At 67.8% G+C, this 57,671-nt stretch carries 48 protein-coding genes and 8 pseudogenes (2 of these 56 only partly in view); 29 read left to right on the top strand and 27 right to left on the bottom strand.

All coding sequences use genetic code 11. From position 1 onward, the window contains the following. From ACQEXA_RS05925 to ACQEXA_RS05905, 5 genes and pseudogenes are all read left to right on the top strand, one after another. Window positions 1-385, top strand: the 3' portion of a protein-coding gene (locus ACQEXA_RS05925) for an ABC transporter ATP-binding protein (RefSeq protein ID WP_433128885.1). The gene continues 380 nt to the left of window position 1, outside the view; the window shows 385 of its 765 coding nt (coding positions 381-765); its start codon lies off the left edge, out of view; its stop codon occupies window positions 383-385. 13 nt (window positions 386-398) lie between these two features. Further along, a pseudogene (locus tag ACQEXA_RS05920) lies at window positions 399-863 on the top strand (integrase); the annotation flags it as partial. A gap of 367 nt (window positions 864-1,230) precedes the next feature. Then, on the top strand, window positions 1,231-1,716 hold the full coding sequence (locus tag ACQEXA_RS05915) for a Fur family transcriptional regulator (protein ID WP_433128883.1): 486 nt from the start codon (window positions 1,231-1,233) through the stop codon (window positions 1,714-1,716). Between the two features lie 131 nt (window positions 1,717-1,847). Further along, window positions 1,848-3,461, top strand: coding sequence for an ATP-binding SpoIIE family protein phosphatase (locus ACQEXA_RS05910; protein ID WP_433128881.1), 1,614 nt, complete (start codon window positions 1,848-1,850; stop codon window positions 3,459-3,461). Between the two features lie 184 nt (window positions 3,462-3,645). After that, entirely contained in the window at window positions 3,646-4,887 is a 1,242-nt protein-coding gene (locus ACQEXA_RS05905) for a PP2C family protein-serine/threonine phosphatase (protein ID WP_432936506.1), read from the top strand. A 588-nt stretch (window positions 4,888-5,475) separates the two neighbouring features. On the opposite strand, the gene mptB is transcribed toward ACQEXA_RS05905, so the two are convergent. Both mptB and ACQEXA_RS05895 read right to left on the bottom strand, forming a co-directional pair. Then, window positions 5,476-6,726 (bottom strand): polyprenol phosphomannose-dependent alpha 1,6 mannosyltransferase MptB, encoded by a 1,251-nt coding sequence (mptB, locus tag ACQEXA_RS05900; RefSeq protein ID WP_432936508.1) that lies wholly within the window; start codon window positions 6,724-6,726, stop codon window positions 5,476-5,478. Window positions 6,727-7,987: 1,261 nt separating this feature from the next. Continuing rightward, window positions 7,988-9,064 (bottom strand): transposase, encoded by a 1,077-nt coding sequence (locus ACQEXA_RS05895; protein WP_432936449.1) that lies wholly within the window; start codon window positions 9,062-9,064, stop codon window positions 7,988-7,990. An 867-nt stretch (window positions 9,065-9,931) separates the two neighbouring features. Between ACQEXA_RS05895 and ACQEXA_RS05890 the strand changes: the two genes are divergently transcribed. Both ACQEXA_RS05890 and ACQEXA_RS05885 read left to right on the top strand, forming a co-directional pair. Beyond that, window positions 9,932-11,332, top strand: a complete 1,401-nt coding sequence (locus ACQEXA_RS05890; protein ID WP_432936510.1) for an aldehyde dehydrogenase family protein — start codon at window positions 9,932-9,934, stop codon at window positions 11,330-11,332. A gap of 117 nt (window positions 11,333-11,449) precedes the next feature. Next, a complete protein-coding gene (locus tag ACQEXA_RS05885; RefSeq protein ID WP_433128879.1) occupies window positions 11,450-11,875 on the top strand; it encodes an alcohol dehydrogenase catalytic domain-containing protein in 426 nt (141 codons plus the stop codon). 160 nt (window positions 11,876-12,035) lie between these two features. Here the strand turns inward: ACQEXA_RS05885 and ACQEXA_RS05880 are convergent. Continuing rightward, window positions 12,036-12,168: pseudogene (locus tag ACQEXA_RS05880) on the bottom strand (tyrosine-type recombinase/integrase); the annotation flags it as partial. A gap of 119 nt (window positions 12,169-12,287) precedes the next feature. Here ACQEXA_RS05880 and ACQEXA_RS05875 point away from each other — a divergent pair. From ACQEXA_RS05875 to ACQEXA_RS05865, 3 genes are all read left to right on the top strand, one after another. Continuing rightward, a complete protein-coding gene (locus ACQEXA_RS05875) occupies window positions 12,288-12,743 on the top strand; it encodes a MarR family winged helix-turn-helix transcriptional regulator (RefSeq protein WP_432936515.1) in 456 nt (151 codons plus the stop codon). A 290-nt stretch (window positions 12,744-13,033) separates the two neighbouring features. Then, a complete protein-coding gene (locus ACQEXA_RS05870; RefSeq protein ID WP_432939883.1) occupies window positions 13,034-13,531 on the top strand; it encodes a transposase domain-containing protein in 498 nt (165 codons plus the stop codon). Window positions 13,532-13,562: 31 nt separating this feature from the next. Then, window positions 13,563-13,823: a hypothetical protein gene (locus tag ACQEXA_RS05865; RefSeq protein WP_433128877.1), complete on the top strand. Its 261-nt coding sequence runs from the start codon at window positions 13,563-13,565 to the stop codon at window positions 13,821-13,823. A gap of 10 nt (window positions 13,824-13,833) precedes the next feature. Here ACQEXA_RS05865 and ACQEXA_RS05860 read toward each other — a convergent pair whose 3' ends face one another. Then, window positions 13,834-14,382 carry a TetR/AcrR family transcriptional regulator gene (locus ACQEXA_RS05860; protein ID WP_432936520.1) on the bottom strand — a complete coding sequence of 183 codons (549 nt, stop codon included), beginning with the start codon at window positions 14,380-14,382 and terminating at the stop codon, window positions 13,834-13,836. Window positions 14,383-14,522: 140 nt separating this feature from the next. Here ACQEXA_RS05860 and ACQEXA_RS05855 point away from each other — a divergent pair, with 140 nt between their 5' ends. Both ACQEXA_RS05855 and ltrA read left to right on the top strand, forming a co-directional pair. Beyond that, a complete protein-coding gene (locus ACQEXA_RS05855; RefSeq protein WP_432936522.1) occupies window positions 14,523-15,944 on the top strand; it encodes an MFS transporter in 1,422 nt (473 codons plus the stop codon). A 907-nt stretch (window positions 15,945-16,851) separates the two neighbouring features. Next, window positions 16,852-17,997, top strand: a complete 1,146-nt coding sequence (gene ltrA, locus ACQEXA_RS05850; RefSeq protein ID WP_433128875.1) for a group II intron reverse transcriptase/maturase — start codon at window positions 16,852-16,854, stop codon at window positions 17,995-17,997. A gap of 48 nt (window positions 17,998-18,045) precedes the next feature. Here ltrA and ACQEXA_RS05845 read toward each other — a convergent pair whose 3' ends face one another. The 3 genes from ACQEXA_RS05845 to ACQEXA_RS05835 all read right to left on the bottom strand — a co-directional run bounded on the left by ACQEXA_RS05845 (window position 18,046) and on the right by ACQEXA_RS05835 (window position 20,423). After that, window positions 18,046-19,083: an IS630 family transposase gene (locus ACQEXA_RS05845; protein WP_433128434.1), complete on the bottom strand. Its 1,038-nt coding sequence runs from the start codon at window positions 19,081-19,083 to the stop codon at window positions 18,046-18,048. Window positions 19,084-19,222: 139 nt separating this feature from the next. Continuing rightward, window positions 19,223-19,351 carry a hypothetical protein gene (locus ACQEXA_RS05840; RefSeq protein ID WP_432934977.1) on the bottom strand — a complete coding sequence of 43 codons (129 nt, stop codon included), beginning with the start codon at window positions 19,349-19,351 and terminating at the stop codon, window positions 19,223-19,225. Between the two features lie 82 nt (window positions 19,352-19,433). Beyond that, entirely contained in the window at window positions 19,434-20,423 is a 990-nt protein-coding gene (locus ACQEXA_RS05835; RefSeq protein WP_432934978.1) for a helix-turn-helix transcriptional regulator, read from the bottom strand. Between the two features lie 190 nt (window positions 20,424-20,613). Here ACQEXA_RS05835 and ACQEXA_RS05830 point away from each other — a divergent pair. The 6 genes and pseudogenes from ACQEXA_RS05830 (at window position 20,614) to ACQEXA_RS05805 (ending at window position 27,502) form a co-directional block, all read left to right on the top strand. Then, window positions 20,614-21,647, top strand: a pseudogene (locus ACQEXA_RS05830) (IS630 family transposase). A gap of 34 nt (window positions 21,648-21,681) precedes the next feature. Further along, window positions 21,682-23,142 (top strand): IS1380 family transposase, encoded by a 1,461-nt coding sequence (locus ACQEXA_RS05825; RefSeq protein ID WP_432923289.1) that lies wholly within the window; start codon window positions 21,682-21,684, stop codon window positions 23,140-23,142. Between the two features lie 520 nt (window positions 23,143-23,662). Next, window positions 23,663-25,342: a hypothetical protein gene (locus ACQEXA_RS05820; protein WP_432936526.1), complete on the top strand. Its 1,680-nt coding sequence runs from the start codon at window positions 23,663-23,665 to the stop codon at window positions 25,340-25,342. Window positions 25,343-25,901: 559 nt separating this feature from the next. Next, entirely contained in the window at window positions 25,902-26,180 is a 279-nt protein-coding gene (locus ACQEXA_RS05815; RefSeq protein WP_433128873.1) for a hypothetical protein, read from the top strand. 144 nt (window positions 26,181-26,324) lie between these two features. Then, entirely contained in the window at window positions 26,325-26,639 is a 315-nt protein-coding gene (locus tag ACQEXA_RS05810) for a hypothetical protein (protein ID WP_432936528.1), read from the top strand. 329 nt (window positions 26,640-26,968) lie between these two features. Next, window positions 26,969-27,502 (top strand): hypothetical protein, encoded by a 534-nt coding sequence (locus tag ACQEXA_RS05805; protein WP_432936530.1) that lies wholly within the window; start codon window positions 26,969-26,971, stop codon window positions 27,500-27,502. A gap of 449 nt (window positions 27,503-27,951) precedes the next feature. Here the strand turns inward: ACQEXA_RS05805 and ACQEXA_RS05800 are convergent, their stop codons facing one another. Next, window positions 27,952-28,077: a hypothetical protein gene (locus ACQEXA_RS05800; RefSeq protein WP_432936532.1), complete on the bottom strand. Its 126-nt coding sequence runs from the start codon at window positions 28,075-28,077 to the stop codon at window positions 27,952-27,954. 355 nt (window positions 28,078-28,432) lie between these two features. Here ACQEXA_RS05800 and ACQEXA_RS05795 point away from each other — a divergent pair, with 355 nt between their 5' ends. The 4 genes from ACQEXA_RS05795 (at window position 28,433) to ACQEXA_RS05780 (ending at window position 32,074) form a co-directional block, all read left to right on the top strand. Further along, entirely contained in the window at window positions 28,433-28,837 is a 405-nt protein-coding gene (locus tag ACQEXA_RS05795) for a hypothetical protein (RefSeq protein ID WP_432936535.1), read from the top strand. Between the two features lie 97 nt (window positions 28,838-28,934). Then, the gene (locus ACQEXA_RS05790; RefSeq protein ID WP_432936537.1) at window positions 28,935-30,395 is read left to right on the top strand and encodes an IS1380 family transposase; all 1,461 of its coding nucleotides are present in this window, start codon (window positions 28,935-28,937) and stop codon (window positions 30,393-30,395) included. A 56-nt stretch (window positions 30,396-30,451) separates the two neighbouring features. Continuing rightward, entirely contained in the window at window positions 30,452-30,715 is a 264-nt protein-coding gene (locus ACQEXA_RS05785; protein ID WP_432936540.1) for a hypothetical protein, read from the top strand. A gap of 384 nt (window positions 30,716-31,099) precedes the next feature. Beyond that, window positions 31,100-32,074, top strand: a complete 975-nt coding sequence (locus tag ACQEXA_RS05780) for an alpha/beta hydrolase (RefSeq protein ID WP_432936542.1) — start codon at window positions 31,100-31,102, stop codon at window positions 32,072-32,074. Between the two features lie 520 nt (window positions 32,075-32,594). Here the strand turns inward: ACQEXA_RS05780 and ACQEXA_RS05775 are convergent. After that, window positions 32,595-32,690, bottom strand: a pseudogene (locus ACQEXA_RS05775) (GNAT family N-acetyltransferase); the annotation flags it as partial. Between the two features lie 27 nt (window positions 32,691-32,717). Here ACQEXA_RS05775 and ACQEXA_RS05770 point away from each other — a divergent pair. Then, a complete protein-coding gene (locus ACQEXA_RS05770; RefSeq protein WP_432940081.1) occupies window positions 32,718-32,867 on the top strand; it encodes a hypothetical protein in 150 nt (49 codons plus the stop codon). A 60-nt stretch (window positions 32,868-32,927) separates the two neighbouring features. On the opposite strand, the pseudogene ACQEXA_RS05765 reads toward ACQEXA_RS05770, so the two are convergent. The 9 genes and pseudogenes from ACQEXA_RS05765 to ACQEXA_RS05725 form a co-directional block, all read right to left on the bottom strand. After that, a pseudogene (locus ACQEXA_RS05765) lies at window positions 32,928-33,047 on the bottom strand (transposase); the annotation flags it as partial. Window positions 33,048-33,361: 314 nt separating this feature from the next. Beyond that, entirely contained in the window at window positions 33,362-33,772 is a 411-nt protein-coding gene (locus tag ACQEXA_RS05760; protein ID WP_432939885.1) for a cysteine hydrolase family protein, read from the bottom strand. A gap of 241 nt (window positions 33,773-34,013) precedes the next feature. Next, window positions 34,014-35,276 carry an IS4 family transposase gene (locus ACQEXA_RS05755; protein ID WP_433134458.1) on the bottom strand — a complete coding sequence of 421 codons (1,263 nt, stop codon included), beginning with the start codon at window positions 35,274-35,276 and terminating at the stop codon, window positions 34,014-34,016. A 43-nt stretch (window positions 35,277-35,319) separates the two neighbouring features. Beyond that, complete coding sequence (locus tag ACQEXA_RS05750; RefSeq protein ID WP_433128871.1) at window positions 35,320-35,490, bottom strand: hypothetical protein; 171 nt, start codon at window positions 35,488-35,490, stop codon at window positions 35,320-35,322. Window positions 35,491-36,306: 816 nt separating this feature from the next. After that, window positions 36,307-37,176, bottom strand: coding sequence for an SDR family NAD(P)-dependent oxidoreductase (locus ACQEXA_RS05745; protein WP_433128869.1), 870 nt, complete (start codon window positions 37,174-37,176; stop codon window positions 36,307-36,309). A gap of 675 nt (window positions 37,177-37,851) precedes the next feature. Beyond that, a complete protein-coding gene (locus ACQEXA_RS05740; protein WP_432936552.1) occupies window positions 37,852-40,098 on the bottom strand; it encodes an FUSC family protein in 2,247 nt (748 codons plus the stop codon). A 715-nt stretch (window positions 40,099-40,813) separates the two neighbouring features. Beyond that, complete coding sequence (locus ACQEXA_RS05735) at window positions 40,814-42,364, bottom strand: aldehyde dehydrogenase family protein (RefSeq protein WP_432936554.1); 1,551 nt, start codon at window positions 42,362-42,364, stop codon at window positions 40,814-40,816. Between the two features lie 877 nt (window positions 42,365-43,241). Continuing rightward, window positions 43,242-44,162 carry an NADP-dependent oxidoreductase gene (locus tag ACQEXA_RS05730; protein ID WP_432936556.1) on the bottom strand — a complete coding sequence of 307 codons (921 nt, stop codon included), beginning with the start codon at window positions 44,160-44,162 and terminating at the stop codon, window positions 43,242-43,244. Between the two features lie 230 nt (window positions 44,163-44,392). Then, window positions 44,393-44,623, bottom strand: a pseudogene (locus ACQEXA_RS05725) (carboxymuconolactone decarboxylase family protein); the annotation flags it as partial. A gap of 288 nt (window positions 44,624-44,911) precedes the next feature. Between ACQEXA_RS05725 and ACQEXA_RS05720 the strand changes: the two are divergent. Continuing rightward, window positions 44,912-45,801, top strand: a pseudogene (locus ACQEXA_RS05720) (SDR family NAD(P)-dependent oxidoreductase). Window positions 45,802-45,899: 98 nt separating this feature from the next. Then, window positions 45,900-46,448, top strand: coding sequence for a hypothetical protein (locus tag ACQEXA_RS05715; RefSeq protein WP_432936558.1), 549 nt, complete (start codon window positions 45,900-45,902; stop codon window positions 46,446-46,448). Window positions 46,449-47,506: 1,058 nt separating this feature from the next. Here ACQEXA_RS05715 and ACQEXA_RS05710 read toward each other — a convergent pair. From ACQEXA_RS05710 to ACQEXA_RS05690, 5 genes are all read right to left on the bottom strand, one after another. Then, on the bottom strand, window positions 47,507-48,115 hold the full coding sequence (locus tag ACQEXA_RS05710) for a hypothetical protein (protein ID WP_432936560.1): 609 nt from the start codon (window positions 48,113-48,115) through the stop codon (window positions 47,507-47,509). 453 nt (window positions 48,116-48,568) lie between these two features. After that, window positions 48,569-49,549 (bottom strand): aldo/keto reductase, encoded by a 981-nt coding sequence (locus tag ACQEXA_RS05705; protein ID WP_432936562.1) that lies wholly within the window; start codon window positions 49,547-49,549, stop codon window positions 48,569-48,571. A 211-nt stretch (window positions 49,550-49,760) separates the two neighbouring features. Next, on the bottom strand, window positions 49,761-50,525 hold the full coding sequence (locus tag ACQEXA_RS05700; RefSeq protein WP_432936564.1) for an SDR family NAD(P)-dependent oxidoreductase: 765 nt from the start codon (window positions 50,523-50,525) through the stop codon (window positions 49,761-49,763). 140 nt (window positions 50,526-50,665) lie between these two features. Next, window positions 50,666-51,091 (bottom strand): VOC family protein, encoded by a 426-nt coding sequence (locus tag ACQEXA_RS05695; protein WP_432936566.1) that lies wholly within the window; start codon window positions 51,089-51,091, stop codon window positions 50,666-50,668. Window positions 51,092-51,114: 23 nt separating this feature from the next. Beyond that, window positions 51,115-51,876 carry an SDR family NAD(P)-dependent oxidoreductase gene (locus ACQEXA_RS05690; RefSeq protein ID WP_432936568.1) on the bottom strand — a complete coding sequence of 254 codons (762 nt, stop codon included), beginning with the start codon at window positions 51,874-51,876 and terminating at the stop codon, window positions 51,115-51,117. Window positions 51,877-52,209: 333 nt separating this feature from the next. Between ACQEXA_RS05690 and ACQEXA_RS05685 the strand changes: the two genes are divergently transcribed. Together ACQEXA_RS05685 and ACQEXA_RS05680 are read left to right on the top strand one after the other, a co-directional pair. After that, window positions 52,210-52,797: a TetR/AcrR family transcriptional regulator gene (locus tag ACQEXA_RS05685; protein ID WP_432936570.1), complete on the top strand. Its 588-nt coding sequence runs from the start codon at window positions 52,210-52,212 to the stop codon at window positions 52,795-52,797. 235 nt (window positions 52,798-53,032) lie between these two features. Then, window positions 53,033-53,218 (top strand): hypothetical protein, encoded by a 186-nt coding sequence (locus ACQEXA_RS05680; RefSeq protein ID WP_433128867.1) that lies wholly within the window; start codon window positions 53,033-53,035, stop codon window positions 53,216-53,218. Between the two features lie 312 nt (window positions 53,219-53,530). On the opposite strand, the gene ACQEXA_RS05675 is transcribed toward ACQEXA_RS05680, so the two are convergent. Continuing rightward, the gene (locus tag ACQEXA_RS05675; RefSeq protein ID WP_432936572.1) at window positions 53,531-53,875 is read right to left on the bottom strand and encodes a hypothetical protein; all 345 of its coding nucleotides are present in this window, start codon (window positions 53,873-53,875) and stop codon (window positions 53,531-53,533) included. A gap of 128 nt (window positions 53,876-54,003) precedes the next feature. On the opposite strand from ACQEXA_RS05675, the gene ACQEXA_RS05670 reads away from it, so the two are divergent. Beyond that, entirely contained in the window at window positions 54,004-54,225 is a 222-nt protein-coding gene (locus tag ACQEXA_RS05670) for a GntR family transcriptional regulator (RefSeq protein ID WP_432936574.1), read from the top strand. Window positions 54,226-54,287: 62 nt separating this feature from the next. Here the strand turns inward: ACQEXA_RS05670 and ACQEXA_RS05665 are convergent, their stop codons facing one another. The 3 genes and pseudogenes from ACQEXA_RS05665 to ACQEXA_RS05655 all read right to left on the bottom strand — a co-directional run. After that, window positions 54,288-54,932 (bottom strand): integrase core domain-containing protein, encoded by a 645-nt coding sequence (locus ACQEXA_RS05665; protein ID WP_432936576.1) that lies wholly within the window; start codon window positions 54,930-54,932, stop codon window positions 54,288-54,290. A 13-nt stretch (window positions 54,933-54,945) separates the two neighbouring features. Then, entirely contained in the window at window positions 54,946-56,013 is a 1,068-nt protein-coding gene (locus ACQEXA_RS05660; RefSeq protein ID WP_433128865.1) for an integrase core domain-containing protein, read from the bottom strand. Between the two features lie 68 nt (window positions 56,014-56,081). After that, window positions 56,082-56,666: pseudogene (locus tag ACQEXA_RS05655) on the bottom strand (integrase core domain-containing protein); the annotation flags it as partial. 97 nt (window positions 56,667-56,763) lie between these two features. Here ACQEXA_RS05655 and ACQEXA_RS05650 point away from each other — a divergent pair. Next, window positions 56,764-57,671 carry the 5' portion of a hypothetical protein gene (locus ACQEXA_RS05650; RefSeq protein WP_432936582.1) on the top strand. It continues 262 nt past the right edge of the window, so the window shows 908 of its 1,170 coding nt (coding positions 1-908); its start codon is at window positions 56,764-56,766; the stop codon falls past the right edge of the window.

Below are 57,671 nucleotides of genomic sequence, written 5' to 3'. Positions count from 1 at the left end.
GGCCCTGGAACGGGTCGGCCTCCCGGCCGACGCGATGGACCGCTACCCGCACGAGTTCTCCGGAGGGCAACGTCAGCGGATCGCCATCGCCCGCGCCACGGTGTGCCATCCACGAGTGCTGCTGGCCGATGAGCCCGTCAGCGCACTCGACGTCACCACCCGGGTCAAGGTCGTCGACCTGCTCGCGGAACTCAAGCAGGAACAGGGGCTGACACTTGTGATGGTCTCCCACGACCTGTCGGTCGTGGCGTCCCTGTGCGAGCGGACCGCCGTACTGGAGCACGGCCACGTCGTGGAGCAGGGCGACACGGCTCAGGTGCTGGGCCACCCGGCGCACCCCTACACCCGCCGCCTGATCGACAGCGTGCCGCGACTGCCCGCCTGAACCCGGGCCCGAGCGTCGCCACGCGGACAAGGCTCGGCCGAAGCGCTCCGGCCGACCCGCGGACCATCCACTTGATCAGGGCCTTGGTGTTGCGCCTGGCACGCGAAAATCCCACGTGGGAGTGCCGGAAGGGGCACGGCGAGCTGCGCGTTCGGGGGATCAAGGTGGCTGCTTCCACGGTCTGGGAGATCTTGAAGGATGACGGCATCGACCCGGAGCCCGGGCGGGGCTCGAGCACCTGGGCTGACTTCCTGTGCTCCCATGCCGACGTGTTGCCGGCGTGCGACTTCTTCGAGACGGTCACCCTGACTGGGGCGCGGCTGTGAGTGTTCGCGGTGATCGAGCACGCCAGCCGCCGGGTTCGGATCGTGGGCCAGACCGCGCACCTGTCCGCGGTCTGGGTGGTCCAGGCTGCGAAAAATCTCGTTGTGGACCTGGAGGACGGGGTTGCCGAGCGCGCTTCATGATCCGGGATCGGCTTAGAGGGGCCCTGTCGTCCGCTGTAGAGGGCCAGCGGTGCCGTGGCCAGGTTCCGGCGAGGGGATCAAGGAGCCGAGGTGTCCTGGCCGCCCGGGGCGGGAGGGGACAGTGATGCCGAAGTGGTATGACGGTGGATTAGTTCCATTAAAGATAGGTAAGAGTGGATAGTCTCTATTGTCTTGAATGACTCAAGTATCTAGAGTGGATCGAGACAAGCCGAACGGCCCATGAGGCCGGGGCCGGACGCCGCCGAGATCACGACCTCGCGACTTTGAGCGGCTTCGAAACCGGCGCCGAGAGGTCGTCGGGCTCGTAACTCACTCTGAAGAGAAACGATGGCCAAGTTTCGAGCAGGCTCGGGTCTTGTGCGTCAGGACACCCATCGAGCCGGGACAGCAGGCAAGGATCGAGATGCGCACGAGCCCACGGCTCGAGCCGCAGCGCGCTTGCGCGGGGCGCAGCTTCGGGTGACCACGCAGCGCATGGCGGTACTCACCGCGATCGAGGAATTGGGCGGTCACCCCGACGCCGAGGCCGTCCGGGATCGGGCACAAGAGGTCACAGGTGGGCTGTCCCTGCAGGCCACCTACAACGTCTTGCGCGTTCTCACGGAGGTCGGCCTGGTCCGCTGTACACAGATCACCGGCCAGCAGGCCCGGTACGAGGCCGAGCGGCACAACAATCATCACCACTTCGTGTGCCGGCTCTGTGGCGACATCATCGACGTGGATTGCGTGATCGGCGAGGCCCCGTGTCTTGTGGCCGACCTGCCCGAGTCCTTTCGGGTGGACGAGGCTGCGGTGACCTATTGGGGCGCGTGCCCGCGCTGCGCCGCCTCTGAGCACGGCTGATCGTTTCGCGGCACGGCGCCCGTCCGGCCTCGCGACGCTCAATTTCAGAGTTTGCCCCTGCGTAGAGGACCATCGTGGTTGTCCGCACCCATTCAGAAGTGAAGAACTTGGCGAGCGACACTGGCACGGATATGTTCCGCACTGCCGAGAAGCTCGCCGAGGCCGCAGTGCCCGAACTGGGCGACATCGTCACCGTGGAGCTGCTGGAGCTGACCCTGCGTGGCGAAGCGCCCCCACCCGGTACCCTTTGCGGAAGCACGCCGCTTCGGCGCGCCGCCTTCCGGTCTCTGCGGGGAGCCGGTGGGGCCCGACCCGCCTATGCGGTCGGTGACATGAGTCCGATCCCGCCGACGACCCCCTACCGACAGACCCTTGCCCATCTGCGCCCACGCCTCATCCGCGAGCTGAACGACGACAGCCCGTGGCTCGCCCGCAATTCGGCGCGCGCACGCGTGATGCGGGAGGCGCGGGTGCACTCCCTCATGGTGGTGCCCCTTGTTGTGCGAGGCGTTGCCCTCGGGCTAGTTGCCTTGTATCGCCAGGCTGACTCGGCTCCCTACGACGCGGGCGACCTTCAAGCAGCCGCCACGTTCGCGGAACATGCTGCGTTGTGTATCGACCTCGTCCGCCGCCGCATCCAAGAGCGGGCCCGCGCCCGGCTCCTGCAACGGGACCTGCTTCCTGAGGTGCTTCCATCCCTCAGCGCACTTGAGGCTGCTCACAGTCACGTTCCGGTAGAAGGCTCCGGCGGCGAGTGGTTCGACATCATCCCTCTGTCCGGCGCGCGGGTGGCTCTGGTGGTGGGCGTAACAGAAGGGGAGGGCGCCGACACCGCAGTGGGCATGAGTCAGCTGAGAGCCATGATCCTCACGCTCGCCCTGCAAGACCTGGCGCCCGACGAAATACTCTCGTGCCTGGACGAGGTGGCGAGCCGCCTGGACCGAGAACACGAGGCTCCACGGCGGTACCCCTTCGGCCTGAAGTACGTCGGTTCCAGCTGCATATGTGTGGTCTACGACCCCGTCACCGAGCACTGCTCCCTGTCCCGGGCGGGCGATGCTCACCTCGTGGTCGTCCACCCGGACGGCACCGTGAACTCCCCCGTCCTGGCCTCCCATCCACCGCTGGGCGCCGGTGGTCAGCCCTTCGAGGCCACCGAGATCGACATACACTCGGGCAGCATCCTGCTCTTGAACAGCGGCGGTGATGACGCCCCGCTTCCCGATGCACAGGCGACGGCAGAACGTCTCTACGAGGTGTTGAGCCGATCCGGACCAGATACACAGGAGATCCTTGAGGGTGTCCGTTGCGGCGTGTCTCCCGGGCGCGAACCGGCTGTGCTGGTGACCCGCACCCGGGCGTTCGACGCCGAGAACGTAGCGACCCGGAGCCTGCCACCTGACGCCGCCGCTGTCGCCGCCGCCCGCAGGTGGACCAGTCGGCAGTTGGTGAGATGGATGCTCAACGAACTCGCCTACACCACCGCCTTGGTCGTCAGCGAACTCGTGACCAACGCCGTTCGCTACTCCACGGGGCCGGTGGAACTCCGCCTGATCAATGACGACCGCACACTCATCTGCGAGGTCTCCGATACCAGCAGCGCGGCTCCCCGCCTGCGAAAGCCGGGGCTCAGCGATGAGAGCGGCCGTGGCCTGTCCATCGTGACGCAGCTCACTCAGCATCAGGGGACTCGCTACACCGCTTCCGGCAAGACCGTCTGGACTGAACAAGACCTTCCGACATGAGCCCCCATCCCGAAAGCCGCCACCCTTCAAGAGCCCTTTGGCCGCCGGTCGTCGCGGGCGTCGAAGTCGAGCCCACCGCACCATGTCCGGCGGCAACTGCCCTGGCCAACCATGAGCAGTCCGACCTGTACTCGCTCCGCGAACACGCGCGTGTACGTGCCATTCCCATCGAAGGAGCCTAAACATGAGTGTGCAGGTCAAGGAGCCCACGGCACTCCAGAGGATCACCCTTCGGCCGTTGCGGCAGCGGATCAGCCCCAACTGGCACCTCCGGCGGATTCGGCAAGTGGGTCAGCCGTTCGAGTGGATCCGCCTTGCGCCACTGCTGGTGATCGCGCTGGCCGTGGTGGCGGATGTCCTCACGCCCCACCTGCAGTTCAACCGGTTGTTGGGGACAGCGCCGGCGTTGGCCGCCGCCATGTGGCCATTGGCCGGCACGCTGGCCATCGGACTGCTGGCCTTCGTCGCCGCCATCGGGCTCGCGGCCACCTACAACCACGACTTGGGCGACACACCCAGCCTGTTCACGATGCTGGCGATCACGGCCATCACCCTGGCCGCCGCCTACGCCAGCCGGGTACGCCAGCACCGGGAGCGCACCCTCGCCGATGTCCGCACCGTAGCGGATACCGCGCAGCAGGTGCTGCTACGTCCACTACCGCCCCACCTCGGGCACGTCGACATCGAACTCCTCTACCAGGCCGCCGCCCCGCACGCCCGGATCGGCGGCGACTTCTACGAAGCGCGCCAGACCCAGCACGGGGTGCGGCTGATCATCGGCGACGTGCGCGGCAAGGGACTCCCCGCCGTCGAGGCCGCCTCCGTGGTGCTCAGCTCGTTCCGGGTGAACGTGCGCGACGCACCCGATCTGGCGGACCTGGCAGCCCGGCTGGAGACCAGCATGAACGAATACTGCGAGGACCTTGCCAGTGACGACGCGATGGAGCACTTCGTCACCACCTTGCTGGTCGAGATCCCCGCTGGGCAGCCCATTGCGCGCCTGGTCACCTGCGGGCACCCCCCTCCGCTGCTGCTGCACGATGGAGAAGTACGCGAGGTGGAACCCAGCGCGCCGTCACCGCCCGTCAACATGGCCGCCCTGCTCGGCGCCCACTACCAGGTCGACACTGTCCCCTTCACCGTCGGCGATCGACTGCTGCTCTACACCGACGGCGTCAGCGAGAGTCGCGACCTCACCGGGACCTTCTACCCCCTCAGCCAGCGCATCCGCCGATGGTCCTTGGCCACGCCCCGCCAGCTCCTCACCCACCTTCACCATGACTTGCGCGCCTACGTCTCAGGCGCCCTCGACGACGACCTCACGGCCTTGGTTACGTGTCGCACCGGGCGGCTGAGGGCAGAGGGCTGCGAGGTCGGTGGCGAATGCCCCCTGGAGCAACGCTCCAGGGGGCAGCGGTCCTTGTAGGGCACGGTGCCGCAGCACAAATCGTCGACGCCCAGCGGTACACCGACCGCTGCCTGCAGCCGGTGGGATAGAGCCGCCGCGGATCAACCGCATTCAGGCGTCGAGCCCACCGACCTCCGTCGCGGTGACGAGTAGGGCCTCTCGTGGGGTGGAGGCCGATGACTGACCTCGACGAGCAGCGGGGCCATGGACGGGATCCCGATGCCGGCCGCCGCGAAGCGCGGGCATGCGGCCGTGGCCCGCTCGTGCACCCACGGCGATGGCATGACGACCGGTATGAGGCGGAGACGGCGCAGTGCCAGCGTCTCGCTGTTCTCGTCGCGGTCGCTCGTCAGCAGAAGGCGCAGGAGTGCGTGGCGAGATGGGCCAAGCGCGGCAGCACGACAAAATCATGATGGCGTACACGTCTGTGCACGTGAAGAGACTGAGGCACGGCCAGAGAACGGCGATCAAGACCGTGACCTGGGAGGATGATTTATCGGCACCCGCAAGCAGAAGAACCTTGCGCCCGCTGCTGGACCACGACGCGGGACGACGTGCCCCCTTCAGGGATGCCGTGGCCGTGGCGACCTGGGTGGCGTTGGCTTTTCACCGTGTCCAGCCGTGACCGCCGCTGTTATGGGACAGGGCCAGGACGGCGGTGGTCACGATGAGGTACTGGGTGAGGCGGCCTTGGCTGAACAAGGCCGCCAGTGCCCAGGCGACAGCCGCATACCAGGGCATCGTCCAAGGTGCCATGAGGATCCAGGCGAAGGCGAGCGCGAACGATGCGGCGACGACGGTGGGAGTGTCCGCCGGGACCCGGCGGCGGAGCGCCCAGGCCAGCGCGAGCATCAGGATGGGCCACAGGACACTGGTGGTGGTTGCGGCCGCACGAGGGCCCAGGAGCGCGGTACCCAACCGATCGAACACTGCCCACAACGAGGGTGTAGATACCAGATGCGATGCGGCAGAGAGCGGGGCGAGAGCGTGCAGGCCGTACACGCCGTAGAGGATGGCCAGCGCCAGCGTGGCCGCGCATGTCTGTCGGGCAGCCTGTCGCCACGCGCCTGAACGCAGCAAGGGCCATGCCAGTCCGACGCCGAGCAGGGCGGCACTGATCTTGACACCACAAGCCAGGCCGACTAGCCCTCCGACGACCAGGTCGTGGTGCCATCGAGTAGCCCTGCGGACGAAGTGGATCGCACCGACGGTTAGGCAGGCGACGATGGTGTCCTGATGCCCACCCGCGACCAGCACGCCGATCAGGAGCGGGTTGGCGATCCACAGTAGGCCGGCCCGGACCGGATCGTCGGCGGTGCGGAGCAGCAGGTAGCCGGTGCCCAAGAAAACGGCTGCGTTCGCGAGCATCAGCACCCATATCGTCAACCACGGCCGATCACCGCCGACGAATGCCGCGACGGCCTGCCACCACGTTGCGACAGGCCCGTACACAGAGGGGGTGTTCTGCCACCCCACGCTCACCAGCCGTGCGTAGGCCCCTCCCAGTTGGGCGGGGGTCGTTGAGTACGGATCACCGCCGAGCGCGGCGATGCGGCCGTATGCGGCGTAACTGGCCATGTCGGAGGAGCCGACCGGGGTGAGATCGGCGACGACGAGCACGGCGAGTGCACCAGCGCGGAACAGGAGCCGCGGGTTGGGACTCCAACCCTGCCTGTGGGCGTTGAGCATGCCGAGTGTTCCGAGACAGGACAGCGCGATGGCAGCATAAGTGACCGCCGCGGAGACGGTGCCGGGCATGGCAGGCAATCGAAGCCAGGTGATCGGTGCCCTGAGCGTGTTGTGGTTGGGTGCGCTCGCACCGACCAGCCCGAACAGTGCGATACCTGCCGCGGACATCCATACGGCTGCGCGTGGCCGAGGCTGCGCAATGACCAGCAGCGCCGGCGAGGGAGCTGTCCGGATCCGAGCCGCAGAACGCAGAGCCCGTCCATCGTTGTCGGTCCTCACGGTCACTCTCTGAGTCGCTGTCGGGTCTTGTGCGTCCGACGTCGAGTGCAGTCGAAGGGACCGCAGACGCAAAGCTACGCGGACCACCGAGGTCCGTACTCGGCCGGGTCTTGGAGCTTGGCAGTGGTGCGCGGACGAATCAAGCCCGGACTCCGGCAACGTCACCGGCTTCGCTTCCGTCACGCTCTCCGGCGTCACCGTGAACGGCAAGCCTCGGGGCTCATGGCCGCTGTGGACGGGGAACGTCGTCGACATGAGCGGGTCCAGGATGACACGGTCTTCGCCCTCCCCAACGGCGGCCGTAGGTTCACCGCCGCCGGTGCTGGGAACGGGGGCTGCTTCGGCTTGTCCTCCGCGGGCGCGGTGCTCGTCGGCTCGTCATTGAGCTGCCGGGTGACCGGGGTGCGGAAGCCGTTCGTGGAATTGCAGATGGCGTCGGGCTTGCGTGGCTGTCACCCTTTGCCGCCGATGACCGAGCGTTCCGTCCAGCCGTGGGCCTGGCGCAGCGAGGATGCCTCACGGAGCTGCCGGAGTTCATGCGTCAGTCCGCTTCATGCGAACGGCTTACTTGCGCAATGGCCTCCAAGGCCGCCTGCCCGGTCGTGTGGGCGGAGTCGTCCTTGCGCAACCACGACCGTATCGTTGGCGCTCAACTCGCCCCTCGGACACAACCACTGACAATACGCAGTGAGGACCACGACCGTGGGGTCGTGGTCCTCACTGCGTATCTGTAGTCCGTAGCTGGTGGTGATGCTCGGGGCTGACCTGCAATCCGGTGGGGTGATCCCGCTGCGCGATCGGGTGTGTGATTGCGCCCATGCTCCGTACGCGTCGTGTGTTGTGCTCGATGACCCTGAAGTCGAACAGGAGTGCGCCGGCCAGGGTGTGCGCGGGGCCGACCGGCGTCGCGCTCAGTCCGGAGGCGGGGGTCGCCCTGGTCGAGTGGCGCCCGGCCCGTGCGAGGAGGTCGTGAAGGCGACTGGGGCGCGGAGTTCCGCTAGGGCCGCGAGCCGGTAGATCTCGCGTCCGTGCAGTACTGCACTATGTGGCCTCGTGACTGGGTTTTTCCGTCACGTAGGTGCCGCGCTGGGGCTGTCCCGCGTGAAAACCCTGGTTCGGGCTGCTGATCAGGCCGTTTGTCTGCCTGTCGTCAGGCTGCTTGCTGGTACTCGTTGATGAGGCCGCCGAGTAGTTGAGTGCGGCGGACGCGGCCTCCGAAGGGGATGACAGGTGCCGTCTGGCCGGTCTCCGAGGCTTGGGGAGATCGTTGGTGGAGGGATTGGTGGGGGCGGTGCCGGTTGTAGTGGTCGGTGTAGGTGTTTAGGACGGTGCGCAGGTGCCGTTCGTTCATGATGAGTAGGCGGTCGGTGCACTCGCGGCGGACGGTGCCGACCCAGCGTTCCGCGAAGGCGTTTTCCTTCGGCGATCTCGGCGGGGAAAGTAGCACCTGCACGCCCGCGTCGGCGAGCACGGCGTCGAAGGCGTCGGAGAACTTCCCGTCCCGGTCGCGTAGGAAGAACCGGAACCGGTCCACCCGGTCTTCGAGGTCCATCATCAAGTTCCTCACCTGCTGGGTCACCCAGTCCTGGTTCGGGTGCGCGCTGATGCCGAGGACGTGCACTCGGCGCGTTGCGACTTCCATGACGAACAGCACGTACAGCCGCCGGCAGAACGCGGTATCCACATGGAAGAAGTCGCAGGCCAGCAGTCCGGAAGCCTGGGCGCGTAGGAAGGAGGCCCAGGCGTCGTGAGCCCGCTGGGGCGCGGGCGGAATGTTGCCCTGACGCAGTACTGACCGGACGGTGGCGGCGCAGACCGTGATGCCCAACCGGGCCAGCTCTCCCTGCACTCTGCGGTGTCCCCACAGCGGATTCTCCCGCGCGAGACGCAGGATCAGCTCCCGCGTCTCCTCCGATATCGGCGGCCGACCGGGGCTCGTGTGGGGGTAGGTCCACTTGCCGGCGATCAGCTCTCGGTGCCAGCGCAGCAGCGTCGCTGGGGTGACGAAGAAGCTACTCCAGCTCTGTCTGGGCAGCAGACGCGACAGGGCCGCCAGCAGGACCCGGTCGGCTGGTTCCAACTTCGGTTTATCGAGCTGGCGTTGGAGCACAGCGAGCTGGTGCCGCAGCACCAGCAGTTCGGCGTCCTTGGCAGCGTTGCCCAGCAGCCGCAGGCCCGCCAACTCCAGCGACCTGCGCGTCAGCAGATAGATCCATGACCACCGCATGGATCTCGATCATGCCCCGGTCTACCACCGTCCCGCAGCGAAACGTCCTGATCAGGGGCCCGAACTCGGGTTTTCACGCGGGACAGGCTGCATCCGGTCGATCAGCCGCCCTGATCGACCGGACACAGCCCGGCCTGTGTTCGATTGCGGAGCAGCTGAGGAGGACCACCTGTTTCACCACGACCGCCAGGGACCCCACCGCCGGCACGGATGACTACCCTGGCGAACCACTCGCTGGTCGGTGGGCCACTCCTGCGGCGGCTCCGTGATCAGCGCGGCCGCCGCCGGCGACTCAGAGGTCACGGCGCTGGTCTCCATGGTCGCCTTCACCCCTGCGAAGGGCGAGACCGCGGTCGGCATCCCGAGCACGCTCCCCGGGAGCAGCCTCGGCCCCAGTCTCAACGCCTTGCCCTTTTCCGCTCCCTGGCGGCGGCACCGGCACCGACTTGTACATCAAGGCCGACAAGTTCCGCGACCGGTTCGCTGCCGACGTCGGTGGCCGCATCCGGGCCTGGGTGCGGCCTCCGCCCGTCCGGATCCCGCCACCCCCGCAGGCGGCGCTGCCGGCCGTGCCCCAGCCAGTGCGATTGTCGACAGTTGCAGATTAAATTTTCTACTTATATAGTCTGCTTATAGTTCGACCGTGCGGGTTCAAGATGGCGAGCCACGCAACGGAGTGGATCCCGTGGGCGTGACGTGCGGACAGGGCTGTCCTGGTGGAGCCAGTCGCCGAACAGCCCGCAGCGGCCGCACCCACCGCGAGTGTGGCGAACACCGGCCGGACGATCCGAAACCGCGCCACAGGCACCGCACCGCCGGCTTCACGCCACCTCGCCGGCGAACCAGACAACGACAAGGAAGTCATTCATGACAACGCACACTGCGGCCGATGCATCGGCCTTGGCGTACCGGACCGTCAACCCGGCGACCGACGAGGTCGTGCGGGAGTGGGCCACCGCGACGGACGCGGAGGCCGAAGCACTCCTCGCCCGGGCCCACGCGGCCTATCTGAGCTGGCGTCAAACCTCCGTGGCCGAACGCGTCCGCCTCTTCCGCCGCTTCGCGGATCTGGTAGACGACCACGCCGACGAGCTTGCTCGGCTCGTCACCCTGGAGATGGGCAAGCCCGTCGCCGAGGCCCGAGGGGAGGCCCGCATGGCAGGCGAGATGTTTCGCTACTTCGCGGAGCACGGACCGGCGCTGCTGGCCGACGAGGAAGTAGAGGTCGTGGGCTTCAGCCACATGGTGGTCCGGAGGGAGCCGATCGGCGTGGTCCTCGCCATAGAGCCGTGGAACGGCCCGCTCTACCAGGCGATGCGTCCCACCGCGCCGAACCTCATGCTCGGCAACACCGTGCTGGTCAAGCCGTCCGAACTGTCCGCCGGATCCACCCTGCTCCTCGCCTCGCTGTTTGCCCAGGCCGGCTTCCCCGCCGACGTGTTCCAGACCGCCCTGATCACCCACGAGCACGCCTCTTCCTACATCGCCGACCCCCGCGTGCGCGCCGTCACCCTCACCGGTTCCGATCACGCTGGCTCCGCCATCGGTGAACAGGCCGGACGCCACATCAAGCCCGTGGTTCTGGAGCTCGGCGGCTCCGACGCCTTCCTCGTCCTGGACTCCGCCGACATCGACAAGGCCGCCGCCACCGCAGCCACGTGCCGTCTCTACGGTGGCGGGCAAGTGTGTGCCTCCCCGAAGCGTGTCATCGTCACCGAGGCTGTCGCCGAGAAGTTCACCGCAGCCTTCAACGCCGCCTTCGCCGACCAGAAGGTCGGCGACCCGTTCGACCCCGAGACCGCCATCGGCCCGCTCTCAAGCCGCAGGGCGGTGGACATCCTCCAGGGCCAGTACGAGGACGCGGTCGACAAGGGCGCCACCGTCCTCGTATCCGGCGGCCGAATCGACGGACCAGGTGCGTTCTTCCGGCCTGCGGCGCTCTCCGGGATCACTCCGGAGATGCGCCTGTATACCGAGGAGGCGTTCGGCCCATTGGCCATGATCTATACCGTGCCGAATGCCGACGCCGCGGTGGAGCTGGCCAACAGCTCTCCCTACGGGCTTGGAGGCACGGTCTTCGCCGAGAACCTCGACGAGGCCCGCCGGGTGGCCGGACTCCTCGACACCGGCATGGTCGGCATCAACCGCTGGCTCGGCGCCCCCGCCGAGATCCCCTTCGGCGGCACCAAGCGCTCTGGCGTGGGCCGCGAAATGGGCCGCACTGGCTTGGATGCCTTCGCCAACCTCAAGACATACGGCATCGCGTAGCCGGAAGAAGTGCGCCGCCGACACCTCAACTGGCAGAGGTGTCGGCGGACGTGGGGGCTGGAAGCGCGTCAGTTGACCTGCCCGAGAAGCCGAAGCGGTACGTGTGCTGCTGCCGCAGTGGTTGATGCGCCCGCTGGACGTCGAGACATCCAAGGTAAGAAGCAAGAGTTCATGAAGGCGTCCATAGCCGAAGGACTCGGCAAGCCATTCGCGGTCCGCGAAGTCGACATCGCCGCACCGCTGCGGCGCGAAGTCCTGAGCGACGTGAAGGCGTCGGGACTGTGTCTTTCGGACCTGAGCGTCGCGACCCTCGACCTCGGCCACGAGTTCCCCATCGTTTTCGGGCACGAGGTGGTCGGCGTCGTCAGCGCGGTGGGCTCCGGCGTGACAAGCATCCGCGTTGGCGCCCATGTGGTAGGCAGCCTCCTGCCGTTCTGTGGCAGGTGCGTCAACTGCCTGTCCGGCAGGACCCATCGCCGCCTCCCCAGGACCTTCAGATGCTGGCCAGGGGCGGTGGCCTGTACCCCATCCGACCTGCCCTGACTGCCGAAACGACCTCAGAGCATCAGAATGGACGGGTCAAAAGGAGTCTAAAGCGGGTGTCGCAGGTTCGAATCCTGCCTGGGACACCAACCAAAAAGCCCCGGACGATCACGGTCCAGGGCGTATTGACGGCGGTTTTCGACGGCAACCGCGTCTCAGCTCAGGCAGCGGGCGGACGGCGCTTGCGAGCGGGCCAGGTGGCTGACGGCCTCACGCTTGGTGTCGTGCGCGACATGGGTGAACGCGGCCATCGTGATGCTGATCTGGCTGTGGCCCAGGATCTCGATGATCACCGCCGTCTTCCTCCATCGCGCCGTGGACCACAGGAGCGGCCCGGCGGACATGAACCCGTACTCTGACGAGCCTGACAGGCGGCGGTTGCAGATTAAGTTTTCCCTTATATAGTTGCCTTATGGAAACGCGGACGTCGGATGAGCAGGGAATCGAGCCCACTACAGGAGAACTGCTGAGCGGGATCGGCCGGCTGTACCGCACCCTGTTCCGAGCCGCTGACTACGGGATGCCGCAGGGCTGCATACGGACGCTGGACGCCCTGACCAAGAAGCCGTGCCGGGTGACCGAACTTGTCTACCACACCGATCTGACCCAGCCACGGGTGACGATGATCCTGCAGGAACTGGAGGAGCGGGGGTTGGCCGAACGCAGGCGCTCTGCGACGGATCGGCGCGTCGTGGAGGCCTGCATCACCCCTGCGGGCCGCGAACTTATGGAACGAGGGCAGCAGCGGATGACCACGGCGCTTATCGATGCTCTCCAAGCGAACACCGAAGATCCAGAACGCGCCGTCACGCTGGCTCGCGACGCTATTCGCACGCTCGTGCAAGCACTTGCGGCGGAGGGCAGGTGAGCACGTCAGCAACGGACACCCCCGAGTTGAACGTGACGGTGGACGCCAATTCCACCCCGCCCACGCCCCACATCAGGTCGGTTGTCATCCGGCCAGGTCAGATGCTCGATCGCCAATCATGGGCTACGACAACGCCGTTGCGCTTGGCTCGTCGGTGGTTCGGCATGCCGGTGATGACGAAGGGTGGGACCTCCGGTAGATCACTTGCGTCGAGCAAGATGATCGACAACCAGGAATTTGTGATCACCCGGACGATAACGACAGCCCCGGGTGTATAGGCGCCTGCGCATCTGGGCGAGCTGACCCAGATTGTGGACTTCGCGCTGGTCGACGCTGTGCTGGAGGAGACCCGAACGCGTGAGCAACTGCTGTTGCCGCCTCGGGTCGTGGCCTACGTCGTCCTCGCGCTCGCTCCGTTCGAGCACTGCTCCTACCCTGCGGTGTGGGGCAAACTCACCGCGGCCCTCGACGGGCTCGCCCCGATACGCCCGGCCGCCTCGTCCCCGGCCAGAGCGCGGCGCCAGGTGGGGACCGCACCGCTGCACCGGCTGTTCGAGATCCTCGCAGGCCCCGTCGCCGACCGCGGTCGGGCCGAATCTTTCTACCGAGGACTGCGCACGGTGCCCCTGGACGGCACCCACCCGACCAGGAACAGATCACCTGGGACTACCCGAAACGCTCCGGAGACACCCCTGCAGTTCGGCTACCCTGCTGCGTTTGCTCGCCGTGGTCGAGTGCGGCACCCCGGCCGTCCTCGCGGCCGCGTTCGGGCCCGAGACCTCAGGTGAACTCGCTTACGCGAGGCACCCACTGGGACGCTTGAACGCATCGATGCTACTCCTCGCGGACGTCGGCTTCGGCGTCATCGAATTCCTGCGCGAGGTAGCCAGCATCGGTGCCCAGTGCCTCGTACTTTCTTCCGTCCGGCGCTGCCCCATCCTCCAGCGCCGCCTGCCGGACGGTTCCTGGCTGCCGCGCCTGCACGCTGGCACCAACGAAGTGGTGATACGCGCCGGCGGCATCCGCTTAAGCGGCACCCACGCCGACGGCTGCCAAACGGGCCTGACGACGCGGGCTTGATGTCGGGACCTCACTGCAGGCCGGGGTTTGTCGGGCGGAGTCCGTCCAGGACGACCGACAGCATCAGATCCGTTGTCTCGGGTGCGCTCTCGCCGGCCAGGGCAACCCCGTGTACGAGCCGGAGAACGGTCCAGGGGTCGAGATCGCGGCGAATCACGCCCGCGTCCTGGGCGCGGGTGATCACCGTGTCGCCCGCCTCACGTAGCAGGCTGCGGCATCGGTTGTAGGTATCGCTGCGCGTGACCTTTAGTACCTGCTTGATCGCAGCGTGCTGCAGGCCCAGCTTCTGCATGAATAGTCGGAGGAACGCGGTGAGCGCTTCCCCGGGCGGCAGGTCTTCGGCCAGTTCGCGGGCGTGCGCGCTCAACGCCTCGATGTCTGCGACGTACACGGCGGCCAGCAACTCGTCGCGCTGCGGGAAGTGCCGGTACAGCGTGCCGATACCGACGTTGGCGCGGCGGGCGATGTCGTCGAGGGCGGCATCGGCGCCGTGCTCGGCGAACGCTTCCCGGGCAGCTGCGACCAGCGCCTCGTAGTTGCGTTGAGCGTCCGCCCGCATCCCCATCGTAAGCCTCCCAGCATCAATCCGGAGGGTCCCTCCAGTTCCGATTGCCAACCGGAGGGACCCTCCGTATGGTGTCTCCCGGCGACAACCGGAGGGTACCTCCGGTTTCCTTTCGCAGTCCATCTGGAGACCACTTGACCGCGCAGACGCAGACCGCCCCGCTACAGATCGGAAGGGACGCCGATCACAAGCCCGGGATCGCGCTGGCACTCATCCTGACCTGCCAGCTCATGCTGATCTTCGATTCCACCGCCATGAACGTCGCACTGCCCCAGATCGGCAGCGACTTGCATTTCTCCGCCACCGGCCTGTCCTGGGTCCTCAATGCCTACACCCTGACCTTCGGCGGGCTGCTGATGCTGGGTGGTCGGCTCGGTGATCTGGCGGGGCGGCGCCGTATGTTTATCACAGGCGTCGCCCTGTTCGCGGTCGCCTCGTTCGCCGGGGGCCTGGCCACCTCGGCCGCATGGCTGCTGACTGCCCGGGTTGTACAGGGGGCCGGAGCGGCCATCGCCGGCCCCAGTGCACTGGCCCTGCTGACCAGCACGTTCACCGAGCGGGAGGCGCGGGTGCGGGCTCTGGCCCTGTACGCCGGTGTCTCCGTCGCCGGGTTCGCCGTAGGGCTGATCCTCGGCGGCGTGCTCACCGAGTGGACCAACTGGCGCTGGGTCATGTTCATCAAACTGCCCTTCGCCATCGCCGTGGTGGCCCTGACTCCCCGCTACCTGCGGCGGCCGCCGCAGCATCAATCCCGGCTGGATCTGCCCGGCGCGGTCACCGCGACCGTCGGCGTCGGCGGACTGGTGTATGCGTTGATCCACGCGGCCACGGCCGGATGGGGCGACGCGATCACCGTGGCCGGACTGGCCTGCGGGGCCGCGCTCCTCGTCCTCTTCGTGCTCATCCAGGCGCGCACCGCGCACCCACTAGTCCCGCTGAACCTGTTCGCCGACCGGAACCGGGCCGCCGCCTTCCTGAACATCATGCTCGGTCCGGCGGCCGGCATGTCGATGTTCTTCTTCCTCACCCAGTTCCTGCAGGGGATCCGCGGCTACAGCCCGCTGGAGACCGGTGTCGCTTTCGTGCCATTGGCAGTGGTGCAGTTCGCCACCAGCCGGGTGATCCCGATGCTCTTGCGCCGGTTCGGCCCCAAACCGATCGCCCTCACCGGATCAGTGCTGCTGATCTGCGGACTGGCCTGGATGACCCGGCTGACCCCCACCAGCACCTACGCCGCCGATCTGCTCGGCCCGACGCTGCTCGTGGGCCTCGGCCAAGGCCTGACGGTCAACCCACTCAACGTGCTCATCATGTCCACCGTGCCCTCCAGGGACGCCGGCGCCGCAGGCGGCACTATGGAGAGCCTGCGGCAGATCGGCATCACGCTCGGCATAGCCGTCCTGGTCACCGTGTTCGGCACCGTCACACGGCACGCGACCGACCCGCACACCGTGGTCACCGGTATGACCGCCGCCTTCACCACCGGCACGGTCATCGCGGCCATCACTCTGCTCGTCGCCCTGACCTTCCGCCGACTTCCGGACTCAGGCAAATGAACACATCCCCAACTCCTGCACCTGGAGCGAACCCGATGAACTCACACCACCGGTAGTCAAGGTAGGCCCTGAGCGCTGCGGGGCGGGATCGGTGCCAGCGGCGTGCCGGATCTCCCAGACCGTGGGCGGGGCGATCGGGCAGCTGAGGTGGGCGAGTTCGGCCAGTGTCGGCCGGTGGCCCCAGGTTTGTTCTCGCGGGCCAGGCACAGGGTGAGGTGCTTAAAGGGCGGGCGCGGTAGAAGGTCGCCTGGGGCGGCGCCGGGCGAACGTCCACTTGTGGGCGACGACGGGAAGTAGAGCCAAGGCCGGGTACTACCCGGCCTTGTTGTGTCCTGAACGCGAAAGGAAGAAGCATGTAGGAACTCTTCTTGTAGCGATGCTGTACGAAGGATGAAGGTTTGGCCCTTCAAATTCGCCCTGCGGGGGGAGGATTTAAACCACCTCATGCTGCGCTAGCTGAAGACTGCCGTGGTGAACGATGAGGAAAAGGCGCCGGAAAACGGTGTCAGGTGGGGATCGGGAAGGCGAACGCAAGTGAATCGCTGCTGACGTGTCGAAAAGTAGAGTTGACATCAGAACCGGGGTGTCAAGGCAGTCCCGGGAGGAGTCTGGCGGGTGCCCGTTTATTGGCCAGGCGGTGTCCGGCATGCAGGCGGCGCGAGCCCGGTCTGCGGCCTTCGTGCGGAACAGGAGAAGGCGGGCCTGGATACGTCTCCGCTGGTGAGCGGGGAGAAAGGGAGCGTCCTGGACGGTCCGAAGCCGTGAGGGACTGAGTACCGATGCCAGGCACGCCGGCGGACCGGCTCGTAGTAGTGATGAAGCCCCTGTAACGGGGGCGGAGCGAAGGGGCCGGGTCGTTCGTGACTATGTTTATTCGATCAACCGGGTGTTTCCCGGGAGGAGTCGCGTGAACGAGTTGAAAGCATCAGGCAAGCCATTTGATATTTCGAAGCAGTCCGTCTGGGAGGCGTACGAGAAAGTCAGGTCGAACAAGGGCGCTGCGGGTGTGGATGCGGTGTCGATGGAAGAGTTCGAGAAGGATCTGAAGAACAATCTGTACCGGATCTGGAACCGTCTCTCCTCCGGCACCTATTTCCCACCCCCGGTGCGTGCGGTGGAGATCCCGAAGAAAGGGGGCGTCCGGATTCTGGGCGTGCCCACGATCGGGGATCGTATCGCTCAGACGGTGGTTGCCGGGGTGCTGGAGGCGAAGGCCGAACCGGTCTTCCACCCGGACTCATACGGCTATCGTCCCGGGCGGTCGGCGATCGACGCTGTGGGCCGGTGCCGGGAGCGCTGCTGGAAGGCGGACTGGGTCATCGACCTGGACATCCGCGCGTTCTTCGACAGCGTTCCGTGGGATCTGGTCCTCAAGGCGGTCGCTGCCCACACTGATCCGGCCCAGTCCTGGGTCCTGTTGTACGTGCGGCGCTGGCTGGCCGCACCGCTGCAACTGCCCGACGGGACACGGCGCGAGCGGGACCGGGGGACGCCCCAGGGCTCTTCGGTTTCGCCTGTCCTCGCCAACCTCTTCCTCCACTACGCCTTCGATTCCTGGATGGCGCGGAACTTCCCCGCCATCGGGTTCGAACGCTACGTGGACGACGCGGTGGTCCACTGCGTCAGCGAACGCCAGGCACGCTTCGTGCTCAAGGCGATCGAGAAGCGGATGACCGAGGTGGGGCTTGAACTGCACCCGGAGAAAACCCGGATCGTGTACTGCCAGGATGCCAACCGGCGTGCCTCGTACGAGCAGACCGAGTTCACCTTCCTGGGGTTCACCTTCCGCACACGCTCCGCGGTGCGCAAGGACGGCCGGATGTTCCGGTCGTTCCTCCCCGCCGTCAGCGGGGAGGCCCTGCGCCGTATCAGTTCCGAGGTGCGGTCCTGGCGGCTGCACCACCGCACCAGCCTGACCGAAGCAGACCTCGCACGGTTCATCAACCCGATCATTCGGGGATGGATGGCGTACTACGGGGCCTTCTACCAGTCGGCCCTGTATCCCCTCCTGGAACGCGTCAACCTCATGAATTCAGCTGCGACGGTCACCTGACGCACCAACAGGAGAAGGGTGCCTCCCGCCTGCGATGATCTGGACTGTCTAAGCGGATGACCTGAAGTTCTGCGCGTAATCCCTCGGCAGCCAGGGTGAGGCCCAGGGCGCGGCGGTGGTCAGCATCTGGGTGGGTGAGCGTTGTCGGAAGAAGGCGTGGACCTGGCGCAGGCGGCTCGGCCAGGTGACGGCGGTGTTGGCGAGGAACGCCTTCAGCGCGGCCCAGATGCGCTCGACCGGGTTGTCGTGCGGGCTGTAGCGGGCGCCGAACAGCAGGCGCAGGCGGGGCTGGTCGGCCAGGTAGGCGGTCACCGCCTTCGCGTGGTGGATGCTGTCGTTGTCGCAGAGCACCGCGACGGCCGGGGTGTCGGGGTAGGCGGCCAGCAGCAGTTGGAGGAAGGCGACGAAGGTGGCGGCACTGCGGCGGCGGTCGAGGGTGTAGACCCAGGCGCCGGTGGCCACCTCCAGGGCACCGAAGACGGTGGTCTGCCGGTTCTTTCCCGGGGTGGCCACTTGCTGCCGCGTCCCGCGCAGGATCCAGCTCGCCCGGATGTGCGGCAGCAGGTGCAGGTGGGTCTCGTCCTCGGCCAGGACCACCGACCCACGGGGCAGGGCCCGCAGTTGCCGGCGCAGGGCGGCCAGGACGCGCCGCCGGTTCGGGTCGCCCTTGGCCGTCAGGCGGGGCCGCCGCCAGGCCGCCTGCTCGCGCGTGCGCCGGTAAACGGTGCGCGGGCTGATCTTCGGCCGGCCCAGGCGGTGGTGGATCCGGCGGACGGTCCACGGCCCGGGGCGGGTCAGCAGGCGGCGGATGCGCTCGCTCAACCTCGGCCCGCCGAGCCGGGGGCGTCCTGGGCGGGGGCGGTCGGCCAGGCCCGGGGCGCCGTCGGCGTGGTAGCGGTGGATCCAGCGGCGCACCGTGGCCGGGTGGTAGCCGAGCAGCTCGCCGATCTCTCCTGCGGTCAGGCCGGCGGCGGACAGCAGCACCATCACGACGCGGGCGGCCTCCCGCCAGCGGTGGTGCAGCAGGTGGTACAGGTGCTGGTCCGCCACGCCGGGAGGGTTGGCGAACACGGATGCCGGACGCATACTGGCCTTGACCTCGCCGGTTTTGTCATAGTTTGTTCAACCTCGATACAACACCCGGCGAGGTCCCCGTGTCATCGAGGCCATCGCGCCCGGCCGACGCCGCCGCCCCGGATTCCGCGCAGAACTTCAGGTCATCCGCTTAGATGTTCCAGGCGCGCTCAAGGCCGTCGACCAGGAACAGGCCACGCCCGCGCTCGGCCCGCGCGCTGCCCTCATCGGTGAGCGAGCAGGCGGTGGCCACGGGCGGGTCGCTGTCCCAGTCCCGCACCTCCAGCCAAACGCCCGCAGCCGCAGGTCGACGTCGCTGCCCACATGGACGAGGACGTTGCTGACCCGCTCAGAGGTGGCTGTCAGGCTTGGCGGGCGTAGGAGGCGAGGCGATCGGCGAACGCGACGACGAGGTCGCGCAGTTCATCGGGGCGCTCGATGACGAACGGCCGGTTGAGCGAGGCGAGTACCGGAGGCAACCAGTCGAGCCGCTCCGCCCGCAGCTCGACGCGCAGCCAGCGCTCGGTCGCCCGCTCCTCGCCTGCCGCGGGCGCGTCCTCCTCCAGGCTCGCGACGCCGGCGGGAAGGTGGGCGCGGATCTGCTCAACCGTCCCTTGAATCCGCAAGGTCACCGCATGCTGGTACTCAGCCGTGGCGAACCCTGTCACCACGCGCTGCGCCGGATCCGGACCCACGGGCGCTTCGAATGAGCCGGGCAAGGTCCTCGCGTCTGCGATGCGATCGAGCCGGAAGGTTCGGTCCTCGCCGATCCGGGCGTCCTTGCCCGTGACGTACCACCGGCCTGAATGGGCGACGATCCCATACGCGTGCAGCGTGCGTTCGCTGCCCCGTCCGTCGCGGTCGGTGTAGCGGATCGAGACCGGTCGGCGGTGGCGCACCGCATCGGCGATGGTGAGCAGGACCCCAGCGTCCGGGGTGTCGAACTCGCGGGGCTGTTCCGTGAAGGCGAGAGTCTCCAGGAGTGTGTCGAGCCGACGGGCGATGTGCTTGGGCAGCACCCGCCGGATCTTCGCCGATGCCGTCTCGCTCGCCGTGTGCGCCATCGTCGTCAGCCCCGCTCGGCGGCCGGCGACCAGGCCGAGCAGCACGGCCAGCGCCTCGTCGTCGCTGAGCATGAGCGGAGGCAAGCGGTACCCGGGGGCGAGCCGATACCCGCCGTAGCGGCCGCGCACCGACTCCACCGGCACGTCCAGGTCGATCAGCTGGTCCACATACCGCCGCACGGTGCGCCCTTCGACGCCGAGCCGGTCGGCGAGTTCGGCCACCGTCCGGGTGCCGCCCGACTGCAGCAGCTCCAGGAGCGTCAGCACGCGGCCGGTGGGTCGAGGCATGTGCACAGCATACGTGAATAGAGGACCGATTCTGTCCACTATTTCTCCTAAGCGGATGACCTGAAGTTCTGCGCGGAATCTGGAGCGGCAGCGGCGGCCTGGCGCGATGGCCTCGATGACGAGAAGACCTCGCCGGGTGTTGTATCGAGGTTGACCAAACTACGACAAAACCGGCGAGGTCAAGGCCAGTATGCGTCCGGCATCCGTGTTCGCCAACCGCCCCGGTCCGGCGTACCAGCACCTGTATCACCTGCTGCATCACCGGTGGCGAGAGGCCTCCCGCGCGGTGATCGTGCTGCTGTCCGCGGCCGGCATGACCGCAGGAGAGATCGGCGAGCTGCTCGGCTACCACCCGGCCACGGTGCGCCGCTGGATCCATCGCTACAACACCGCCGGCCTGGCGGGCCTGGCCGATCGCCCCGCGCGGGGCGGCCCCGGCTCGGCGGGCCGAGGCTGGGCGAGCGCATCCGCCGCCTGCTGACCCGCCCCGGGCCGTGGACCATCCGCCGGATCTGGCGCCGCCTGGGCCGGCCGAAGATGAGCCTGCGCACCGTGTACCGGCACACTCGCGAACAGGCGGCCTGGCGGCGGCCCCGCCTGGTGGCCAGGGGTGACCCCGAGCGCAGGCGCACCCTCGCCGCCCTGCGCCGCCAACTCGCCGCCCTGCCCCACGGGTCGGTGGTCTGGGCCGAGGACGAGACCCACCTGCACCTACTGCCGCACGTGCGGGCGAGCTGGATCCTGCGCGGGACGCGGCAGCAGGTGGCCACCCCAGGCAAGAACCGGCAGGCCACCGTCTTCGGGGCCCTGGAAGTGGCCACCGGCGCCTGGGTCTACACCCTGGGCCGCCGCAATGCCGCCGCCTTCGTCGCCTTCCTCCAGCTACTGCTGGCCGCCTACCCCGCCGCCCCGGTCGTCGCGGTGGTCTGCGACAACGACAGCATTCATCACGCGAAGGCGGTGACCGCCTACCTGGCCGACCAGCCCCGCCTGCGCCTGCTGTTCGGCGCCCGCTACAGCCCGCACGACAACCCGGTCGAGCGCATCTGGGCCGCGCTGAAGGCCCACATTGCCAACACCGCCGTCACCTGGCCGGGCCGCCTGCGCCAGGTCCACGCCTTCTTCCGGCAGCGCTCACCCACCCAGATGCTGACCACCGCCGCACCCTGGGCCTCGCCCTGGCTGCCGAAGAGTTACGCGCAGAACTTCAGGCAAGCCGCTTAGATCAAAACCGTCGCAGAGAAGAGGCACCCAACAGGTGCAGGCTACCGAATGGGATCACCGGCTTGCTGTGCGGGCCGACGGCAAGAACCTGATCGGCCACGCGGGCGTGGTGCTGCTGCGGAAGGTCGCCGACCGCGTCGGTCTGGCCACCGCGCTGAGTGCGGCGTTACCGAAGGGCACCGGGCCGGGCTGGCGGGACCGGGGCATGGCGCTGGTCCAGCTGGCCTGTGCGATCGTGCTCGGCGCGACGAACGTCCTTCAGGCCGAGCAACTCCAGTACCACTGGCGGCCGGTGTTCCCGCGGCCGGTCTCGGACAGCACCCTGCGCCGCGCCCTGGCGGCGATCGACGGCCCGGTCGCGGCCCGGGTGGAACGCGCCCGCGCCGCGATACGCCGCGTGGTGTGGATGCTGCTCGCCCTGCGCCCCGGCGGCTTCCCCTGGATCGCGGTGTGCGGCCGGGAGGTGACCGGCTGGTACGTCCTCGATTTGGACGCGACCATCGTCACCTGCACCAGCCGGAAGGAAGGCGCGGCGGGCACCTTCAAGGGCAGCTTCGGCCACATGCCGCTGGGGGCGTGGGTGGCCAACACCCGCGAGTGCGTCGCCATGCTGCTGCGGCCCGGCAACGCGCCGCCCAACGACGTCGCCGACCACAAGAGGGTCCTGGCCGCCGCGCTGCGGCAGCTCCCGCTGCCGCTGTGGTCGAAGCTGCTGGTCCGGATCGACGGCGCGGCCTTCAGCCACGACGTCCTCGACCACCTCCAGCGCCTGACCACCAGCCGGCGCCGGGTGCGCTGGGTGACCGGCTGGGCGATCAACGCCACGGACGAGCAGGCCATCGCGCTGCTGCCCGAGACGGCGTGGACGGCCGCGCTGCGGCAGGACGGCGAGGTCCACGAGATCAAGGGCCCCGACGGCGAATGGATCTCCTACCAGGTCGCCGAGCTGACCGGCCTGCGCGACCTGACCGGCTGGCCCAAGGGGATGCGGCTGATCGTGCGCCGGGTCAAGCCCTCGCGGCGGGACGCGAAGAAGCTGACCGCCTTCGAGAAGCGCACCGGCTGGCGCTACCAGATCATCGCCACGAACGTCCCCGCTCACCAGGGACTTTCCGGGATTCCCGGCTCCGGGCAGGTGTGGTTCGTCGACGCCCTCTACCGTGACCACGCAGAGGTCGAGGACCGGGTGAAAGCCATCAAGCGGGTCGGCCTCGGGTTGCTGCCCTCGAAGTCCTGGCAGTTGAACGCCGCCTGGGTGCTGGCCGCCACGATCGCCGCCGACCTCGACGCATGGACCCGGCTCCTCCTCCTGCACGACGAGCCCGAACTCGCCGCAGCCGAGCCGGAGACGATCCGCATGAAGCTGTACCACCTGCCCGCCCGACTCACCGCCCACGCCCGCAGGCGCACCCTGCACCTCGACCGCACCTGGCCCTGGACAGCAGCGTTCACCACCGCCTGGCAGCGGGCCACCCAGCTCCCGGCCCTCACCTGACGGCCGGCCACCGCCCCGACGACACCGGAAAGGACAGCACCGCACCACCCTCGGGCCCGTGGAACCCGACGCCCCCGCAGCGTCACGCGACGGCCAGTCCCGACACGGCACGGGACATATCGGGCAGCCAGCCGCTCCCGGCGTCGCCATCAGCCCTCGGAAAAATCGAGGTTAACGGCACCCCCGGACCAACGACAGACCGATCCAAACGAAACTGCCAGTGGTGGGGCCGCAGGTCTCCCGAGAGCACCCAGCCCCACCTCGCTTGCCGTTCCCGTCGCGCAGCACCCCGAGCGCCTCCACCCAGGCCTGGTTGTGCTCGTCCGCATCCGCGTGTCCGCGAACACTCAGTTGTGACTGAGCACTTCAGGTGGCCGGTGAGAGCTTGTGTTCGATCCAGCCGCTATATTCGTCCATCACTTGGTCACGATCCGCACCAGACGAACGGTGATGTCGGGCCGGGTACCGGATGGCCCCCTCCCTGAGCTGGGGCCATGTGATCCTGTGGGGGGATACCACCGTGCGACGTGCTGCTCTGCTTTCGACTGCCACCGCCACAGCGCTGGCGGCCTCGATGTTCACCGGCCCTGCGCTGGCCCGTGCCGATGCCGCTCCAGGGAGTGGACCCGTCCTGGATAACGCGGACGCCTGGTACGACTATCCCGGAATGGTCTTCATTACCGCGCACTCGGACGCTGCGATCACCCATATCACCGCACACTTCACCCCCGTCGGCAGCCCGGACGGCGCGCCCGAGGCCGGATCCACCGACGACTTCACCCAGCAGTCCGGCACGGACGGCCGGTCCGGAATCTGGCAGGCCCCGGTGCACCTCGCGAACCTCGGCGAGTACCGGATCACCGTCGATATGGAGGACTCCTCCGGCGCCACGGTCACCGGCGTCGCCTCACGCTCGACCCTGCAGTACCAGACCATCCTCACGATCCCGGACCTTACGGTGACGCCGGCCAAGCCGGACTACTTCCACCAGAAAGTGACCGTCAGCGGTACCGAACTCGCCGAGGACCCACGGACGCCCGGCACACGGGTGCCGGTCGCCAACGCGCCGGTCGTCATCACCTGCCAGGGCACCTCCCCGTACAACAGGTTCAACACGCAGACCGACGCCGACGGGCGCCTCACCTTTTCGTTCGTCCCCAACGTGTACTGGGCCGACATGCAGGCGTGGCCACAAGACTCCAACGCCTACCCCGGGGCGATCCTCCTGCGCTCGCCCCAGCAGCCCATGAACCCCGTGCAGGCACCGACCCGGTTCACGGCGAGCACGCACGCCCTCAATCTGCGTCAGGGAACGACGGGTACGGTTACCGGCCACGCGGAGATCCAGACGGCCGACGGCTGGCAGCCGCTGCCGCACACGTCACTCAGCCTCATAGGTACCGGCTCTTCGCAGGGCTTCGGGGGGACGGCCACCACGGACGACAACGGGTTCTACAGCCTGCGCGTCCCCTCGGACAATCCGCTGCCGACCGGCCAACTCGTCCTCAGCGGCACGCCGTTCTTGCAGCCTGCCACTGAGCCCTTCAGCCTCCACGTGGCATACACGACCAACCTCACCATGGACGCCACGCTCGACGACGACTCCCGGCTTCACGTCTCGGGAGACATCGAGTACAGCGATCCCCGTGCCCACTGGCCGTCCAACACCGCCGTCACCATCGAATACTCCAAAGACGGCAAGACTGGCTGGAAGTCCGCCGCCACCACCCCGGTGAAGATCCGCCACAACAAACCCAACTTCCAGGAAGTCTTCGGCACGTCGTTCACCGCGCCAAACAACGCCTACTGGCGTGCCCGCTTCAACGGCAATCCCGACCTTGCGAGCAGCACCACCAAGCCCGTCCACCTACGCCGCTACCCCACACGGATCACCGGGTTCGACGTAACCCCCGAACCGGTCCGCAGGAACGGCCTCATCCACCTCAAAGGCACGCTCCAGTACTACACGGGTACCACCTGGAAGCCGCTCGCCGACGCCAGCCCCGCCCTGTACTTCCGGCCTCGCGGCGCCTCCACCTACCGCTACATCAGCGACTTGGACACCGACTCCAAGGGCCGGATCCTCAACATCACCCAAAACGACACCCAGGACGGCACCTGGGCAGTTGCCCTGAATCGCAACATAGGCGACCAATACCTCAAGAGCCCCCTGGCCACGGACTACGTCGACGTGCGATGACCATGCCAGCCAGCCCGGCATCCCCGGACTGCGGCTGGACCACGCCAGCAGACGTGGCGGCCGTCATCCGTCACGCTCAGCCAGCCAACTGAAGCGCTGCGCGGCGTCAATGAGGTCAGCCCTCCGTGCAGCCCGTAGGTTGTGCGCGCTGCACGGAGGGCCGGCCTCCGAGGCGGCCGACTTGTCTCCACGTTGGTGAGGGTGACTCGCGTCTCGGGCATGTTGCCGACGGCGCCGATCCACCGGCGATGCCGAGTATGACCACCTCGTCAGCCTTGAGCTGGGCGGCGATCCGAACGATCCCCGCAACCTGTGAGTGGAAGAGCCGGTCTGCACGGGCAAGATCACACTGGCCGCGGCGCAGAAGGCGATCGCCACCGACTGGACCACCGCCCTGCACAAGCTCGGACTGAGCTGACAGCACCTCACCGCACCCGGCCCGTCTGCCGGCTCACCCAGCGCCCAGTAGGTATGGGTGAGACGTGGCAGGGCATCCGGGGTGAGGGGCCGGGGTACCGCCCGTCGATGTCATGGGCCTTGAAACAAGACCCTCCCGCGTATGGAAGAGGCAGCCGACAAGGCGGCCCAAGCCGCACGCCTCGATGGCACCTGGCAGCCCCTCGCTACGGCGTACAACCGAGATACCGAACTCGTTTCAGTCACCCTCGATCTCGCCGATTTGCGAGACACCCGCGTCGGGGGTGGCTACAGCAACCCTGGGGACGTCGACAAGGACAGCCAGCTCGACGCTCGCCGCAACAAGATGATCAAGAGCGTGAACAGCGTAGACGGACCAAGCGTCGCTGGTGAGTGCCGCAAGACGACGGGCGGCTCCTGACCACCGTGGGCGCCTCCGGGTCTCACGGCCGTGAGCTCCGGAGGCGCATCGGCCGGCGCGCTCACAACGCCTGGCGGCGAACCTACGACGACGGCAGGCGTTGAACAGGATGATGGCGACGGCCGCCGAGGCAGGAGAACCGCGATGGGACGGCAGAAGGCGAACAAGCCCCGACGGGAGCGCCCTGAAAGGGTCATCACCCACGAGCCGGAGGAGGCGCTACCGGGCTGGCCCGACAGCCACGTCTCCGCTGAACTGACCGGCGACGACACGTTCGAGTGCGTGAGCGTTGTCATCCACGGCGTCGAGCACCGGCTACACGCCACCTCCGCCCGCGCCCTGAGCGATGCGCTGTTGAAGACCCTGGACGCGTATAACGACCGCGTCGGCGCCGCCCTCGCAGACCCTGAGATGCGCCCGCTCCTTCTGCATGTGCCGCCGGAGGAACTGATCGTCTGAAGGGTCCGGTTGTCGGAACCGCTCGATAGTGTCAGCAGTTCGGCCCCCTGCATGGTCCTTACGACCGAGCAGGGGGCCTTTCACATGCCCGGAGCCGCCTACTCTGAGCGCTTCCGCCACGGCCGCTCGGCGCTCGACGGCGCCCGGCCGGCCGCTGGCTGCCGACGGCCGGCGGTCGCCGCCATAACACCGATCAGGACCGCCCCACACTGCAACCGCAGGCCTTCGCTCGCCCAGGGTCACAACATGGCCACACGCTGAACACGCAGGCTTCACGCCCCGCATGATCTCCCCTCAGCATTGCAGCATCAGCGAGCCCTGGGGGGATCATGAGCACTGAATACCCACCGCCACCCGCACCACCCGAGCCACAGCCGCCGTCGCCCAAGCCCAAGCGCATACACCCCCTGCTCGCGGCTGTCGCGGGCGCAGTCATCGGCGCCGGCGCCGTCGGCGGGGCATGGGCCAGCACCGACGCCAGCGACCACGCCACCAAGAAGAACGCGACCACCAACACCCTGACCACCAGCAGCCAGCCCCAGACCTTCACCCTCACCGGCACGTTCGAGCTCAACAGCAGCGCCGTGGACGACGGCGCCGGCGGCTGCAAGGGCAGCAACGGCTACGACGACATCTTCGAAGGCGCAGAGGTCACCGTGTACGACGCGGCCGGATCCGTGATCGCAACGGGCTATCTCGGCAGCTCCACGTCAGAAGACGGCGGCAAGTGCAGCTTTGACGTGTCGGTCGCCGACGTGCCCAAGGGCAAGAACTTCTACAAGGTCGAGGTGTCTCACCGCGGAACGGTGCAGCTGACGGAAGCCCAGGCCGAGTCCGGGGCCTTCGCCGCCTCACTGGGCTGAAGACGCCCGTCTCGCTCGCGCCTGGCGGCGGTCTGAGCAGCAACAAGCGGAAGCCCCCAGACGGCTGTGACCGGCCGCCTGGGGGCTCTCTGCATGTCCAGGGCTGGGTCAACCGCGCTGCGCCGCCACCGCGCCCGTGTACGTCTCCCGCGTCAGGTCCTCCGGGCCGATACCGAGGTCGGCGAGCACCGCACGGACGTCGCCCAGCGCCGCGCCCACCTCGTCCTCGTCGACGAGCGGGCCGGGTCGTACTTTGTGGAGGCCCCACTCGCGCAGTTCGCGGTAGCGCGGTCCCTTGCGGGACCGGATCGCTCGCAGCGTGCGCTCGTAGCGAGCGGGCCGCCGCAGTCCTCGGGTGGACAGGCCCGGCGGCCGGCACTGCGGCTTGCTGCTGGTGACGGTGGGTCGGTCTGTTCCTTAAAGTTCAGATGCGGGGCGGGATCGCTCGGTCATTTGGTGGCGGGGGGCGACGGCCAGCGCGGCGCGGGCGCACGCAGGAATCTCCGGGTGAGCCCGAACGGCCGGGCGGTGTGCAGCAGCGCCAGCCACAGCAGCCGGGCCGCTTCCTCGTCCACCCCGGGGCCGGCCAGTCGCCCACGGGGGAGCGGTCCATGAGGTTCGGCGCCAAGGTGGGCCCCGTTCTACGCCTCGACCAGCGCCCGGAGGCGGCCACGCCAGCCCGGTCCGCGCGGCGGCTTCCCCGCCTTCTGCACCCTGGCATTCGACATCGGAGCGATCGTCGACGCCTTCGCCGCCCACCCGGGCGCAATCTGCGTTCTCCGCTCTCGTCTCCGTAGTCGCTGTACTGCAATCCTGCACAGCAGATAGAACCGACACCAGGAAGAGGCCGTGAAAGTGACACAAGGTCCCCTATCGCCACCCCCGGCCACGTGGGCAGACCTCGCTGAGGCTGTGCGGACGGCGCCCGGCATGTACGTCATCAGCATGGCCGAGCTTCGAGACCTGGAGCAGAGCCGGCGCACCGACACGGCGCAGCCGATCATTATGCAGGCGCTCAGAGGCCGCGCCATCGGCTTCCTGCCCGACCCCCTGCCGACCCGGGCCAACACCACGGTGGTCCTGTACGTGCGCGGCACGGCGATCGGGGATTTCGTGCACGCAGTGATCACGGCCAGCCGAGGCGAGGATCTGAGCCGGGGCGACGCGAAAGCCCTGACCGACTTCGGCCAGACCCAGCCGCCGCACCCTCATGCGATGGAGCAGCTGGAGCACCTGGCGACCGAGCAGCTGAAGGGCGTGATAGGTGACCTTGAGAAGCTCCGCGGCCGCGCGCAGCAGTATCTGAAGGAATTGACCTCATATATTCAGCTATGAAGTAGAACTGGCGCCCCGACAGCAGGAAGGTGCCTCTCACCTGCGATGATCTGGATTTCCTAGATCAAGAACGTCGCGAGGAAGAGACACCCGGAAGGTGAAGACTACCCGCTGGGACCACCGGCTCGGCGTGCGGGCCGACGACTGCAGCCTCGTGGGGCACGTCGGCGTCGTGCTCCTGCGGAGGATCGCCGATAAGACCGGACTGACCACGGCCCTGGCCCGAGCCCTGCCCCAGGGCACTGGGCCGGGCTGGCGCGACCGCGGCGAGGCCCTGGTCATGCTCGCCTGCGCGATCACGCTGGGCGCCACCAACGTCCTGGAGGCCGAGCAACTCCAGCACCACTGGCGGCGCTTGTTCCCGCGCCCGATCTCGGACAGCACCCTGCGCCGCACCCTGGAGGCGATCGACGGTCCGGTGGCGGCGCGGGTCGAGCGCGTCCGCGCCGCGATACGACGCGTGGTGTGGACACTGCTTGCCCTGCGCCCCGGGGGCTTCCCCTGGATCTCGGTGTGCGGGTGGGAACTTCGTGGCTGGTACGTCCTGGATCTCGACGCGACCATCGTGACCTGCACCAGTCGCAAGGAGGGGGCGGCCGGCACGTTCAAAGGCAGCTTCGGGCATCATCCGCTGGGGGCGTGGCTGGCCAACACCCGCGAGTGCGCGGCGATGCTGCTGCGGTGCGGCAACGCCGCCGCCAACGACGTCGCCGACCACAAGAGCGTCCTGGCCGCCGCACTGCGTCAACTCCCGCTGCCCATATGGTCGAAGCTGCTGGTACGGATCGACGGTGCGGCCTTCAGCCACGCCCTTCTCGAGCACCTGCAGGCGCTGACCACCAGCCGGCGCCGCGTGCGCTGGGTGACCGGCTGGGCGATCAACACCGCGGACGAGCGGGCGATCGCGCTGCTACCCGAGCAGGTCTGGACCACCGCGCTGCGGCAGGACGGAGCACCTCACGAGATCAAGGGCCCCGACGGCGAGTGGATCTCCTACCAGGTCGCCGAGCTGACCGGGGTCCGTGACCTGTGCGGCTGGCCCGAGGGTATGCGGCTGATCGTGCGCCGGGTCAAGCCCTCGCGCCGGGACGCGAAGAAGCTGACCGCCTTCGAGCAGCGCACCGGCTGGCGCTACCAGATCATCGCCACCAACATCCCCGCCTACCACGGGCTTTCCGGGGTGCCGGCCTCCGGGCAGGTGTGGTTCGTCGACACCTTGTATCGCGATCACGCCGAGGTCGAGGACAGGGTGAAAGCGATCAAGCAGGTCGGTCTCGGGTTGCTGCCGTCGAAGTCCTGGCAGCTGAATGCCGCCTGGGTCCTCGCCGCCGCCCTCGCCGCGGACCTGGATGCCTGGACCCGTCTCCTCCTCCTGCCCGACGAGCCCGAACTCGCCGCCGCACAGCCGGAGACGATCCGCACGAAGCTCTACCACCTGCCCGCCCGCCTCACCTCCCACGCCCGCCGGCGCACCCTCCATCTCGACCGCACCTGGCCCTGGGCAGCAGCGTTCACCACCGCCTGGCAGCGTGCCACCCAGCTTCCGGCCCCCATCTGACGGCCGGCCCCCACCCCGACGACACGGAAAGGACAGGACGCACCACCCTCGGGCCCGTGGACCCCGACGCCCCCGCAGCGCATGCGAAGGCCCCTGCACCGACCGGACGGACAAACCAGGGCAAGACGCCGGATCAGCAGGACCGATCAGGCCGCAGACGAATCGAGGTCAATGCCTACGTGATGCGGTGGATGCGCAAGAAGTTCAAACGGCTGCGGGGCAGGAAGAAAGCCCAAATGGCGTGGAACCAGGCCGTCTCACGACGACCTCGGTTCTTCGCCCACTGGGCCTGGACCACCCATGCTCCCCGCGTCTGGTGACCAGAGCGACAAGAGCCGTATGACGAGAGATCGTCACGTACGGATCTGTGAGGGCCGAGGGGTGAGAATCCCCTCGGCTACTCGGCGAAGTAGAGCCTGGAGATGGGACAGCGCGCCGCGTTCAGGGTGTTCCCGAATGCGGCCGCGCCCTGGCTGCTCTTTGTCGAGCCCCCGCGGAGCGGGCGGCCCAAGGCTAGCCAGAGCCTGGCGGATGCGATCACCGCCGGGGCGGGTGACGCTGTTGTCATATCCCGTTTACCACAACCGTGCCTGCTCATCCGAAGCCGCGCGCGGCACTCGCGCAGCGCACCACGGGGCAGCCGGACACGGCCCCTCGGTGTGCTCCCCGGTCAGCAGCCATCCCGAGATCCCAGGGAGATAGTCATGACCGTCCAGCCCGCCGGCGCCCTTGTTCTGGAGCCGGCCTCCCGGCAGATCGCCGATGCAACCTCGAAGCCGCCATTCCTGTACGAACTGGGTCCCGAGAAGGCCCGCAAGGTGCTCGACGACATCCAGGCGGAGCCGATCGACAAGCCTCCCGCCGACTCGGAGTGGATCACGGTTCCCGCCGAGGTCGGTGACGTCCGTGTCCGCATCGTCCGGCCGCAGAACGCCGCATCACCCCTTCCCGTCGTCCTTTACATGCATGGCGGGGGCTGGATCCTCGGCAATGCCGACACCCACGACCGGCTAGTGCGCGAACTGGCGAACGGGGTGCGAGCCGCTGTGGTGTTCGTCGAATACGCCCGCTCGCCCGAGGCGCACTACCCCGTGGCCATCGAGCAGGGCTACGCCACCGCCCAGTGGATCACGCGCGAAGGAGCCGCTCACGGCCTCGACCCGGAGCGCATCGCCGTGGCGGGCGATTCGGTCGGCGGCAACATGACCGCCGCACTGTCTCTGATGGCCAAGGAGCGAGGCGACGTCCGCTTCGTTCACCAGTCCATGTACTACCCGGTCACCAACGCGGACATGGACACCAAGTCCTACTCCGACTTCGCCACGGGTTACTTCCTCACGGCCAAGGCCATGGAGTGGTTCTGGGACGCCTACGTGCCGGACCGCTCGCAGCGCAGCGAGATCACCGCCTCTCCCCTGAAGGCAGACCTCGACCAGCTCACCGATCTGCCGCCAGCTTTCCTCATCGTGGACGAAGCCGACGTCCTGCGCGACGAGGGCGAGGCGTACGCCGCCAAACTCCGCGCCGCGGGCGTCGACGTCACCGCGGTCCGCTACGACGGCATCACACACGACTTCATGATGCTCAACCCTCTCAGCGACACCCATGCCACCCGTGCGGCCGTCGCCCAAGCCATCGCAGTGCTCAGCGCCGCCCTGGGAACGAACGAGGAGGCATAGGCGTGAGAAGTCGGCTCCGTTGACCGACCGAAGGAACGCTCGACCCCGGGGCCACACAGGGTGGGCATCCGGACGCGTCGAGCAGATCCTCCGGCATTCCTCCTGTCCGTCACTAAGCGTTACATCCATGTCGCACACAAGCTGACGAGGGAACGCTGCCTACCGGTCGGCGACGCCCTGCGAGGACGCCAACAGCAACCAGAACTGCAACCCAGCGGACCACTTCCGGGTCACTCCCGAGGGTGGTCCGCCCCTGCGTCGCAGGTGCGGGTGGTGCCGGAACCAGACTTGAACCAGTACGCCCGCGAGGGGCAGCGAGGTTGAAGCCCCATGGGGCCCGGCCGTGTTCGATTCATTGACGTTCATCACCGAGGAAACATTGCAGGAAGTGCATGCGCTGTCCGAACAAGGCGTCGACACCCCTGGCACGGACCGTCTTGGGGTCCCAGGTGCAGCCCCAATTCTGGCAGCAGGGCAGGCACGTTGCGCAGACCGGTTGAGTTCTCCGGCAGCCTTCGGAGATCCCGGACTGCACCGTCCAGATACCGCCCCGCTCGGCGGAGGCGAACAGAGCCTTCAGCAGCGCGAGTCCGACCCCACGGCTGCCAGCGTCAGGGCTTCATCGTGACCGGCGAGAACGCCAATGACTGCACTCCTGGACCAGGCCAGTCCGCGTCTTCGGCGACAAGGCCTCACCTCCAAAGTCATCCGCACCTGGCCGCAGCGCCTCGACATCGCCCACACCATCCCCGAACGCGCCGATCAGGTCCGCAACCGGGCGATGGCGGTGTGATCCGGCCCGTGGGACCCGCAGGTCACTGGAAGGCACATCGGTGGCGCGCAACCGCTCGATCCGCCGCGACGAGCGCATCCCGCAGGCGTAGACGTAGATCAGCAGTGCCAGCAGCATCTCCGGGTCGTACGCCCGCCGACCTGCCCCACCCAGTACCCGCGAGCTTCGCCCGGTTGCCATCCGCCAGCGCGGCGACCGCATCCAGAACGAACCAGGCCAAGTGCTCCTCCTCTGGCAGCCACTCCGGCATGTCCGGAGGAAGCAGGAACTGCTGATCACGATCGACTACGCGGAACCCTGTGGCCACCGTCGAGTCTTGCAAACCGTCCCGGATGGTAGGGGCGAAAACGCAACAGGCTTGCGGGGGCCAGTGTCCCAAGGAGATAGGTGTCCACCAAACCGGAGCAAGATTAATCAGGTGAGCGGCCTCCGGCGTTGCGCGTCGCCAAGAGGAAGTCGTCAACGGTGAGTGTGGCGTGGGAGATCAGCGGATATCACAAGATCATCGCGTCGTAGGCCAGCCGCCCCCCGGCGGCCGCGGTCGCGTCGGTGAACGTGGTCACGTGATAGCCGTGTTCCATGCAACTGCGGGCAGTCGACTCGACGCACATCGTGCCGACCATTCCCGCGATGGCGATGTACTCGACGCCGTGCTGGCGCAACTGGACCTCGAGATCCGTGTTGGCCAGGACGTCGATGTTCTTGTGCGGGGCGATCACGATCTCACCGTCAACGGGGGAGAGCTCGGGGTGGAAGTCCGCTCCCCAACTCCCGGCCTCGAACAGGCGGTTGTCGAACATTTCGTGATGGATGCCGGAGATGTGCTTCCAGGAGGTGTAATCCTCCTCGGTGTACGACATGGGGGCGAAGAATACCGGGAACTCCTGCTCGCGTGCGCCGGTCAGGAGGCAATGCCACGTAGCGTAAGTTGATCATGCTGTGAGAGTGAGTGCTCGGGCGTTGACGAGGTGGATTGTGGGCGGCGCCGGATGGCGGGTGCCGGTGTCGGCAGGACGCTTGACGCGGTAGCTGTTGTGCCGGGCGCGCTTGACGACACGGGGGTAACTGCGATGGCGGCGGCGGGGGTTGAGGTTCTTCTTGCGGGTGATGTCGGCGCGGACCCTGGCCAGGACGGCGTCCAGGTCCTCAGGGGGAAATAGCCGCCGGGTCGGCGACGCGGCGGCGGACGATGCGCAGGGTGCGGGTGAATTTGACCCGGTCGGGGTCGATGTCGGCCTCGGTGGCGGCCCGGCAGATCAGGGCGGAGATCGCGTAGTGGGTGAGCAGGTAGCCGTACAGCTCCTGCCGGACGAGGTCCGGGCTCTTGGAACGCAGGATGCGGCCTGGGCCGCGTAGGGCGGTCTTCAGGTCATCGTTGGACTGCTCGTGCTCCCAGCGCTGGTGGTACGCGTGAGCGAGCAGGGGGGCGGGGGCGTTCGTGTGGTCGGTGATCGTGGTGATCAGGCAGATCAGCTCCCGCTCGGCGTCGGTGCCGCGGTCGGGGACCTCGTACTCGACCACGCGCACCACTCGGGCGGCTGCGGGATCGACCTCCCGCCCGGCGCGGGCGTCTTCCAGCAGTCGGCCCCGCGCCGCCGTGTTGAGGCGGGGGGAGTAGACCAGGGAGAGGTAGGAGCCGTCGGGCAGGTCCGCGACCAGCGGGAGGGTGAGCGTGTCGCCGACGCGCCAGAGCAGGTCCGCGCCGGTCCCGGCGGCAGCGCACCACTGCTCGAAGCCGAAAAAGCCCCGGTCGGCCAGCAGCAGCATGTCCTCTTCCAGGCGCTCGAACAGATGGAAGGCCAGGGTCTGCTCGCCGGCGCGCTTGCCGGCGATCGGCCCGATCGCTGCCCCGATCGGGGCGCGGGAGCCGGTCTCGACCAGGGTGAGCACCCGCGCCTTGGGGAAGGCGGAGGGATTGGCGGCGGTCCCGGAGCGGCCGAACGCCTCGGCGTTGGATTCGGTGTCGGGCAGGTCCCACTCCATGCCGTCGATGGAGACCAGGCGGCGGGGCCCGAGCCAGGCCCCGCGGGTGAGCTGCTCCGCGACCGGCTCGGTGATGCGGTCGAAGATCTCCGCGAGCGGTTCGGAGCCCAGGCGCTTGCGGGCCTGGGTGATCGCGCTGGTCGTGGGCACCTCCCAGGCCCGGTCCCAGCAGCCCCACCGCTCCAGCGGCTCCGAAAGACGGGTGATGGCCTCTTCGTAGTCGTCGTCCGCGAACAGCGCCAACGCCATCACCAGGTACACCACCACATGCGGCGGGAGCTTCCCGTCCGACCGTCTGGCCTGCCGTCCGAACGCCCGCACCGCGTCGTCGATCACATCACGCGGGACCGAACCCGCCAGCAGCCCGATCGAGATCCACTCGGGCAACCGCCCGCCTGCACCCCCACCCTGACTCACGATCAGCAACCTACCGCCCCAGCCGAAGGGCGACCCCACGCCCTTGATCAACTTACGCTACGTGGCATTGGGTCAGGAGGCGCTTGAGGTTCTCGAACGTACTGATGCGCTCGAATTCCTCCTTGTAGGCCGGGTAGGCTTTCCCTTTCTCGGAGAAGACATCGTTGACGGTGTCGATGAGGAGCAGGCCGATTCGTCCGGGCTCATAGGAGACGGTAGTCATTGGTCCTCCCTGGCGCGGTATTTCTATGAGCCTATGTTTGTCTCTCTTCACGCGCGCGAGGACGGGTCGCCGGAGCGGGGGAGGCATGGCCGCTGACCATTGAGTACTCAACTTCTGGCGTCTCTTTCTCGACCTGCTCGCGGGCCACCACCGACACGACCCGCTCTTTTTGACGGGATGCGGGCGCACTCTGCGCCGCGGCTTTCAGCAGTCAGCGACTGAGGTAAACAGCTTCGCTGCTTGCGGCGATGAGCTCGCGGGCGGTGGAGGAGTCCTTGACGGCTTCGTAGGCGAGGACGACGCCCTTGCGTACGAAGCCGATGAGGTGCAGGCCACCCGCTTATGGCCGGCATCTCCAGGCCCTGGCAGGTGATAGGGCGAGTGCCGCGGCAGCCTCGAACCGCACTTGCTCCCGCTGAGCCCTCTGCTTCGCGGTCAGACCGCCCCCATCGGGATACCGCATGACACCGGGATACACCCACCAGCGAGATCACCGTCACCCTTGGCCGAAAACCTCCCTATGAAACCGGGACTCGGTGTCATTCCGGGCTTGGAGATGCCCTCTGTGCGTGCCAGCTCCGTCAGCCGCCGGGGGTCGCTCGCAGCCGAGGCGGCCCAACGCGGACGAGACCGCCGTCGTCAGACCCCCGGCCATGCTGACCTGATGCACGTACCGGACAGCTGCCCTGCCGGAGCGCGGGTGCTGGACGCCGGGTGCGGTACCGCACGGGGCGTGATGCGGCTTACGAGCCGGCGTGCGACTGTGTCGGGGTGGATCATGTCCGCCTCCGCGACTCCAAAACCAACGCGATGAGGCTACTTCGCGAGCATGCCACCGTCGACGATGATCTCCGAGCCGGACATGTACGAGGACTCGTCGGAAGCCAAGAAGAGCACAGGGCGGGAGACCTCAACGGACTCCGCCATGCGGCCCATGGGAACGAGAGAGGCGATCATTTCCTTCTGCTCCTCGTTGATCTGGGTGGCCATCATCTCGGTCATCACCCCACCGGGATGAACGGAGTTCACCCGGATGCCCTGGCCCGCGTACTCCACGGCGGCGGCCTTGGTCATGCCTCGTACCGCCGCCTTTGACGCGGCGTACGCGATGTTGGGCGTGCCCGGCGCGTGAGCGAAACCAGCCACGGAGGAAATGTTCACGATCGATCCTCCGCCCGCCTCGATCATGCCTGGAATCACTGCTCGCATGCCGTAGAAGATGCCGTGCTCGTCGACGGCCACGGTGCGCAGATAGTCCTCGATGCTGATGTCGGCGGTGAACGCATTCGGGCCGGCGATACCGGCGTTGTTGACCAGTACGGTGATCGGGCCGAACGCCTCCTTACCGCGCGCCACGACGGACTCCCACGATGCGGGGTCGCTGACGTCGTGCTGGAGGTACAACACCTCGTCGCGAAATTCACGGGTCAGTTCGCCGCCGCCGTCAACGCGGATGTCGGTTGCAATTACCTTCGCCCCCTCCTCGGCGAACAGCCGGGCATGCGCGGCGCCCATGCCGGCGGCCGTACCGGTGATCAAAGCGACCTTCCCTACGAGACGTTTCATTTGCAAATTCTCCTTCTGGCGATCATTGAGATCAGGCTTCTTCGAGAGGCGTAGTGCTTCTGTGGTGCCCGGGGACGGTGGGCGGCGCCGGCGGGTGGTCGTCCGGCCGGCCTCGGTCATGTCGCGGGAGACCTGTCGGCGGGCATCGGCCAGGCGGTGGGTGCCTTGGGCTCGGCGTGGGCGAGGAGCCGGTCATGCATCGCGTTCAACCGACAGACGCCCCGTGCGGCCGCTCACGGAGAAGCCCGGAGTTGCGGTCACCTCGTATCCGGAACCAGTTCCGGTTGGACTTTATCCGGAACTAGTTCCGGATACAAGAGCGACGGGAAGAGAGCCGGTCGCCGCACCCGGTTCGACCTGTCGACGGCGAGCACGATCCGCCTGCCGGCAGCCCGCGGCAGGTGCAGCCTGGCCAAGCGCGACGCAGGCGAGCGGCTCGAGCCGGCTACGGTCGAGGGCGGCGTGCAGCGCGCCATGTCCTTGCCGGTGCTCGAGAGTCGGCGAGAGCTCGACCGGGGGCCTCGCCGGGCTGTCTGCCCACAGGACCGCGTCCGTGAGCTCGAAGAGCGCGTCCGCGCGGGCGTAGAGACACGCGTAGAACTCGACCCGGAAGCGGGACGACAACACTCCACGCCTACGACGGACATCGGCGGGGAAACGCATCTCGGCGGCCGTCCTCCATGCTCCGTGACTCGACGTCTCGGGGCGTGGAGGACGGCCGCGTCACGTACTTACGGGTGTAGTGCCACGCATGCCGTGCTCGTTCCGGCGCCGATTGGCGACGTGGCAACTGCCTCAGGAAGCCGCGCCACGCCGCGCGTGCGCAGGGGTACCAGGCCGCTTCGCGGAACGCTGGTGGCGGCCCGGTCCGACGTCGTGCGGCCGACCGACGGGATGGGAGGCCATGCCGTCCAGCAGGCCGTGCAGTCGTAGCAGGAGGGGCGTGGCGGGGTGGTCGTCGCGGCTCTCCGGCAGCGCCTTCCGGGCCGCGACCAGGTGGTGATGTGTCTCCGCGAACCACGTACCCTCCGCACTTCTCTTCGCGAGGCCATCGGTGGCATCCGCCAGCGAGCGTGCCGCGGCGGCGAGGTCGACTGCGTCTGCATGGTCGGGCATGTGGCGGTTGGGCTGTGCCAGGGCACGACTCAGACGTGCCGCTAGGGCGGAGAGCGTCAGCTGGTGCCGCAGGTGACGGGCGTAGTCGCTTCGTATTGCCCCGTGGGTCCGGGGAGTTGCCAGGAGGGCGAGGGCCCGTAGCCGCAGGTCGACGGTGCGGGTGGCGGTTTCGAGTTCGTTCCCGGTATCGCTGCCGTCCATGTGGCCTGCGACGGTTCGCAGTAGGTTGCCGACAGAGGTCAGGAAGCTCTCCCGTACGTGGCCTACGGCGTCTCGGGAGCTGGTCGGGAGTACGAGCAGAGCGACCAGCGCGGCGATCAACGCTCCCAGCACCGTCTCTTCCAGGCGTGTGACAAGAAATGTCCAGGAGAACAGGTGCAGTGCGCTGTAGAGCTGGCAGACCATGAGGGTGACGAAGAAGATCAAGTAGGTGTGGTTCAGCGGTGCCAGGTAGAAGCCGGTGGCCATGCACAGGACCACTACTGCCAGCTCGGTGGTGATGTGCCCCGTTGTCAGGCGGCCGAGGAAGAATCCGACGACTGTGCCGGTGAGGGTGCCGGCCACGCGATGGGTCACTTTGGTGGCTGACTCGGAGCGGGTGGCGGTTCCGGTGAAGGCGATGAATACGGAGATGGTGGCCCAGTAGTAGCGGGGCTCCGCGAGCGCGCGTCCCAGTACGACAGCGATGGCGCCGGCTACGGCCACCTGGATGGCCTGCCGGGTGCTCGCCCGGGCATTGCGCAGGGGATTCCATGCTCCACCACGGGCGGGGACGGCGTGGGCGAAGGCCGGGGATCCCGGCAGGTTGCCCATGGCGATGGGGATGACGGGGCGGAACGGCGTCGCGCGGTCGTCGGGCGCCGCCGGCAATGCGCCGGCTTCGACTCGTGCGATGTACTCCCTCGCGGACATGGCCAGCGTGCGCGCCGCTGTGACACCGGCGTCGACGTCCGGACTCCCGGCCGCAGGGTCGGCGGCCGAGGAGACGAGGAGGGCGTCCGCGAACTTTGCAGCGGCAGTGTGCTCTCCGCTGCTCAATGCGCGCGCGAGCTGCACGGCGGTCTGCCTGGACTGCTCCGTGACGGTGGCCTGGGAGAGTGTGTCGGCGGCATCGCTCATCGTCTCCACAGCCGCCTGAAGGCCGAGCAGCTGACGGCGCAACGCGGCCGGGGCCCGGTCCGGTGGCAAGGTTTCCGGCTCCGCCGACCATGCTTCGATCAGCAAAGCGATCTCGGCGAGGTGGAGCTGCTGGGTGTGCAAACGGCTGCGTATACGGGCCCGCTCTTTCGGGGTGCGGGTGCTGAGGATACGGGTGCAACTACCTGCCATGGTCCGGGTGCGGGCGGCGAAGGAGAGCTCCGCCGTGCGCAGGGCCCAGCGGGGGGTGCCGCGTAGCAAGGTGAGCGTGAGGGCCAGCACCCAGAAGGTGGACAGGGCCGCAGCGACTAGCAGCCTGGGCAGTGTGCCGGGGCTCGGGCGCAGCAGCACGGCGAAGAAGTAGCCGAGCCATCCCATGGCGCCGTAGTGGAAGAAGGCGCCGCCGAAGCGACGCACATAGACCGCGGCGGACATCATCGCCACGAACACGACGAGCATGACGGACGTGTCACGTGTGGCGAAGGTCCCGACGGCCAATCCGGCCCACGCAGAGACGGGAAAGAACGCTGCGGTGACCACTCGCGCGCGGACCGCGGTCGCCGTGAGGGCCACGGCCGCCAGCATGCCGACGAAGGAGCCGATCAGCATGGTGGCGACCCGGTCCGTGCCGGTGATGCCGGCGACGCGTACGAATCCGTATTCGAGAGCGATGGATCCGGCGATTGCCGCTGCGCTGGAAACCGCGGCCCGTAGCCGGGTGAGACCGGGATCGGAGGCGACGACGCCGTCTCGAATCCGCCTGCCGAAATAGGACCGATGGTTCACCATGCCTGCTCCTTGCCTGCGCTGCCTCTTCGGGAACAGCGCTCCGAGAGCCCGCCGCCGAGCGGATGGGCTTGAAGAGGCGACCCTCCGCCGGCCACGGCACATCCTGGGCCGCATCGCGGGCGACGGTGAGTCCCTGTTCCGATGTGTTGGTGCCGGGCTTGATCCGCAGCCTGCGGCCGGTCGCGGCGCCGGGCCGGGCCCGTTCTGCCGGCGACAGTCCGACGTTCGGCTTGGTGAGCCTCGGGTCCTCGCGCAGGTGGAGCCGTGGTGGCTGCCGGGCGCCGGACAGCGGGTAGCGCGCGGCGACTTCCAGCTGCCTGACCTGGCGCGTCACGTGGGGTTGGCCTACTCCCAGTCGGTCGGCGAGTTCGCCCACCCTGAGCGGCCCGGCCTGCTCCGCCAGGACCCTCAGCGGAGCGAGCCCCGGCGGGCCGATTGACATTCCGGCCGCCGCTGCCATTCGTGCATGGGCGCGAGGCCTAGTGAGGTTGTGGGCCAGGGTGTCCAGCACTCCTTGCAGTTCGGCGACGCCCTCGGTTCTGCGTATGTGCCGTGTCGGACCTGGTGCAGTCCCACAATTCCGGAAGGGCCCGGTGGAACGGCTGGTCTTGCCGGGCAACCGTTCCACCAGGGTTCAACACCCCGTTTCCGGCACCAGACCGAACCGGGGGCGACCTGCGTCCTCAGCCGGGAAGGCCAAGGCGACGGCCGCTGATCAGAGGCGTATCGAGACCGTCTTCATGTCGATGAACTCCATGACGCCGGCGCGACCTTCCACCTTGCCGTAGCCGCTCGACTTGCGGCCGCCGAAGGGCATACCGTCGCCCGCCGGCGCGAAGGCACCGTTGATTCCGATCACACCGGCGTTGATCTGCGACGCGACCCGGTGTGCGCGCGACAGGTCCTGCGTGAAGACGTAGCCCGCCAGTCCATATTCGGAGTCGTTGGCGTATGCGATCGCATCGTCCTCGTCTTCGAAGCGGGTCATGGCCAGAACCGGTCCGAACGCCTCCGTCTGCGCGAGTTCCGAGCTGTTGTCCACGTCTGCGACAAGCGTGGGGCCGATGAAGAACCCCTCGCTCAGGTCTCCACCGAGCCGGGTACCGCCGGTCAGCACGTTCGCGGAGTCCCGGGCTCGGTCGACGAGACCAAGGATCCGGTCACACGCGACGTTGTTGACGACGGGACCCATGGTGGTGTCCGGATCGAACGGGTCGCCGATCTTCACCGACTGCAGTTGCTTCGTCAGGCGCTCGGCGACCTCGTCATACACGTGGGAATGAACCAGGAACCGGGAGCCCATGGTGCACGCCTGACCCGAGATCATGGTCACGCTCATCGCGGCCTCGACCACGCGGTCGATGTCGGCGTCATCGAAGACGAGCCGTGCCGACTTGCCTCCGAGTTCGAACAAGCAAGGGGTCAGCCGAGGGGCCGCAGAGGCAGCGATCTTCCGCGCCACGGGGGCACTGCCGACGAAAGCGATCTTGTCGATTCCCGGGTGCGAGACAAGCGCCTCGCCCGCCTCGTTCGAGCCGGGAACGACGTTCATCACGCCCGCCGGAATGCCCGCCTCGAGGCACAGCTCGGCAAACCGAAGAGGGCCGAAGGGGCCGAGCTCCGAGGGCTTTGCAACGACGGTGCAGCCGGCGGCCATCGCCGAGGCGACAACGGTCGCCAGCGACGGAACAGATCCGTTCCACGTGGTGATCACACCAACAACGCCCACCGGCTCCGGGGAGGAGTACTTGAAGTGATCATTGTCGCTGAACGGGAGCGTATCGCCGTAAATCCGCTCGGCCCAGCCCGCCGCATCCTCCGTGACGTTGACCGCGAAGTCGACCAGCCAGGGCGTCAGCGTGACGGTGTTACCCGATTCGAGCGTCATGATCGTGCGCAGCTCGTCCTCGTGCTCGCGCAGCAGGTCGGCCAGCTTGACCAGAACCCGGCGCCGGGCGGCCGGTGTCCACCGACGCCACTCCGGAAGCGCCGCGCGCGCGACCTCGACCGCACGGTCGATCTCCTGCGGCCCGGCCATCGCCACCGAGCGCTGAACCCGACCGGTAGTGGGATTCACGTGCTCGAAGACGCCGCCGGTGGACTTCTCGACGCGCTCGTCTCCGATGATCAGCCGCGTCGGTAGAACGGATACACGCTCATGCTCTTTGTTCATCTTGAGGTTCTCCCTTGATGGCCCCTCACTGTGTGAGGAACTCCAAGTTGGAAGCGGTTGCCTCAGTTCCGACGGGGGTGAGGAGCCGGTCATGCACGTTCAACCGACAGACGCCCCTGAGTGCGGCCGCTCGCGGAGAAGCCCGGAGCCGCAGTTACCTCGTATCCGGAACTGGTTCCGGTTGAACCTTAAGCGGAACCAGTTCCGGTTGCAAGGGTGGCGGGAAGTGAGCGGGATTGGCCGACGACAAGGGCGACGTAGCCTGCGAGCACAGTGCGCTGAGAGCCGACGCGCAACGCAACGGGGATTGGCTGCTCAAGATCGCGCCAGCCGCCTTCGCCCGCGAGGGAGTCAACGCCTCGGTGAGGGAGTCAACGCCTCGGTCAAGAGGCGGTGTAGAGAGCGTCATGTCCTTGCTTATGCTCGACGGCCGGTGAGAGCTCGACCGGGGGTTGTCACCGGACCGTCTTCGCACGGGGCCGCGTCGGTGGCCTTGATGAACGCGTCCGCGCGGGCGTAGGCACACGTATACATGGCGCGGCTCGCCGACTGGCGCCCCTTCCACCACCGCGCGCGACGAGCGCGGGCCGGGGTCTGGCCGTCGTTCGCTGGCTTCTCCGGCCGAGGTTCCGGATGCGATCGCAGCTGAAGGTTCCCTCGCACTCGTATGCGGACCAGTGATCCAGCCTCCCGAGTGGTCCGATCCCGCCGTCAGGCAAGAGGTGCCCGCACCGTTGGCCTTCCCAGGTCGGTCCGCTGTCGCCGGAGGCGAGTGTCAGCGCGGTGCCCTCGAACTCCCCCACCAGCAGGGCCGGGTGAGGAGAAGCCGGGTGTCTTCGGAGCCCAGCAGGGTCATCCAGCCACCGACGGCGGAGAGCAGGTAACGCCGAAAAAAGAGGGTGGTGAGGTGTGAACGGCCCCAGTGGCAGGGGCCTGTCCACCTCGCCCTGCTCGACGACGGCCGGCCCGCTCAGGGCTTCAGCACGATCTTGCCCCGGGTGTGTTGCCGCTCCAGTTCGCGGTAGGCATCACGCACGTCGTCCAGCGGGTAGACCTGGGCGATCGGGACCTCCAACTTGCCGTGGTCGATCAGTGTGGCGAGCTCCCTGAGCACGTCGGTGCTGGCCGCTGCCGCGCTGCCCTCCGTCTTGACCCCATGCTTCTGCGCACCGGCGAAATCGATGATCGTGTCGATCCGCTCGGGTCGCGCTCCGAGATCGAGCGCGAGCTCGATGTACCCGTCGCCGAAGGTGTCGATGAAGGCGTCGACCCTGCCGTCCGACGCCGCCCGGATCCGGTCGGCAACGCCCTCGCCGTACGTGACGGGTATCGCTCCGTGGCCGAGAAGCCACGCGTGGTTCGGCTCGCTCGATAGGGCGATCACCGTGGCCCCGGCCAGTCGTGCGAGTTGCACGACCAGCGACCCGACGCCCCCAGCGGCCCCGGAGACCACCACGGTGTCGCCCGATGCGAGCCCGACGGCACGCACCGCCGCGTACGCCGTCGTCCCGGCCACAAACAGGGAGCCGCCCTGGTCCCACGGGACGCCCTCCGGGCGGTGGATCAACTCGGTTGTCTCGGCGAGTACATACTCGGCGTGGCTGGCCCGGCGGTGGGTGAAGCCAATCACCTCGTCTCCCGGCGCGAAGCCGTCGGCGCCGTCGCCGACCTCCTCGACGATCCCGGCGTAGTCGCTTCCCTGGCCGGAGGGAAAAGTGGCGGGCCACCGGTTGTGCAGGAGTCCTTCGCGGATCTTGGCCTCGCCCGGGCTGATCCCGGCCGCCACCACCCTGACCAGCACCTGGCCGCGGCCAGGTGAGGGACGTTCGACCTCAACGACCTTCAGCACGTCAATTTCGCCGTACTCGGTGAATCGGACTGCTTTGGGCACCTTGTTTTCCTTTCAACGCTGAACGGGGCAACAGGCCGAGCGCCTGCCGCTACTGCTGTTGCTCGGTGGCGCGCTCCTGGAGGACCTCGGCGAGAGGGAGGAAGGCATTGAGCGCGGCAGGGAATCCGGCGAAGACCGTCATCTGGATGATCGTCTCGGTGATTTCCTCCTTTCGTGTTCCCGGCGTTGAGGGCACCGACGATGTGCGGCTTCGGTTGCGGGGCGCCGGTGCGCAGCGCGGTCATCCCGGCGACGGTGAGCAGTTCGCGGGTCTTGACGTCCAGCCCGGGCCGGGAGAGCACATCGCCCAGGCTGAACTCGACGAGCAGGTCGGAGAAGCCCGGAGCGATGGTTTCGAGGGAGTCGAACGGCGCCGTGTTGGCTGAGCCCTGGTGCAGGTTGTTGTAGTAGGCGATTCCGCGTTGGTACCGCTCGCTCTTGCCCTTTGCGTCGTTCGTCATTTCGATGCCCTCGGTCTTGTCGGCCGCGCGCGAGTGGGCGAGGCCGTGGGTGGCGCGTGCGCGCCGCTCACGATAGAACGGTTAATCGACATCTGTCGAATAAGTCTGGCCTGCCGGCTGTGGGGGTGCCCGGCCGGGGTGAGCCTGATGCCCACGTCGGAGGTGAACCGAAGCGAGAGCACGCTTCAGGGGCGGCGAACGCCGACAGGTCAGATGTTCGACAAATGTCGATTATCTGTCTTACTGTAGGCGACCGCTGCGAGGGGCAGCCGACACGAAGGAGTGGCAATGGCCGAGCTCGACTTCCAGGGACAGGTCGCGATCATCACCGGCGCAGGTAGGGGGTTGGGCCGATCCCATGCCGAGCTGCTCGCCGCTCGCGGCGCGAGAGTGGTCGTCAACGACGTTGCCGGAGCAGAGGAGACGGTTGCCGCGATCCGCCGAAGCGGCGGTGACGCGAGCGCCAGCGCCGATGACATCTCCACCCCGGAGGGTGCGGCGTCACTCGTGAAGGCACGGTCGAGGTGTACGGGACCGTCGACATCCTCATCAACAACGCCGCCATCGGACGCTTCACGACGATGGGCGACGTCACCCCCGAGGAGTACGATCTTGTGCGCCGGGTAGGCCTGGACGGCACGTTCTATGTCACCCGCGAGGTGTGGCCGATCATGGTGGCACGCCGGTACGGGCGCGTCATCGTCACCACATCCGGCAACGGCCTGCTCGGCAACCCCGCCTCAGTCAGCTACGCGATCACCAAGGCCGGCGTGTACGGAATGATGCGTGCCATCGCCGTCGACGGCGCGGATCTCGGCATTAAGGCGAACGCGATCAATCCCTTTGCCTCCACGCCCATGGCGGAGTCCTTCGTGAGCGAGGACATGGCGGCGACGATGCGGGTCGCATATCCCACCTCGCTCGTGTCGCCCATCGTCGCGGTGCTGGCCAGCGAGCAGTGCCCAGTGACCGGACGTACCTTCGACGTGGGGGGCGGGCGTGTGGGCACCACATTCCAGGGCACCAACGCCGGATACTACGACCGGGAAATGACGCCCGAGGCACTGCTCGCCAACTGGGCCACCATCGTCGACCACGCCGCATACATCGAATACGACAGCGGCTACGAGGCGATGTCCATGATCCAGACGGCGAAGCAGAACGCCGAGCGTCACTGAACCGCACTCGGCGGGGTGCGTACTCTGAGTGGATGAGTGCTGCCCACCAACGCACAGCCCGTGACGGCGACCCAAGAGTCGTGCGCTCAAGGCGCGCCATGGCAGAAGCGGTCGCCCGTCTGACCTCGAGATCGGTCGCCGTCCCAACGATCTCGGCCATCACCGAAGAGGCCCAGGTACACCGCGCAACGTTCTACAACCACTTCAACTCCGTCGAAGAGGCCGCCGCCTATGCCATCTCCATAGGCTTCGAAGAGTTCCAACTATTCGACTACGGCGACCGTCACCTCGGCGCCGACCCCACCAGCGTCGCACTTCGCACCCTGCGTGCGATCCTGGGTTACCTCGCCACTCACCGGGAGTTGTATCGGCTCGCGTCGTCCTGGCGCTCACCTACCGGGTACATGGGCATCACCGATCTGCTCGTCGAGCAAGTGCACAACTTTCGGGAGCAGTTCGGTGACGAACGCGCAGCTTCGGGCGAAGCGGCCGCGTTGGAGGATCTCTACGTCGGCGCCGGAATGAGTGGGGTCCTGTCGGCCGCGGTCGAAGGCGTTCTGGGGCTCGAACATCCCCGCGTCGCCGAAATCCTGCTGTCGATGCTGCCGGACTGGATGCGCTACCCCTCCGACCGGGAGCTTGGATGACGGGACTTCCCTACGTCCCGCATCACCGTGGCCCTCTCGATCAGTTCTTCTGGAAGTGGCGCAGCCAGGCCGTCACTTGGGTCTCTTCCCTGGCTCGCGCTTGCGACCTGCGATGACGCCGTCAGCGCCTGTCGTCGTCTGTCAACGTTGGTCCGCCTCGGACGGCCCAGAGGCGGCCGGGCCGATCACAGGGGTCTGCCAGCATCGACCAACCGCCCGCGTGCCTCGACCGATCGTTCACAGGGGTCCGGCGTCGACCACTGCTGTTCGTGCCTGTTGGTGTCAGCCGCTGGTGTCAGCCGCCGCACGCGGTCTTGACCAGGGCTGCCCCGCCGCTCTGCAGCACCCTTCTGAATGTTTGACTACTCGGTAGAGGAATTTGGGTCCCGTGTGTCTTGGGCTTGAGTGGTCTGACGAGGGGGAGTGATGGTGGATCTGTTGGGGGATCTGCTAGGCGGGATGCTGGGAGGGCTGGCCCGGGATCGTGTCATCAAGAAGCGGGGGGAGCGGCTGGCCAAGGAAGGAAAGGTCGAGTGCGGCCTCCGCGTCGTGTCTGGCAGCCACCCTCGGGTGTCAGGCCATTGGACGCACAGCACCGCACAGCTGTCACCTGGGCTTATCACAATGGGTGGGATCGTTGTCCGAATCACGGAACTCGACGCCACGGACCCAAGGCGACCCAAGGGCAGGGAAGCCTGGTCAGTGAGCCCTGAGGCAGCCATCGTGCGCGTAGTCGCTTCGACCGGGGCGGTCCTTGAGTGGGCTGCGCTGGCCGGGCGGCTGCCGTGGGCTCTGGCGCAGGTACGCGTGGCGGCCTGCTGACCAGCCCGCCACTGTCCGACCCTCTCCACCACCCTCCCCAGCTCCCATCCTGTCCGCCGCTACGGACCCGCAGTCGGGAACGGCGCCCCCGCCATCCCGGTGCCGGCCGATTCCCCGCCGGAGGCATTGCATTGACCGCGGGCCGCATAAGCTCGTCGAGCGCTATCAGGCTGGGCTGCACCTGGCCTCTCTCGTCCTGTGGCTCCGCGTTCTGCCGTCGTGACGACGGGTCTGGGCTACTTGGGATCAACGATGAAGGCAATGGGCGGGATTCCCTGCGCCACGAGCCGCGACATGAGCTCTACCTCCTGTTGCTGCGTGACGGCGACCCACAGAGCGGTCCCCGTGTCGCTGGCACTGAAGACCAGCTGGCCCTCACGCCAGCCTCCAGCGTGGATCGTGTAAGGCGCCAAGGCCAATAGAACCTCGATCTGTGACAGGGCTGCAGCCGTGGCTGATGCCAACGCGGTCCACCATGGCCGCCACAGGCCCGCGGGAGGCGTGGAACACGCGGGCATCGCAGATCCGGCAGGGCGGCGGCTCGATCTCCCGACGTGCTGGCCGTCACAGTTGCCAGCCTCGGCGGGCGTCTCCTTGCCCTGGGTCTTGCCAGGGATCTTGGCGCGGACCCTCGGTTCCGGATCGGCAAGCAGGCGCTGCTGAGTGGACAGGGGCGGTGGCTGCACCGGGATGCGGAACCAGTCGGGTCCGATGGCCAGAGCATGGCGGACACGTGGATCGGGATCGTCCACGAGCCGGGCGCGTTGATCCTCCGTCACCGTGGCGTTTTCAGCGAACGCTGTCCGCAGCCTGCGGTCGGGATGCGTGACGATGGCGTCGATCACCTCGTCCGGCAGAACCAGAATCCACCGGGCTGTGCAGGAAGGGGGGCCCGGCCCTCATAGAGTCAGCTCAGAGGTGGCAATGGACGTCGAGGTTCGGAGGCGCCGCAGACCGCAGGGCAACAGGCCGTTGGCCCGGGAACGGGAGGCATACTTCCGGCTTGTGGATCAAGGGATGAGACGGTAACGCCATAAATCGACGATCAAGGCTGTGGTCTGGGCGGATGATTTATCGGCACCCGCAGGAGGCCCGGGCGGACGTGCTGTGAGGGGTACGCGCGACGGCTGGCGCGGGCGGGGCCGACGCGCCGACGGCAGCCAGGTGCGCCAACTTTTCCCGGCGGAGCCGAGGCACGCCCCTGGTCCCGGACTCGATGGAAGCCGGCCTACGCCGACGTGATCCTGGCGCGTCGGGTGCGCCAGGACCCCTGCAACCCGGAGCCGGAGTCGCGCCGGTCAGAGGATCCCCACGACTGGGTGCGGAACGTAAGGTGCCTCGAGCTCGGCCACCTCTTCGTCGGTCAGCTTGACGTCCAGCGCCGCCAGCGCGTCCTCGAGGTGGCCGGGGTTGCCTGCCCCCACGATCGGGGCGGAGATCACCGGGTTGCGCAGCAGCCACGCGAGCGCGATCTGCGCCCGGGGGACACCCCGCGCGGCGGCGATCGAGGCGACGTTCTCCACCACGGCCTTGTCGGCGGCCTCGGTGGCGTTGTACAGGTTGTCGCCGACGGCGTCGACCGAGGACCGGTCGGTCACCGTGCCCCAGTTACGGGTCAGGCGCCCACGGGCCAGTGGACTCCACGGGATGACGCCGACACCCTGGTCGGCGCACAGGGGCAGCATCTCGCGCTCCTCTTCGCGGTTCAGCAGGTTGTAATGGTTCTGCATGGACACAAAGCGCGCCCACCCGTTCATCTTCTGCAGGTACAGGGCCTTGCTGAACTGCCAGGCGTACATGGAGGAGGCTCCGATGTAGCGGACCTTGCCGGCCTTCACCACGTCGTGCAGGGCCTCGAGGATTTCCTCCATGGGGACCTTCGGGTCCAGACGGTGGATCTGGTAGAGGTCGATGTAGTCGGTGCCGAGGCGGGTGAGGCTGGCGTCGACCTCGGTGAAGATCGCCTTACGGGACAGTCCGCCGCCGTTCGGTCCGGGGCGCATGGCGCCGTGGACCTTGGTCGCGATGACGATCTCGTCGCGGCGGGCGAAATCCTTCATAGCGCGCCCGAGGATCTCCTCGCTGGAGCCGGTGGAGTAGACATTGGCGGTGTCGAAGAAGTTGATTCCCGCGTCGACGGCCTGCTTGAGGATCGAGCGGCTCTCGTCCTCGGGCATGCTCCATGAGGGGTAGCCACGTTCGGGTTCGCCGAAGGTCATGCAGCCCAGGCAGACGGGGGAGATATCGAGGCCGGTAGTGCCGAGCTTCACATATTCCATGACGTCTTCGTTCTCTCTATGTCATCGGCGACTTGAAGCCGCCGGCATCGTCTTCGCCGGTTTCGAGTCGGCTACTTGGCTAGGGGGACGGCCGGTTGGCATCCGGCCCCCGGGCCGGGCCTGCGCCGCCCGCTAGGCGGCGGCGCAGGCCGGGAGGACCGTGCAGTGATGACGCCAGGGCGTGCTCTTCCCTCGGGTCGTCCGCGGTCCGTTACCAGGTCTGCTCGCCGGCGCGCACGAGGATCTCGTTGACGGCCACGCGGCGGTCCCGGGTGACGATGTAGGACACGGCGTCGGCGATGTCCTCGGGGCGGAGCATCTCCATGCCCTCGACCTGGCGCTCGATCGCCTGCCGCACACCGTCGCGGAGGTGCGAGCTGAGCTCCGTGGCCACGGTGCCGGGCTCGACCACGCTCACCCGCACGCGCTTTTGCATGACCTCCTGCCGCAGCGCCTCGGTGAATCCGTTGACGCCGAACTTGGTCAGGTTGTAGACGGCAGTCCCGGGCCGAGCCACCCGGCCCGCGGTGGAACTGATGTTGACCAGGTCCGCCACTCGCCGCGGGGAGTCCTCCGCGGCGCGCAGGAGGTGCGGCAGCGCGGCGTGGGTGACGTACAGCAGTCCCTGGACGTTGATCTCGAGCATGCGCTCCCACTCCTCGAGCGGGGAGTCCACAGCCTGGCCGACGCCCATGGTGCCGGCGTTGTTGACGACGGTGTCCAGGCGCCCGAACTCGGCCACCACGGCCTCCACGGCCGCCGCGGCCTGCTGCTGGTCGGTGATGTCCGCCGTGATGACGAAGGCGGTCCCGCTGTCGGCGCGGACCTTGTCCGCGAGTTCCTGAAGCCTGTCGCGTCGCCGTCCGAGGACGGCGACGACCGCTCCCTCCGCGGCGAGGCTGCGTGCGGTCGCCTCGCCGATGCCGCTGCTGGCGCCGGTCACCAGCGCCACCGTGTTCTGCAGTCGTCCAGTCATGATGTCTTCCTCCATGTGTGGTGATCGCGGCCTGAAGGCCGCTGGTTGAAGCGGGCCCACGCCCGAGCGCGGGCTGGGTCGCTCGTTTCCCGCCGTATCTTTTGCGGTGGGAAGCACTTGATCCTTGGCGCCGTTGGTTCTCAGCCCGTGCCGGCGCAGTCAGTGGGTTGCAGCAGTTCGACGAGGTTGTCCTCGGGGTCGGCGAGGTAGGCGAAGCGGATCCCGGGCCGCCGGGCCGGTGCCGGAGGGGAGATGGTGCGGGCGCCGCAGGCGACTGCGGTGGAAACCGCCGCATCCAGGTCGTCCACGGTCAGGGCCCAGTGGAAGTAGCCCTGGACGCCTGCGCCCTCGACGGGATCGGCGAAGTACTGCGGTGCCGATCCGGCGCGCTCGGTGAGTTCGATCGAGGCGCCGCCGGGGCCGATGAGGAGCGCGATGCGGATACCGGCCTCGGGAAACTCGGTCCGGTGGCCTTCGTGGAAGCCGAATGCCTCGATGTAGAAGCGGCGTTGCCGGTCGAGGTCGGCGACTGACAGCCCGATGTGATCAAAGGAAACCGTGGACATGGCTTGTTGTGCCGCCTTTCCGGTCAGCGCGCCGTGTATCCGCCGTCGACCGGGAGGGCCGCGCCGGTGACGAAGCTGGACCGGTCGGAGCACAGCCACAGGACGGCGTCGGCGATCTCCTCGGGTTCGGCAATCCTGCCGATCGGGTGGGCGGCCACCCGGGCCGCCATCACCTCCGGGGAGCGGCCTTCGGCGATCAGCGGCGTGTTGACCAGGCCGACGACGAGGGCATTGACCCGGATGCCGTCCGGCCCGTAGTCGAGTGCGGCGGTTCGGGTCAGCCCGATGACACCGTGCTTGGCGGCGGTGTATCCGGCGAAGCCCGCCACTCCGACCACGCTCGCACCGGAGCCGACGTTGACGACGGAGCCGAAGCCCTGCGCCTGCATCTGACGCAGCTGGTACTTCATCGACAGGAACGTCCCCCGCAGATCGGTGGCGATCATGCGGTCGAAGGTCTCGACGGGGTAGTCAGCCACCTTCCGCAGATTGTCTCCGCCGCTGATCCCGGCGCTGTTGACACCGAAATCCAGCCGCCCGGAGTCTCCGACAGCCACCCGGACGGCATGTGCGACCGACTGCTCGTCGCTGACATCGCACTCCACAAGGCGTGCGGCGCCGCCAGCGTCGCTGATCATCCGGACGGTCTCTTCCAGGGTGGCCACCGTGCGCCCGGCGACCGTCACCGTGCAACCGGCCGCTGCCAGGGCGAGTGCCGAGGCCCGGCCGATGCCGGTGCCGCCGCCGGTGACCAGCGCCGTGGTGCCTTCGAAGGACTGGTCCATGGCTTCTTTCCTGTCTTCCCTGCCTGTACCTGTTCGGGTGGCGTGCTCTTCAGTGGGGCCAGGGACGGGGGCACGTCGACCGGGGCCGTCCCGGGTGACCTCGAGCACGTTGCGGGAGACCTGCCGGTGGGCGGAGTCCAGGCCCTGGTGGTGGTTGCCTCGGTTCCGAAAGCGGTGAGGAGCCGACGGTGCCTGACCTTCACCGCCGGACGGCTGAGTGCCGCCGCTCGCGGAGAAGCCTGATGCCGCAGTAACCTGCATCCGGAACCGGTTCCGGTTGAACCATAAGCGGAACCAGTTCCGGTTGCAAGTGTGACGGGAAGGGAGCCGGAATTGGCCGACAACGACAGCGGCGGCGCCACGCGACAACACAGGTCGCTGCGGGCCGACGCACAACGCAACGAGGACCGGCTGCTCAAGGCCGCGGCAGCCGCCTTCGCCCGGGAGGGCGCCGACGCCTCGGTCAAGGACATCGCCCGTGAGGCCGGGGTCGGGGTCGGCACCCTCTACCGCAGGTTCCCCTCCAAGGAACTGCTGATCGAGGCGACGTACCGGCACGAAGTACAGCTCCTGTGCGAGGCGGCGCCCGACCTCGCGGCCTCACTGCCCCCGGTGGACGCGCTGCGGACGTGGATGGAGCGCTTCATTGACTTCATGGCCACCAAGCACGGCATGGCAGACGCGCTCCGTGTGGTGCTGACCGACGACGGCCAGCGGCTGCAGACCCGCGCTGACCTGGCCGAGGCGATCGAGCGCCTGCTCGCTGCCGGTACGAGCCAAGGAGTGACCCGGGAAGCGGTGAGGTCCCAGGACGTCCTGATGGCACTCGGCGGAATCAGCCTCATCGCCGGCAACGAGCGCCGGCCCGAGCTCGCCACGAAACTCATCGACCTGCTCCTGCACGGCGTCCTGGCAAACTGACCGTCACTCGGCCCATCACCTGCGACCGGAAGTTGATCACTCGGCTATGGCCGCACCTCCTTCTTCGGCTGGCCATGCGCGATGTGGACTCCACACTGATTCGAATGCCCGCGCTCGATGCCTTGCGCATCCTGCGCACCGGTCACCAGGGCGGATGAGGTTTTAGGTAAGGGCAACCTCGAGACGTGCTCGATACGGGTGGCGTGTGTCACCGCCGAGGAGTGTTCAACCAGCCTTGACGATCGTGGTTGTCATGGTCGTCACGTCCTGGGAGCTGATCCTGTCTGGTTGTCGCGTATTCGACAACGCGCTGGCGCCGACAGATGCTTGGGTCCCGGCTGACCCTCAGCAGGGCCTCAAGTCGTTCGACGGCAATGCCCGGGAGCCCCGCTACGTCGTCATCGGGAAGCGACGCCGATGAGGGACGTCTGGCTCCCGAGGCGGAACTGTCCCTGTGCAACTACGACCGTATCGTTAGCGCTCAACTCGCCCCTCGGACACTCGCTATAACGATACGGAAGCGAGGGCCTCGGCCTTACGGTCGTGGTCCTCGTCGGGTTTTCGTAGCCGATCGTGGGGTCCAGGGCCTCGCAGAGTGGGCCTTTTTCTCGGTGTCGACTGCACTGATGTGCGGTGCGATGCCCCAGGACGCCTCAGGCGTCCTCAGCGGAACGGTGGCAAGCCGTTCACGTGGACCAACCGTCGACCGGATCATCGGATCTGTCGCTGCTGTTCACGCATCCTCGAAGCGGCTCAATAGGGTTTCGCCGATCGCGCTGCTTGCGCTGTTTGTCATCGGCTCCTCGGGCGGAAGACGTTCCCCGCGGAGCTCGGCGACCATGATCGCATCCTCGGTGGCACGTGAAAGGAAGCGGATTGCTTCGCGTAATTCCGCACGGCAGGAGCACTCATCACCAGCGATAGCCTGTGCGCGGCGGACGTCCTCTCTCGCTGCCTCCACCATGCTCTCTTCGCATGAGTCGGCGACAGCCGCCAGGATTCCTCCTGGCTGTACGTATTCGCGTTTCCCCTCCAGGGACGTCCACGGCAACCTACGCAGCCCGGTAATCCCGCTCACTGGGTCGACTCCTCCCCGTCGGCTTGGCCCCCGTGCTGTAGTGCTGCATCGGGGGTCTCGCCTTCGACTATACGCGCATACGCGTATTCGCGGTCGCGTGAAGGCGAAGATTCGCGCACGCTCACAGCATGGATCTTGACCGGAGCAAGCCCGTATGGCCGCAGGTAGCTGATGAACTGCGCAGGCGGATCGATGCCGGCGTGTACCCGAAGGGTGAGCGATTTCCCGCTGTCGTGACCCTCGCTACTGAGCTCGACGTAGCAGCCTCGACCGTGCAAAAGGCGGTGGCCGCCTTGCGTACAGAGGGGCGTCTCTACACCCTGCTCGGGCAGGGCAGCTTCGTGCGCTGACTGCCTGTCCCGCGTGAAAACCCTGGTTCGGGCTGCTGATCAGGCCGTTTGTCTGCCTGTCGTCAGGCTGCTTGCTGGTACTCGTTGATGAGGCCGCCGAGTAGTTGAGTGCGGCGGACGCGGCCTCCGAAGGGGATGACAGGTGCCGTCTGGCCGGTCTCCGAGGCTTGGGGAGATCGTTGGTGGAGGGATTGGTGGGGGCGGTGCCGGTTGTAGTGGTCGGTGTAGGTGTTTAGGACGGTGCGCAGGTGCCGTTCGTTCATGATGAGTAGGCGGTCGGTGCACTCGCGGCGGACGGTGCCGACCCAGCGTTCCGCGAAGGCGTTTTCCTTCGGCGATCTCGGCGGGGAAAGTAGCACCTGCACGCCCGCGTCGGCGAGCACGGTGTCGAAGGCGTCGGAGAACTTCCCGTCCCGGTCGCGTAGGAAGAACCGGAACCGGTCCACCCGGTCTTCGAGGTCCATCATCAAGTTCCTCACCTGCTGGGTCACCCAGTCCTGGTTCGGGTGCGCGCTGATGCCGAGGACGTGCACTCGGCGCGTTGCGACTTCCATGACGAACAGCACGTACAGCCGCCGGCAGAACGCGGTATCCACATGGAAGAAGTCGCAGGCCAGCAGTCCGGAAGCCTGGGCGCGCAGGAAGGAGGCCCAGGCGTCGTGAGCCCCGTACCGGCCAGAATGGCTGCACAGGGCCTGATCTGCCATTTTCGCCGATTGATCAGCCTACTCGGCGGTACTCATTGATCAGGCTGGCGACGGCTCGTCGGCGTGCGATGTGGGCTGCGGGCAGGGGGATGACGTCCGGGTCGTCGAGGGGCGTGAGCTGGTTGCGGCCTTGGTGGGGTCGGTGGGCGTTGAAGTGGCGGGCGTAGTCGTGGAGGACTCTCTCGGCGTGGCCGCGGTCGAAGATCAGCAGACGGTTGGTGCACTCATCCCGTACGGAGCGTATGAAGCGTTCCGCGTGCGGGTTGCAGTTGGGGCTGCGTGGAGGGGTTTTGGCCACGGTGATGCCCTCGCTGGCGAAGACGGCGTCGAAGGCGGCGGTGAACTTCGCGTCCCGGTCCCGGATGAGGTGGGTGAAGTCGGTGGCGCGGTCGCCGAGCTGCCAGAGGAGTTGGCGGGCTTGCTGGGTGGCCCAGACTGCGGTGGGGTGGGCAGTGACGCCGAGCATGTGCACAGTGCGGGTGCGTACCTCCATGACAGACAGGACGTACAGGCGCTGGAGGCCGATCGTGTCGATATGGAAGAGATTGGTGGCGAGGAGGCCGTGGGCCTGCGCCTTGAGGAACGCAGTCCACTCGTGGCGCGCTGGATGCCGGCGTGGTGCGGGTCCGAGGCCGGCCGCGCGCAGGACCCGGCGGACGGTGGCCGGGCTGACCTTGTGGCCGAGGCGTCGGAGTTCGCCGTGGACGCGCCGGAACCCCCATCGCGGGTTCTCGGCGCCGAGCCGGACGATGAGGTCGTGGATCTCCTCTGGCAGGGGCGCGCGGCCTGGGGACGGCGGCTGGGTCCACTTCTGCTTGATCAGTCGCTGGTGCCAGGCGAGGAGGGTGCGAGGGGAGACGATGCGGTCGCCGCGCAGCGGGCGGGGGAGTAGGCGGGCGAGGACGGCGAGCAGTGCGCGGTCCGGCCAGGCGGGCCTTGGTGTGGCGACCTGGAGGCGCAGCACTGCGACCTCGTGCCGCAAGACCAAGATCTCGGCGTTCTTGGCGGCGGAGGAGCGGGAGAGCAGGACGAGCCACGCGAAGATCCGCGTGGCGATTAGGTAGAGCAGGCGCACGAGCATATGCACCCAGGGTGCCCTACCGGCACGGAGGAGCGTCGCCCCTGGTCAGGGGCTGTGTAACCATTCTGGAGCGGTACGAGGCGTTTTCCGAGCATGGTGTCCACGTGGAAGAAGTCGGCTGCGATGATCCCTTGGGCTTGGGCGGTCAGGAACTCGCGCCAGCTGGGGTCGGACCGGCGTGGAGCCGGGCCGGCCCGCGGCGTTCAAGATCCCCCAGACCGTGGACGGTGCGATCGGATGCCCCAGCCGGGCAAGCTCGCCCTGGATCCTGCGGTGTCCCCATCGGGGATTCTCGCCGGCCAGGCGTAGCACCAGTTTTCTGAGCGCGGCCGCAGTCGGGGGTCGGCCGGAGCTGCGGCGGGCGGAGTAGTCCCACTTCTTGGCGATCAGCTTGCGGTGCCAGGCCGGCAGGGTGCGGGGGTGAGGGGGAAGACGTCGGCCCAGCGGTGGCGCGGTATCAGCGAGGACAGCGCGGAAAGCCAGAACCGGTCGGCCCACTCGTAGTGGACCGGGCCCTTGAGCTGACGGCGCAGGATTGAGTTCTCATGCCTCGGCACCAATAACTCGGCTTCCCTGGCGGTGTCTCGGCGCAGCAGGACAGCCGGTAGGGACAGCAGCGTGCGAGCAGCGCGGTACAACAGCGACACGATCATCGGGACAGCGTCTCAGCCACCACCGACAACCATGTACACCGCTGCTCACCTGCAGCGATGACTTTACGAGCCCCACACGCGGGTAGGCTGCCGAGCCGTGAGCGAGTACCAGTACTACGAGTTCCTTGCCGTCGACCGCCCGCTGAGCGAGGAGGAGCTCAGGCAGGTACGGGCGCTGTCCACCCGCGCCGACATCACCCCGACCCGCTTCGTCAACGAGTACCACTGGGGCGACTTCCGCGGCGATACGACGAAACTGGTGGAGCAGTTCTACGACGCCCACCTGTACTACGCGAACTGGGGCAGCCGCCGCCTCGTCCTGCGCCTGCCCGCCGGCGTGCTCCCGGCCAAGAAGGCCGTCCAGTACGCCATGGAGGAGTCGCTGAGCGTCTGGACCCATTCCGGGCACATACTGCTCGACTTCTCCCTGTCCTCGGAGGACGGCGAGGAGTGGGACTTCGAAACGTCCTACGCGCTTTCGGCGTTCGTGGGGCTGCGCGCCGAGCTCGCGGCTGGCGACCTGCGGCCGCTTTACGTGGCCTGGCTCGCCGGGCTCACCTCCTGGGAACTGGCTGAGGATGACGAGGAGGAATACGCCCTCGAAGTCGAGCCGCCCGTCCCCGCGGGTCTGGCATCGCTTACCGGCCCCCAGCGGGCCCTCGCCGATTTCCTGTGCGTCGATGCGGACCTGCTGACGGCCGCTGCCGAGAGCAGCGAGTCGGCCACCGCGGACGCCGTGGACCGTGCAGCTCTGGCGGCCTTCATCGCCGCGCTCCCGGCCGCCGAGAAGGATTCCCTGCTGCTCGAGGCGGCGCTCGGTACCGCTCCTCTGTCAGGCCACCAACTCCTGGCCCTCTATTGCGCCACCGCCTCCGGCCCCCGTACCGGAGCCAAGCGGCGCACCGCCGCTCAGCTACTGGACGCCGCCTACCGTCACCGCACCGAGCGCCGGCAACGCGAGAAGGCGGCCCGAGTCGCAGCCGAGCAGGCCCGGGCGCGCGCCGC

This window comes from Streptomyces sp. CA-106110, assembly GCF_050936285.1.
In the GTDB taxonomy this organism is placed as follows: Bacteria; Actinomycetota; Actinomycetes; order Streptomycetales; family Streptomycetaceae; genus Streptomyces.
Note: the sequence above shows the minus strand (reverse complement) of the source record. Positions and strands in the feature narration are given on the sequence as shown.

Excerpts from the sequence above, each read along its gene's own strand:
- ACQEXA_RS05910 (WP_433128881.1), top strand. The coding sequence starts at position 1,848 with ATGTTCCGCACTGCCGAGAAGCTCGCCGAGGCCGCAGTGCCCGAACTG.
- ACQEXA_RS05905 (WP_432936506.1), top strand. The coding sequence starts at position 3,646 with ATGAGTGTGCAGGTCAAGGAGCCCACGGCACTCCAGAGGATCACCCTT.
- mptB (WP_432936508.1), bottom strand. The coding sequence starts at position 6,726 with ATGTCCGCGGCAGGTATCGCACTGTTCGGGCTGGTCGGTGCGAGCGCA.
- ACQEXA_RS05895 (WP_432936449.1), bottom strand. The coding sequence starts at position 9,064 with ATGCGGTGGTCATGGATCTATCTGCTGACGCGCAGGTCGCTGGAGTTG.
- ACQEXA_RS05890 (WP_432936510.1), top strand. The coding sequence starts at position 9,932 with ATGACAACGCACACTGCGGCCGATGCATCGGCCTTGGCGTACCGGACC.
- ACQEXA_RS05875 (WP_432936515.1), top strand. The coding sequence starts at position 12,288 with ATGGAAACGCGGACGTCGGATGAGCAGGGAATCGAGCCCACTACAGGA.
- ACQEXA_RS05860 (WP_432936520.1), bottom strand. The coding sequence starts at position 14,382 with ATGCGGGCGGACGCTCAACGCAACTACGAGGCGCTGGTCGCAGCTGCC.
- ACQEXA_RS05845 (WP_433128434.1), bottom strand. The coding sequence starts at position 19,083 with ATGCGTCCGGCATCCGTGTTCGCCAACCCTCCCGGCGTGGCGGACCAG.
- ACQEXA_RS05835 (WP_432934978.1), bottom strand. The coding sequence starts at position 20,423 with ATGCCTCGACCCACCGGCCGCGTGCTGACGCTCCTGGAGCTGCTGCAG.
- ACQEXA_RS05815 (WP_433128873.1), top strand. The coding sequence starts at position 25,902 with ATGGAAGAGGCAGCCGACAAGGCGGCCCAAGCCGCACGCCTCGATGGC.
- ACQEXA_RS05810 (WP_432936528.1), top strand. The coding sequence starts at position 26,325 with ATGGGACGGCAGAAGGCGAACAAGCCCCGACGGGAGCGCCCTGAAAGG.
- ACQEXA_RS05805 (WP_432936530.1), top strand. The coding sequence starts at position 26,969 with ATGAGCACTGAATACCCACCGCCACCCGCACCACCCGAGCCACAGCCG.
- ACQEXA_RS05795 (WP_432936535.1), top strand. The coding sequence starts at position 28,433 with ATGTACGTCATCAGCATGGCCGAGCTTCGAGACCTGGAGCAGAGCCGG.
- ACQEXA_RS05780 (WP_432936542.1), top strand. The coding sequence starts at position 31,100 with ATGACCGTCCAGCCCGCCGGCGCCCTTGTTCTGGAGCCGGCCTCCCGG.
- ACQEXA_RS05770 (WP_432940081.1), top strand. The coding sequence starts at position 32,718 with ATGACTGCACTCCTGGACCAGGCCAGTCCGCGTCTTCGGCGACAAGGC.
- ACQEXA_RS05750 (WP_433128871.1), bottom strand. The coding sequence starts at position 35,490 with ATGACTACCGTCTCCTATGAGCCCGGACGAATCGGCCTGCTCCTCATC.
- ACQEXA_RS05745 (WP_433128869.1), bottom strand. The coding sequence starts at position 37,176 with ATGACCGAGGCCGGCCGGACGACCACCCGCCGGCGCCGCCCACCGTCC.
- ACQEXA_RS05740 (WP_432936552.1), bottom strand. The coding sequence starts at position 40,098 with ATGGTGAACCATCGGTCCTATTTCGGCAGGCGGATTCGAGACGGCGTC.
- ACQEXA_RS05735 (WP_432936554.1), bottom strand. The coding sequence starts at position 42,364 with ATGACCGGCTCCTCACCCCCGTCGGAACTGAGGCAACCGCTTCCAACT.
- ACQEXA_RS05715 (WP_432936558.1), top strand. The coding sequence starts at position 45,900 with ATGGCAGAAGCGGTCGCCCGTCTGACCTCGAGATCGGTCGCCGTCCCA.
- ACQEXA_RS05705 (WP_432936562.1), bottom strand. The coding sequence starts at position 49,549 with ATGGAATATGTGAAGCTCGGCACTACCGGCCTCGATATCTCCCCCGTC.
- ACQEXA_RS05700 (WP_432936564.1), bottom strand. The coding sequence starts at position 50,525 with ATGACTGGACGACTGCAGAACACGGTGGCGCTGGTGACCGGCGCCAGC.
- ACQEXA_RS05695 (WP_432936566.1), bottom strand. The coding sequence starts at position 51,091 with ATGTCCACGGTTTCCTTTGATCACATCGGGCTGTCAGTCGCCGACCTC.
- ACQEXA_RS05690 (WP_432936568.1), bottom strand. The coding sequence starts at position 51,876 with ATGGACCAGTCCTTCGAAGGCACCACGGCGCTGGTCACCGGCGGCGGC.
- ACQEXA_RS05670 (WP_432936574.1), top strand. The coding sequence starts at position 54,004 with ATGGATCTTGACCGGAGCAAGCCCGTATGGCCGCAGGTAGCTGATGAA.
- ACQEXA_RS05665 (WP_432936576.1), bottom strand. The coding sequence starts at position 54,932 with ATGGCAGATCAGGCCCTGTGCAGCCATTCTGGCCGGTACGGGGCTCAC.
- ACQEXA_RS05660 (WP_433128865.1), bottom strand. The coding sequence starts at position 56,013 with ATGCTCGTGCGCCTGCTCTACCTAATCGCCACGCGGATCTTCGCGTGG.